27 protein-coding genes (1 of these 27 cut by a window edge) are annotated in these 44,774 nt (G+C 63.3%); 18 read left to right on the top strand and 9 right to left on the bottom strand.

The genetic code is table 11. The features are described 5' to 3' along the window. The 3 genes from Q5H93_RS19190 to Q5H93_RS19180 all read left to right on the top strand — a co-directional run. Nucleotides 1-2,211 (top strand): FG-GAP-like repeat-containing protein (locus Q5H93_RS19190; RefSeq protein WP_305008273.1); only part of this gene is annotated, 2,211 nt, incomplete at its 5' end. Nucleotides 2,212-2,937: 726 nt separating this feature from the next. Next, entirely contained in the window at nucleotides 2,938-5,313 is a 2,376-nt protein-coding gene (locus Q5H93_RS19185; protein ID WP_305008272.1) for an FG-GAP repeat domain-containing protein, read from the top strand. A 281-nt stretch (nucleotides 5,314-5,594) separates the two neighbouring features. Next, entirely contained in the window at nucleotides 5,595-6,242 is a 648-nt protein-coding gene (locus Q5H93_RS19180) for a helix-turn-helix domain-containing protein (RefSeq protein WP_305008271.1), read from the top strand. An 87-nt stretch (nucleotides 6,243-6,329) separates the two neighbouring features. Here Q5H93_RS19180 and Q5H93_RS19175 read toward each other — a convergent pair whose 3' ends face one another. Continuing rightward, nucleotides 6,330-6,797 carry a peptidase associated/transthyretin-like domain-containing protein gene (locus Q5H93_RS19175; protein ID WP_305008270.1) on the bottom strand — a complete coding sequence of 156 codons (468 nt, stop codon included), beginning with the start codon at nucleotides 6,795-6,797 and terminating at the stop codon, nucleotides 6,330-6,332. 343 nt (nucleotides 6,798-7,140) lie between these two features. On the opposite strand from Q5H93_RS19175, the gene Q5H93_RS19170 reads away from it, so the two are divergent. Continuing rightward, entirely contained in the window at nucleotides 7,141-7,560 is a 420-nt protein-coding gene (locus tag Q5H93_RS19170) for a hypothetical protein (RefSeq protein ID WP_305008269.1), read from the top strand. Nucleotides 7,561-7,631: 71 nt separating this feature from the next. Here the strand turns inward: Q5H93_RS19170 and Q5H93_RS19165 are convergent, their stop codons facing one another. The 4 genes from Q5H93_RS19165 to Q5H93_RS19150 all read right to left on the bottom strand — a co-directional run bounded on the left by Q5H93_RS19165 (nucleotide 7,632) and on the right by Q5H93_RS19150 (nucleotide 10,512). After that, complete coding sequence (locus Q5H93_RS19165; protein ID WP_305008268.1) at nucleotides 7,632-8,204, bottom strand: hypothetical protein; 573 nt, start codon at nucleotides 8,202-8,204, stop codon at nucleotides 7,632-7,634. 110 nt (nucleotides 8,205-8,314) lie between these two features. Further along, a complete protein-coding gene (gene murQ / locus Q5H93_RS19160; RefSeq protein ID WP_305008267.1) occupies nucleotides 8,315-9,112 on the bottom strand; it encodes an N-acetylmuramic acid 6-phosphate etherase in 798 nt (265 codons plus the stop codon). A gap of 3 nt (nucleotides 9,113-9,115) precedes the next feature. Further along, nucleotides 9,116-9,355 (bottom strand): cytochrome b5 domain-containing protein, encoded by a 240-nt coding sequence (locus Q5H93_RS19155; protein ID WP_305008265.1) that lies wholly within the window; start codon nucleotides 9,353-9,355, stop codon nucleotides 9,116-9,118. Next, nucleotides 9,355-10,512, bottom strand: a complete 1,158-nt coding sequence (locus tag Q5H93_RS19150; protein ID WP_305008264.1) for an arginase family protein — start codon at nucleotides 10,510-10,512, stop codon at nucleotides 9,355-9,357. Before Q5H93_RS19150 ends, Q5H93_RS19155 begins: the two co-directional genes overlap by 1 nt. A 199-nt stretch (nucleotides 10,513-10,711) precedes the next feature. On the opposite strand from Q5H93_RS19150, the gene Q5H93_RS19145 reads away from it, so the two are divergent. From Q5H93_RS19145 to Q5H93_RS19115, 7 genes are all read left to right on the top strand, one after another. Continuing rightward, on the top strand, nucleotides 10,712-12,490 hold the full coding sequence (locus Q5H93_RS19145) for an AMP-dependent synthetase/ligase (RefSeq protein ID WP_305008263.1): 1,779 nt from the start codon (nucleotides 10,712-10,714) through the stop codon (nucleotides 12,488-12,490). A gap of 224 nt (nucleotides 12,491-12,714) precedes the next feature. After that, nucleotides 12,715-13,188, top strand: a complete 474-nt coding sequence (locus Q5H93_RS19140; RefSeq protein ID WP_305008262.1) for a MarR family winged helix-turn-helix transcriptional regulator — start codon at nucleotides 12,715-12,717, stop codon at nucleotides 13,186-13,188. A gap of 48 nt (nucleotides 13,189-13,236) precedes the next feature. Next, nucleotides 13,237-15,642 carry a 3-hydroxyacyl-CoA dehydrogenase/enoyl-CoA hydratase family protein gene (locus tag Q5H93_RS19135; RefSeq protein ID WP_305008261.1) on the top strand — a complete coding sequence of 802 codons (2,406 nt, stop codon included), beginning with the start codon at nucleotides 13,237-13,239 and terminating at the stop codon, nucleotides 15,640-15,642. 125 nt (nucleotides 15,643-15,767) lie between these two features. Further along, entirely contained in the window at nucleotides 15,768-16,952 is a 1,185-nt protein-coding gene (locus Q5H93_RS19130) for an acetyl-CoA C-acyltransferase (protein WP_305008260.1), read from the top strand. A 99-nt stretch (nucleotides 16,953-17,051) separates the two neighbouring features. After that, entirely contained in the window at nucleotides 17,052-17,390 is a 339-nt protein-coding gene (locus tag Q5H93_RS19125; protein ID WP_305008259.1) for a 50S ribosome-binding protein YggL, read from the top strand. A gap of 128 nt (nucleotides 17,391-17,518) precedes the next feature. Beyond that, a complete protein-coding gene (locus Q5H93_RS19120) occupies nucleotides 17,519-19,303 on the top strand; it encodes an acyl-CoA dehydrogenase FadE (RefSeq protein ID WP_305008258.1) in 1,785 nt (594 codons plus the stop codon). A 198-nt stretch (nucleotides 19,304-19,501) separates the two neighbouring features. Further along, nucleotides 19,502-20,968, top strand: coding sequence for a fibronectin type III domain-containing protein (locus tag Q5H93_RS19115; RefSeq protein WP_305008257.1), 1,467 nt, complete (start codon nucleotides 19,502-19,504; stop codon nucleotides 20,966-20,968). A 76-nt stretch (nucleotides 20,969-21,044) separates the two neighbouring features. Here the strand turns inward: Q5H93_RS19115 and Q5H93_RS19110 are convergent, their stop codons facing one another. Further along, nucleotides 21,045-21,728: a porin family protein gene (locus Q5H93_RS19110; RefSeq protein ID WP_305008256.1), complete on the bottom strand. Its 684-nt coding sequence runs from the start codon at nucleotides 21,726-21,728 to the stop codon at nucleotides 21,045-21,047. 79 nt (nucleotides 21,729-21,807) lie between these two features. Between Q5H93_RS19110 and gldB the strand changes: the two genes are divergently transcribed. Continuing rightward, a complete protein-coding gene (gene gldB, locus Q5H93_RS19105; RefSeq protein ID WP_305008255.1) occupies nucleotides 21,808-22,830 on the top strand; it encodes a gliding motility lipoprotein GldB in 1,023 nt (340 codons plus the stop codon). 85 nt (nucleotides 22,831-22,915) lie between these two features. After that, entirely contained in the window at nucleotides 22,916-24,133 is a 1,218-nt protein-coding gene (locus Q5H93_RS19100; protein WP_305008254.1) for a glycosyltransferase family 4 protein, read from the top strand. Here the strand turns inward: Q5H93_RS19100 and nth are convergent. The 3 genes from nth to Q5H93_RS19085 form a co-directional block, all read right to left on the bottom strand. Beyond that, nucleotides 24,130-24,804, bottom strand: coding sequence for an endonuclease III (gene nth, locus Q5H93_RS19095; protein WP_305008253.1), 675 nt, complete (start codon nucleotides 24,802-24,804; stop codon nucleotides 24,130-24,132). The two genes, Q5H93_RS19100 and nth, sit on opposite strands and share 4 nt — an antisense overlap. A gap of 406 nt (nucleotides 24,805-25,210) precedes the next feature. Continuing rightward, complete coding sequence (locus Q5H93_RS19090; protein ID WP_305008252.1) at nucleotides 25,211-25,846, bottom strand: RNA polymerase sigma factor; 636 nt, start codon at nucleotides 25,844-25,846, stop codon at nucleotides 25,211-25,213. Between the two features lie 311 nt (nucleotides 25,847-26,157). Beyond that, the gene (locus Q5H93_RS19085; protein WP_305008251.1) at nucleotides 26,158-26,556 is read right to left on the bottom strand and encodes a hypothetical protein; all 399 of its coding nucleotides are present in this window, start codon (nucleotides 26,554-26,556) and stop codon (nucleotides 26,158-26,160) included. Between the two features lie 100 nt (nucleotides 26,557-26,656). On the opposite strand from Q5H93_RS19085, the gene Q5H93_RS19080 reads away from it, so the two are divergent. The 5 genes from Q5H93_RS19080 to Q5H93_RS19060 all read left to right on the top strand — a co-directional run. Continuing rightward, nucleotides 26,657-27,946 carry an MFS transporter gene (locus Q5H93_RS19080; RefSeq protein WP_305008250.1) on the top strand — a complete coding sequence of 430 codons (1,290 nt, stop codon included), beginning with the start codon at nucleotides 26,657-26,659 and terminating at the stop codon, nucleotides 27,944-27,946. A gap of 354 nt (nucleotides 27,947-28,300) precedes the next feature. Beyond that, the gene (locus tag Q5H93_RS19075; protein ID WP_305008249.1) at nucleotides 28,301-30,703 is read left to right on the top strand and encodes a TonB-dependent receptor; all 2,403 of its coding nucleotides are present in this window, start codon (nucleotides 28,301-28,303) and stop codon (nucleotides 30,701-30,703) included. Between the two features lie 301 nt (nucleotides 30,704-31,004). Beyond that, nucleotides 31,005-31,835 (top strand): DUF4249 domain-containing protein, encoded by an 831-nt coding sequence (locus Q5H93_RS19070; protein ID WP_305008248.1) that lies wholly within the window; start codon nucleotides 31,005-31,007, stop codon nucleotides 31,833-31,835. 339 nt (nucleotides 31,836-32,174) lie between these two features. Continuing rightward, entirely contained in the window at nucleotides 32,175-39,893 is a 7,719-nt protein-coding gene (locus Q5H93_RS19065; RefSeq protein ID WP_305008247.1) for a DUF8693 domain-containing protein, read from the top strand. A 75-nt stretch (nucleotides 39,894-39,968) separates the two neighbouring features. Continuing rightward, a protein-coding gene (locus Q5H93_RS19060; RefSeq protein ID WP_305008246.1) for a CARDB domain-containing protein crosses the window boundary here: on the top strand, nucleotides 39,969-44,774 show its 5' end (the start). 4,860 nt of this gene lie beyond the right edge of the window; only the first 4,806 of its 9,666 coding nucleotides appear in the window; it begins with the start codon at nucleotides 39,969-39,971; its stop codon lies beyond the right edge, outside the window.

Raw genomic sequence — 44,774 nt, 5'->3', positions numbered from 1 at the left:
GCCCTGGGGGACGTGGACCACGACGGGGACCTGGACCTGGTCGTGGGCAACCAGGGGGCCAACACGGCCAGCGTGCGTGTGAATAACGGCTCGGCCGCCTTCACGGTGCCGGTCTCGACGCCGGAGGTAGCCCTGGCGGGCGGGCCGTACGACGTGGCTTTGGGCGACCTCGATAATGACGGGGATTTGGACCTCTTGACGGCCAACTACGGCCAGGCCACCGTCAGCGTGCGCCTGAACGAAATCCCGACCATTGTGTCGCTGAACCCGACGCAGGGACCAGTAGGCTCGACCCTGAGCATTACCGGCAAGTACCTGCAGGGGACGACGGTGGTTGCCTTCACCGGCACCAGTGGCAACACGGTTACCACGGGCTTTACCATCAACGCTGCGGGCACCCAGATTACGGGTATCGTAGTGCCGAACGGGGCGCAGACCGGTGTGATAACCATCACGACTCCGTATGGACAGTACAGCAGCACTGTGACCTTCACAGTCTGCCGTCCGGTGGCTATTGCCCAGAACGTGACCGTGACCCTGGACGCCAACGGCATCGCTACGGTGCTGGCGGCCGACGTGAACAACGGCAGCACGGCCAACTGCGGCTTTGCGACGACCAACGCGCTGAGCGTGTCGCCGAGTAGCTTCACCTGTGCCAACCTGGGCGCCAATACGGTAACCCTGACCGTGACCGATGCTAGCGGTACTACCAGTACGGCTACGGCCACGGTGACGGTAACCGTGCCGGCGGCCACCACCTCGACCACCTGGACGGGGGGGGTGAACAACGACTGGAACAACTGCGCCAACTGGAGCTACGGCCTGGTGCCCTCGACGCTCATCAGCGCCACGCTGCCGGCTTCGCTGTCGCGTTATCCGGTACTCACTACTGGCACGGCCAATGTCAAGGACCTGACCATTGCCACCGGCGCCAGCCTGACGAGCAACGGCACCGCGACCCTGCAGGTGAGTGGTGACTTTGCCAACAACGGCACGGCCACCTTCGACGGGCCGGTATCGTTCGTGGGCAGTGCCGCCACCCAGGCCCTGGGCGGCAGCAGCAGCACCGCCTTCACCACGGTGACGGTGAACAAAGCCAGCGGCACGAAAGTGGAGCTGGGCCGCGACCTGGCCATTGGCACGAGCCTGACGCTGACCAGCGGCACGCTCCTGACTACGGGCAGCCACAAAGTGGTGCTGGCCAACACGGCCACCATCACCGAATCGGAAACGAGCTACGTGACGGGCACCGTGGAAACCACCCGCACCCTGAGCACCGCCGGCACGGGCAGCAGCTTCGGCGGCATCGGCGTCACGCTGACGCCCGCCGCCAGCAGCCCCGCCCTGCCGGGCAGCACGCTGGTACGCCGCATCACCGGCTCGCCGGTGACGGGGGTGAACAGCAACCAGAGCATCGGGCGCGTGTTCGACATCATCCCGACGGTGGACGCGAACCTGAATCTGACCATGGTGTTCAACTACTTCGACCACGAGCTGAACAGCATCAGCGAGTCGCGCCTCAAGCTCTTCAAATCGGAGAATGGCATGACCGGCCCCTGGGCCCGGGTAGATGGTGCCACGATGGATGCTTCGGCCAACACCGTGACGCGGGCGGGCATTGCCAAGCTGTCGGTTTGGACCCTCGGCAACGCGGATGCGCCGCTCCCGGTAGAGCTGACCGACTTCACGGCCAAGGCGCAAGCTGCCGCCGTGCTCCTGACCTGGAATACGGCCTCGGAGAAGAACAACGACCGCTTCGAAGTAGAGCGCAGCCTCGATGGCCGCCGCTTTACCAAGATTGACGAGGTAACCGGGCAGGGCACCAAAGCCACCCCGACAGCCTACACGCGCCTGGATGAAAAACTCCCCGGCGAAACCAAGACCCTCTACTACCGCCTGCGGCAGGTAGATACTGACGGTACGGCTACTTATTCGCCGGTGCGGGTGGTAACACTCACCCCGCGGGCGGCAGCCTTCACCGTATTCCCGACCGTGCTGACCGATGGCATCGTGCACTACACCTACACCGGCCCGGCCCTGACCGACGCCACGATGGATGTGTACAGCATGAACGGCCAGCTGGTGCAGCACCGGGTAGGCGCCGTGGCCGGTTCCGGCTCCCTGGCTCTGCCTGGCCTGACCACGGGCTGGTACGTGGTGCGCCTGCGCACTGCTACTGGTACCTACACTGCCCGGGTCTACCAGCCGTAAGCAGTATTGACGCAATTGGGAGGGCACATCCTCCCGTTGTAACTCGAAAAAGGGTTGGCCATTGGCCAGCCCTTTTTTTGTGCCCCGGAGGCCCGGCCATAGTGCTGGTGGGGCGTAGGGCCTGTGAACAGCTGCTGTTTTGTAGCGCGAAACTCCGTTTCCGCGACGAGCGCAGCGAGTTCCAGGCGTCCACAAACGTTAGAACTCGCTGCGCTCGTCGCGGAAACGGAGTTTCGCGCTACTTTTTCGCTTACTGTCCACACAGCTTAAAAGCTGCCTGAGTCAAACTGAGGGCAGAAAGCGGACGCCAGCTTCGCATGACGTTCAAAGTGGTTTTCGACCATTTTTCCTGCCTGCTCCCAGTGGCCGGTAGCGCCTGAGTTATCAGGGTGATAAAGCCCCCGCCCGGTGTTGGGGTAACTGGTTTAGCAGTTGGGGCTAGCATAACTGCAGTTGAAGGTAAATATCCAGCAGCGCTTGCTGATTAGCCGCAATTTTGTGCCCACTTATAGCTAGTATTTCCACAACATATCCGCTACTTCACAGGCAGCCGGGTGCACTGGTTGCCTAACGTGGGCGGGGTGATGACCAGGCTGGCGGGCTTTCCAGCCGTCATCACCACCACATCTGCCTGTTGCGCCCGGGGATTTCCTGTCCCGGAGCCGTTTTGAAAATAAGCTTCAGCGGCGCTAATCAGCCGGATAGTTTGCTGGTATTCTTTATTCTATGTCACCTCGTTTTTGCTTCATTGTGCTCGGCGGCGTCTCGCTTGGACTCGCAACGACGGCCCGGGCGCAATCCCCGGGCATCACCGCCCTGAGTCCGCTGCCCAACGGCCGGGCCGTAGCGCGCACGACCCCGGTCACGGTCAGCTTCGGCGGGCCGCCGGCCGCCGGCGAGGCCCGGGCGCTTAGCGTGTACTCAGCCCAGCGGGGTGGTCTGCGCACGCACGGCGCCGCCGTGCTGCAGAGTGGCCGCACCCTGAGCTTCGTGCCGGGGGCCGAAGAGTTTTTGCCCGGCGAAACCGTGTTCACTACCATTAGCGCTCCTGCCGGTAGGGCCCGGGTGTACCAGTTTACCGTGGCTACGGGCGGCCCGGGCCGGGGCAGCTTTGCCTACCCCGATAGCGCCGCTACCGTGGCCGTGGGCCGCACCCCTAACGGCATGGCCGTGGGCGACGTGGACAACGACGGCGACCTGGACGTGCTAACGGCCAACTTCGGCCCCAACACCGTCAGCCTGCGCCTCAACAACGGCCTGGGCCGCTACGGGGGCGACACGGAGATACCCGTCGGCACGGGTCCCATCGGCCTGGTGCTGGCCGATGTGGACCGCGACGGCGACCTCGACCTGCTCACGACCAACTACACGGCCAACAGCGTGACCGTGTGCCGCAACGACGGCGCGGGCCGTTTCGGCGCCGGCACGGAGGTGGCCGTAGGCGCTATTCCGACCGGCCTGACCCTGGGCGACGTGGACGGCGACGGCGACCTCGACCTTCTGACGGCCAACTACGGCCCGGGCTCCGCCATTCGGCGGGGCACCGGCACGGGCACCACCGTCAGCCTTCGCCTCAACAATGGTACGGGCGCTTTCGGCGGCGGCACCGAAGTAACCGTGGGCGCCGGTCCCTGTGGGATAACGCTGGCCGACGTGGACAACGACGGCGACCTCGACCTGCTGGCCACTAATTCCAACGGCGGCACGGTGAGCATCCGGCCGAACAACGGCGCGGGCAGCTTCGGCAGCGGGGCCGAAGTAAGCGTCGGCTTCAACCCGCGCAACGTAGTAGCCGCCGACGTGGACGCCGATGGCGACCTCGACCTGGTGGTGGCCAACGCCGGCAGCGGCACCGTGAGCGTGCGCCTCAACGGCGGCACCGGCAGCTTTGCCGGCGGCTCCGACGTGAGCGTGGACCCCAACCCCCGGGCCGTGGCCGTGGGCGACGTGGACGCCGATGGCGACCTCGACCTGCTGACGGCCAATGCCAGCAGCAACACTGCCAGTGTGCGGCTCAATAACGGCGCGGGCCTGTTCAGCCCCAACCCCGACCTGGGCGTGAGCAGCAACCCCTGCGCCGACTATCCGGCCAGCCTGGCCCTGGGCGACGTAGACCACGACGGCGACCTCGACCTGCTGCTGGTGAACCCCTACGGCCCGGGCGTGAGCATACACCTCAACCAGCCGGCCCGCACCATCACCAGCGTCAGCAGCCTGCAAACGGCTGTAGGGGCTACCTGCAGCATCACCGGCACCGGCCTGGCCGAGGCCACCGCCGTCACGTTTGCCGGCACCAGCGGCAACGCCGTGACCACCGGCTTCACGGCCGCCGCCGACGGCACCCGGATACTGAATGTGGTGGTGCCCCCCGGGGCCCGCACCGGCCCGCTGGTCGTGACCACGCCCTACGGCTCGGCCACCAGCCGGCAGCCCCTCACGGTGTGCCGGCCCGAAGCCCTAACCCAGAACGTGCGGCTGCTGCTGGATGCCAGCGGCCAGGCCACCCTCGACGTGCGGCAGGTAGACAAGGGCAGCCAGGCCAACTGCGGCCTCGCCGAAGAAGGGGCCCTGCGCCTCTCCAAAACCAGCTTTACCTGTGCCGATATGGGCGATAACAGCGTCCGCTTTACCGTGACCGACCGCATCGGCACCACCAGCACGGCCACGGTAACGGTGACGGTGGCCCCGCCCACTGCCCAAACCAGCGCCGTGTGGACCGGCCAGGTCAGCGCCGAATGGGCCGACTGCGCCAACTGGCGCCACGGCCTGCGGCCTTCGCTGACCACCAGCGCCGTGCTGCCGGCGGGCCTGGGCCGCTACCCGGCCCTGACCACCGGCACCGCCACCACCAAAGACCTGACCATTGCCGCCGGGGCCACGTTGACCAGTACCAACGGCGCCACCCTGCACATCGGCGGCAATTTCAATAACAATGGCCGGGCCTCGCTCAAGGGAGCCATCATTTTTGGGAATGATGCTACCTCCCAGGACGACCCCGGCACCCTACCAGCCAGTCCGGCGGCCGATGGGTCCGCCACCGGCCGCGTCCTCCCGGAGCCTGTCGGGCACCAGGAGCCCAGCGGCCAGCAACCTGGCAATTGAGCTTGCTTGGTTAGTTTAACCAACTGTTGAGTGAGAAAAAAAATGTTGCATACAGATGGAAAGGCCCACCGGCATCCGGTGGGTTTTTTTGTGGGGGTAGGATAGCGTCTGCCACGGGCTACGCGGTAGCCAGGCGAGTAACAGAAAGTGTAGAGCAGGAAAAAAATACCAGCGCCAACTCTACCACGTTGTAGAGGAAACCTGATTTTTTTTGGCTGGCTCTACCACGTTGTAGAGTAACTGGAAAAAAGTTCTGCTTTCTCTACGTTACTACTGTGCTTATGCCTGGCGCAACTTATTCTACCACCCTAGCCGCTGACGTAAGGGCCCATTTTGGCCTGACGCAGGCCGAGCTGGCCGCCTACCTGGGCGTCAGCCCCGGGCAGGTGGCCCACCTGGAAGCCGGCCGCCGCCAGGCAGCCGTGTACCCCAACCTGCGCCTGACTAGGCTCGCCCAGTTGCTGCCTCCTCCCGAAGGCACCGGGGCAGTGGCACCGGCTTCGAGCGTTGCGCTACGGGTTGCCCCGGCAGTTCAGCTACTGCTGGAGCCGGCAGGTGGGCCCGCTCTGCTAGCCGTGGCCCTGCGCCGCCGCCAGCGCCAGTGCATTACCCAGATGACACTGCTGGGCCACGCCATTCAAGGCTTGCAGCAACGCATCGGCCGGCACGAGCGCCGCCGCTGGGCCACGGCCGTATTGGCAACGCTGCTTGCTCCTGAGCCGGGCACTCCCTTCCTGGTCAGCCCTGCCGAGCAGCTGCATATTCAAAAGTGGCTGGCAACGCTTGAAGCCGTGCGGCTCAAGGAGGCAGGGCTGTACCCGGGCTGGGCCACCACCCTGACCCTACAGCTGGTAAGGCGGGCCGCCCTCGAAGCTGAGGCTACCACACTAGCGGGCGTGTTGTCCATTCAGACCGTTGCGCAAACGTAAGATTTCCAGGCTACGTGAACTGGATAAACGAGTGAAGCCCGGACCGTCAGAGTCCAGGCTTCATTATAATGTTAAATAGAACGGGTATTATACGTTGCGGAGCTCTTTTTTAGACTGTCGGCGTGCCGTTTTGAGGTACGATTCCAGACGCTGCTCACGCCTCACTTTGATGGTTTGCGGTTTCTTGATTTCAATGACGGGGTCCGGTGCCTCAATAGACAGGATTACCATTTCATCAGCAAAGCCGGCAAAGCTAACTGTAGCCTCCTGCGGGGTGCCGTCAGCGGGCAGTAATATGCTGAATTCTCCGGCAGCATTGCTTACGCAACGCTGTTTGGTGGTCGTCAGCTCCACAATAGCTCCCGGCAGTATACCAACCGGACTAGTAATATGACCTCGCAACAGCGATAAGCCAGCTGCGTCGCTACGACTGGTAGAACCCGACTCGTAGCCCATACCGGTAACAAAGCTGGGGGTAGATTGGGCAAAGGCACCCGTAGAAAATAAAATGGCAAATAGGGCCGCAGCAGCGGTCAGAAGCAATGGCTTACGCATCGGTCTTAGCAGAGCAAAAAGGATTTTTTAATGCGCTGCAAAACTACCGCTAACAGCCGTGGCAAGGGAATATCCTCGTTCAACGAAGGCACTTTCTCGGTTAACGGATGCTTTTTGCCGACCATCCAATATTTGCTGGGCCGCCATCGTTACCAGCATACTGGCTACTGTTTTAGCTGCTGCTTACAAGACTTGCCATTACCGCTTACTTATTAACCTTAGTTTTTATCCATAGCCTAAGGGTATAAACTGTTTAAAAATTTTATTCGTCCAAACAATAAAAAAAAGATGCTGCGTTATTAGGGTGTATTCACCATTTTTTAACCCTTTTAACCTTTTTAAGATGGCTTACCCCGTTAACCTATTGACCAGTGTTGCTGATTGTAACACTGTGTTGGAACATGCTCAACGCGAATTGCGTGACCTGACTGTTCGCGAAACGGTACTCAACGCCCAAGGCGACCGTACTAGCGAAAGTGCTACCGATATTTCAGCTGACTTGGCTGCTCAAGAAGCGGTTATTGCCGCACTGACGCCTGTAGTGCCCACCTTGCCGGAAGGTGGCAAGGCTCGTTTTAATACCGAGGGCGACCTGCGGCGGGCAACTCAACGCCGTGACAACCTCAAGGCTAGTCAACAAGCTCGTGGTCCTGTAGCTGCTCTTGACCGGGCGCTTGATTTACGGCAGGTGCAAGCACAGATTGCCGAAGTTAATATCTTCATTTCTGAAGTTACTGCACGTAAGGTAGTTCTTGTAGCTTGAGTGATGTAACTGAATAAAAAATCCCCTTGGTGATTAGCCAAGGGGATTTTTTTTAGTGCGTTCAACAGATACTAGCCCGCCCCCAACCGCCGCCGCAACATTGCATCCACTACCTCAAACAACCGGCGTGGCTCGTAGGTCCGCCACGGCAAGTCATCCAAGTCACCGCCAAAATTGATGTAGCTGTCAAGGTTGTACTGCCGCATTTCGCGCAGCACGTGCTCCTGGAAGTTGACGCCGGCAATCCAGCCATCTTCTACTTCCTCAAACCACTCGGCGTAGTATTCGTCGTCGGAGCCGTGGAAGTTAAACACGTTCTCACCCACGAGGATAAATTTGCGGATACCCTCGTGCACCATCACGTCGATAAGGTTGCGCTTGAGCTCCATGACGTCGTTCTCGATGGCGTCGTTCCACTCGCCGATGAATTCGAGAATGCCGATGCCGTCGTCGTAATCGACGAAGAGGATTTTGCAGAACAGCGTGTCGGACCCCAGACTATCCCACTGCGGGTGAATATAGTAGCCGTAAATGGTATTGGTGAAGGTCTCTAAGCTGTTTTCGGCTTCGAAGAGCGGCGAGCGCGGGTCCTCAGAGGCTGAATACTGGTCAATCCAGTTGTAGTGCGGTTCGATGGTGTGCATGGGCAGTGGCGCCTAGTGTGGCCGGCGCGTATCTGAAACGCCAATTCGGCCGAATCGTTCGGCTGAAAAAGCAAGCATTTCGGGCACAAGCTGAAGCAAATTCTATGACGCTAGGCGCGCGCCGCCAAAGCCGCCCGTACGCTGCCATGCTGCCGTAGCAGCGCCGCCGCTTCGGCTTCGCTCACGCCCAACTCATCCATCAGCATCCGCTCGCCGCGGGCCACCAGCTTTTCGTTGGAGAGTTGCATGTCTACCATTTTATTGCCCTTCACCCGGCCCAGGCGCACGAAGGTGGCGGTAGTGAGCATGTTGAGCACCAGCTTCTGCGCCGTGCCGGCCTTGAGGCGCGTGCTGCCGGTCACGAACTCCGGTCCCGTCACTACTTCTACCGGAAACTCGGCCGCTGCCGCTACGGCCGAGCCCGCGTTGCACACGATGCAGCCGGTGGCCAGCCCTGCCGCCCGCGCTGCCTGCAAACCGCCGATGACGTAAGGCGTGCGGCCCGAGGCGGCAATGCCCACCAGCACATCTTTCTCGCTGATATTGTGTTCCTGCAAATCGAGCCAGGCTTGCTCAGCATCATCCTCCGCGCCCTCCACGGCCTGCCGGATGGCGGTGTCGCCGCCCGCGATGATGCCCACCACCAGCCCGGCCGGCACGCCAAACGTGGGCGGGCACTCCGAAGCATCCACCACGCCCAGCCGCCCGCTGGTGCCCGCGCCGATGTAGAACAGCCGACCCCCAGCCTGCAGCCGCGCCACGGTGGCTTCTACCAACTGCTCAAGCTGCGGCAGGGCCTGCTGCACGGCCAGCGGCACCGTCTGGTCGAGCTGGTTCATGCCGGCCAGCAGCTGGGCGGTGGGCAGCGTTTCGAGGTCGTTGTAGTCGGAAGGGCTTTCGGTAGTCATTAGTTACACTAATCGGCCAATAATCGGGAAGTTATCAAATACGTTTGCCGTGTGCGGCGCGTCCTTTTCCAGCTCCCGGGTCAAGTCCTGCCCGGCCCAGTGCTCATAGTGGTTGCCGCGCCGCCAGAGCCGCGAGCGGCTCACGTCGTAAATATCCCCGCGAAAGGCCACCCAGATTTCGTCGCGGTCCTGGCCGTTGCGCAGGGCGAGCTGGTTTTTGGTGTAGGTGGGTAACGTTTCCATTAGCCTAAAAGGGCCTGCAGGCGAATCCAGCGCTGCGGCAAATCACCTTGCGAAGCGTGCAGATAATCCTCATACGTACAGGGAATCACGCGCTTATTCTCGCTGTCGCCGAGGCTTTCCACTTCCATCCACCACTTCTCGGCGCGGCGCGACTTGTAGAATACCAGCTTGTCGGGGTTGCCGGGCAGCACCACCGTGTAGGTGAGGAAGCGGAAGGTGCCGAAGCCCGTTTCGGGGCGGCGGTGGTAGAAGCCCTCCACGAAATACCAGAGCATGGTGGCCAGCGTGGCGGCGGCCAGGCCCTGCGGGTCGTGGTCGGCCCGGTAACCATAGAGGCCGAAGGAGCTGAGCTGCGCATTATGCCCGGCGTACCAGCAGAGCTGGGTAGCGTCTTCGTTGCTGAGGCCAAATGGGTTAGCCGGTTGGTAACCCGGCGCATCCTGCCAGCGGATGGCGGCCAAATCCACGCTCATAAAATCGGCCTGCCGGATGAGCGGCTCGGCCAGCCGCTTATCGGCTCGGATTTCGCCCACGCTCATCGTTTCGAAGTGCAGCTTTTCCAGCGCCACCAGGATTTCGGGCGGCGTGAGGTATTGCTGGTGAGCTAAGTGAGCAATGCTGAATACGAAATTGGGCTCATGCACCAGCATCCGGCGCAGGTGGCTGTCCTCGGCGGGGGCGGTGGAGTTGGGCTCGGCCATATCGGGCCGGGCATCCACCACGGCGAAGCTGATGGGGCGGTCCAATGACTCGTAGGCCAGAAACTGGCCGTAATCAAGGTCGTGACTGCCGCCGATGAGCAGCGGCACGGTACCGGCATCGAGCAGGGCCCCAATGATTTCGCGCAGGCGCTGGTAGGTGTCTTCGAGGCTGAGGCCGGGGCGCAGGTTGCCGAGGTCGACCAAGCGTACGATACCGGTGCCTTTTTGAAGCTGATAGAAGCGCTGGCGCACGAGGTCGGTGCCGGGGCGCTCGGAGGCGGGTGAGCCGGCAGCGCTGCCACGCCACTCGTCGAGGCCGATGAGGGCGAGGTCGGCGCCGCGCCAGTCGGGGAACGTTTCGGTGAAGCGGCTGACGTAGGCCGCCAGCGTGGACGGCACGGGCGAAACGGGCGTCAACGTTTCCGGCAGCGGGTCAAAAAACAGGGCCAGATTCATTGGAATGCAGAAAGCAGTGGGCCAAATTTACGCAGAAACCAGCGCCAAAGCGGCATTTTTATTGATTTCGGTGGCCCGCCGACAACCTTCCCGGCGGACCTACGAAAAAGGCTCAGCTGTACCGTATTTGGAATAGCTCCAAAAAAAGCTCTTTATTTAGGCTGAAATTCACTCGTTCCGCCTTAGCCCACCCATCCTTATGGACGTTCGCCGCTCCTTCGACATCCTGACGCACCAGATTGCCACCGCGCCCAAATCTGATGCCCTCGCCGCCAAAATCGATGGCCAATGGATACCCATTTCCAGCCAGCAGGTGCAGGACCAGGCCAATCTCGTTAGCCTCGGCCTTGTCAGCCTGGGCCTCAAGCGCGGCGATAAAGTGGCCATCATCAGCATGAACCGTCCCGAGTGGCTGCTCGCCGACTTCGGCATCGCCCAAATCGGCGCCACCAGCGTGCCGATGTATCCCAGCATCACGGTTGAGGATTACAAGTACATCTTCACCGATGCCGGCGTGCGGGCCGTATTCGTGGCCGATAAGAAGCTGTTCGATAAAGTAAAAGAGGCCACTGTCGGGCTCGACATTCCGGCCGAAAACATCTTCACTTTTGATAAAATCGACGGAGCCCGCCACTTCGGCGAACTGCTGGAGTTGGGCAAGAAAGGCAAAGCCGCCGACCTCGAACCCCTTAAAGCCGCCGTCGAGCCCGACGATTTGCTGACGCTCATCTACACCAGCGGCACCACCGGCAATCCGAAAGGCGTGATGCTCAGCCATGACAATATTCTGAGCAACTGCCGGGGCTCGCAACGCTTCGTACCCGTTAACAAGGATGATAAAGCGCTGAGTTTCCTGCCGCTGTGCCACATTTTCGAGCGCATGGTGACGTACCTCTACATGATAAACAGCGTGAGCATTTATTACGCGGAGAGCATGGAAACCATCGCCGACAACCTGCGTGAAGTGCACCCGAGCATTTTCACCACCGTACCGCGCCTACTGGAGAAAGTGTATGATAAAATCGTCGCCAAAGGCCACGAGCAAACCGGTATCAAGCACAGTCTCTTCTTCTGGGCCCTGGATTTGGGCTTGAAATACGATACCCAGAAAGACCAGGGCTTCTTCTACAACACGCAGCTAGCGCTGGCCAATAAGCTTATTTTCAACAAATGGCGCGAGGCGCTGGGCGGCAACCTGCGCTGCATCGTGAGCGGCGGCGGAGCCCTGCAGCCGCGCCTGGCCCGCGTGTTCTGGGCCGCCCAGATTCGGGTGATGGAGGGCTACGGCCTCACCGAAACCTCGCCCGTGATTGCCGTGGGCGGCTTCGAGCCGGAGAACAACATGATTGGCACCGTGGGCCCGCTCATCGACAACATGGAGGTGAAAATTGCCCAGGACGGCGAGATTCTGACCAAATCGGCCTCGGTGATGAAGGGCTACTACAACAAGCCCGAGCTCACGGCCGAGACGATTGACGCGGATGGCTGGTTCCATACCGGCGACATCGGCGAATTTGTGAACGGCAAGTTTCTCAAAATCACCGACCGCAAGAAGGAAATGTTCAAGACTTCGGGCGGCAAGTATATTGCTCCGCAAGTCATTGAAGGCAAACTCAAGGAAGACCCGCTCATCGAACAGGTGATGGTGGTGGGCGCCGACCAGAAATTCCCCGGGGCCTTGATTATCCCATCTTTCTCCGACCTGAAAGGCTGGTGTAAGCGCAATGGCGTGCCCGACGCACCCAATGCCGAACTCGTTAAAAACGAGAAAGTAGTAGAGCACTACGAAGGCCTGGTGAAGAAGTACAACCAGAGCTTCGCGCAATGGGAGCAGGTGAAGAAAATTGCCCTGCTGCCGGAACTGTGGACGGTGGAAAGCGGCGAAATGACGCCGACCATGAAAGTGAAGCGCAAGGTGATTTCGGAGAACAACAAGGATATCATCGAGAGCCTGTACAATACAGATTCGCGGCGATAGTAAGTTGGAATCACGGCGATTACGAGTGGTAGCACGAATTCCCCGCAGGGGTTCGTACTACCACTTTGTCGTTATTATAGCCTAGTAAGCGGCTAAGTGGTAGTATGAACTCCTGCGGGGAATTCGTGCTACCACCGCAGGCAGTATAAAATTTCTGCTTTCGGCAAAGTAGTATGCAAGCCTAATAAATTTCTTCGTAAGTTTACCGCACTTTCAACCACTGCATGAAACCAGAAGAAACCGTCGATTACAACATTAAAGTGGCCTGGCACGCCATTTCGCGCATGTACAATGTGCAGGCGGCCCAGAACGACATCACCACCAGCATCGGCTTCGTGCTGCTGAACATCGACCAGGATAATGGCACGCCCGCCACGAAAATAGCGCCTTTGCTGGGCCTAGAAACCCGCTCACTGACGCGCATCCTGCGCAGTATGGAGGACAAAGGGCTGATTTATAAACAGGGCGACACAGTGGATAAACGCTCGGTGCGGATTTTCCTGACGCCGCTGGGGCTGGAGAAAAAGGAAGTGTCGCGGCAAACGGTGCGTCATTTTAACTTGAAAATCAAGGAGAAAATACCGCAGAGTCAGCTGGATGTTTTCTTTAAAGTGGCGGGGCAGATTACGGGGATGATTGAGGGGAAGACGCTTTTTGAAGACTTTGAACTACGGCCGCGCCGTGAGGGGGCTAAGTAATTATTTATCGTTCAACGAAACGCGAAGCAGAGCTTCGCGCTACATCTTATGAACCGAACCATCAAGAAAGTTGCCGTGCTGGGCTCCGGCGTCATGGGCTCGCGCATTGCGTGCCATTTCGCCAACATCGGCGTGCAGGTGCTGCTGCTCGACATCGCGCCGAGGGAGCTGCTGCCTGACGAGGAAAAGAAGGGCCTGAAGCTGGAGACCCCGGCCGTGCGCAACCGCATTGTGAACAATGCGCTGCAGGCTGCAATCGTTTCCAATCCTTCGCCGCTGTACCGCAAGGCCGACGCCCGGCTCATCAAAACCGGCAACTTCGACGACAACCTGAAGGACATCGCGGGCTGCGACTGGACTATTGAGGTAGTCGTGGAACGGCTGGATATCAAGAAGTCGATTTACGAGAAGGTGGAGCAGTTCCGCAAGAAGGGTACGCTCATCACCTCCAATACTTCGGGTATTCCCATTCATTTGCTGGCTGAAGGTCGCTCGGACGACTTCCGGCAGCACTTCGCCGGCACGCACTTCTTCAACCCGCCGCGCTACCTCAGGCTGCTGGAAATCATCCCGACGGCCGAGACGAAGCCGGAGGTGCTGGATTTCCTGCAACACTACGGCGACCTGTTCCTCGGTAAAACCGTGGTGCTGGCCAAGGACACGCCCGGCTTCATCGCCAACCGCGTGGGCGTGTGGGCCTTGCTCGATGCCATGCAAACCATGCAGAAGCTGGGCTTGACGGTGGAAGAAACCGACAAGCTCACCGGGCCGGTGATTGGCCACGCTAAGTCTGCCACGCTGCGCACTTCCGACGTGGTAGGCCTCGACACGACTATCAACGTAGCCAACGGCTTGGCCCAGGGCTTGCCGGATGATGAGGCCAGGGACGTATTCGTGCTGCCCGATTTCGTCAAGAAAATGGGCGAGAGCAAATGGCTGGGCGACAAAACCGGCCAGGGCTTTTATAAGAAAGTGAAGGGCACCGACGGCAAGTCGGAAATCCACGCCCTCGACCTGAACACGCTGGAATACAAGCCCAGTCAGAAGGTGAAATTCGCCACGCTGGAAACCACCAAGACCATCGAGAAGCTGGCCGACCGGTTCAAAGTGCTGGTGGCGGGCAAGGACAAAGCGGGCGAGTTCTACCGCCTGAGCTTCGGCGGCCTCTTCGCCTACGTGAGCAACCGGGTGCCGGAAATCTCGGACCAGCTGTATAAGATTGACGACGCCCTGCGCGCCGGTTTCGGCTGGGAGCTGGGGCCGTTCGAAACCTGGGACGCGCTGGGCGTGCAAGCCGGCGTGGACCTGGCGAAAGCGGCCGGTCGCAGCGTAGCAGCGTGGGTGGAGGAAATGCTGGCCGCCGGCAATTCGACATTCTACAAAGTCGAAGACGGCGTACGCAAGTTCTACGACCAGGCCAGCCAGAGCTACCGGGCCATCCCGGGCGTGGAAAACTTCATCATCCTCGACAATCTGCGCACCAGCGGTAAAGTGCTGTGGAAGAATCCCGGCGCTTCGATTATCGACCTTGGCGACGGCATCCTGAACGTGGAATTCCATTCGAAAATGAATTCGATGGGCTCCGACGTTATTCAGGGGCTGCTGAAGGGTATTGAGATGGCCGAAGCGGGCTACCGCGGCCTAGTGGTGGGCAACGACGCGCCGAATTTCTCGGCCGGAGCCAACCTCGGGCTGGTGTACATGCAGGCGCTGGAGCAGGATTTCGACGAGCTGAACCTGATGATTGGGCAGTTCCAGAACGCCATGATGCGGATGCGTTACAGCAGCATCCCGGTGGTGGGCACGCCGCACGGCCTCACCCTGGGCGGCGGCTGCGAACTCAACCTGCACTGCGACCGCGTGGTAGCGGCCGCCGAAACCTACATGGGCCTCGTCGAATTCGGTGTGGGCCTCATCCCCGGCGGCGGCGGCACCAAGGAAATGACCCTGCGCACGGCCCTCAAATACGAAGAAGGTGAGCCCGAGCTGAACCTGCTGCGCAACACCTACATGACCATCAGCACGGCCAAGGTTTCGACCTCCGCCGCCGAGGCGTTCGACCTGGGCTTCCTGCGCCGGGGCGACGAAATCGTGGTGAATTCGAACCGCGTCATCGCCCAGGCCAAGGCCGCCGCGCTGGAGCTGGCCGACGCCGGCTACACCCAGCCCACGCCCCGCACCAACATCAAAGTGCACGGCAAGGGCGCGCTGGCGATGTTCAAAACCGGCGTATTTGCCATGAAGGAAGGCAAGTACATTTCGGAGCACGACCAGAAAATCGCCGACAAGCTGGCTTACGTGATGTGCGGCGGCGACTTGAGCGCGCCCACGGAGGTGAGCGAGCAGTATTTGCTGGATTTGGAGCGCGAGGCGTTTCTGAGTCTGACTGGGGAGCGCAAGACGCTGGAGCGGATTCAAAGCATCCTCACGACTGGTAAGCCGCTTCGCAATTAATCGTTTGTCATGCTGACGAAGGAAGCATCTTATCACGGCGACCTTCGTCAGAACCAACTTCTTAAATCGAGCGGCGCGAACGTGATAAGATGCTTCGCGTTGCTCAGCATGACAGAATTAACATCATGACCCAACAAGCCTATATCGTTGCCGGCTACCGCACGGCCGTCGGCAAAGCCCCGCGCGGCGGCTTCCGCTTCACCCGTCCCGACGACCTCGCTGCCGAGGTTATCAAGCACCTTGTAAAGTCCGTGCCCGCGCTCGACCCGAGCCGCGTCGACGACGTCATCGTGGGCAATGCCGTGCCCGAGGCCGAGCAGGGCCTGCAGATGGGCCGCCTCATCTCGCTGCTGGCGCTGCCCATCAACGTGCCCGGCCTCATCGTGAACCGCTACTGCGGCTCGGGCGTCGAAACCATTGCCATGGCCGTGGGCAAAATCACGGCCGGCATGGCCGACTGCATTATCGCGGGCGGCACCGAGAGCATGAGCATGGTGCCCACCGTGGGCTGGAAAACCGTGCCCAACTACAAGCTCGCCCTCGAACACCCCGACTACTACATGGGCATGGGCCTCACCGCCGAAGCCGTGGCCAACGACTACGGTATCAGCCGCCAGGACCAGGACGAGTTCAGCTACCACTCGCACCAGAAGGCCATCAAGGCCATCGCGGCCGGCAAGTTTGCCAAGAGCATCGTGCCCATCACGGTGGAGGAAACCTACGTCGACGCGGCCAGCGGCAAGAAGAAAACCCGCTCCTACGTGGTAGATACCGACGAAGGACCCCGCGCCGACACCTCCATCGAAGCCCTGGCCCGCCTCAAGCCCGTGTTTGCCGCCAATGGCACCGTGACGGCCGGCAACTCCTCCCAAACCTCCGACGGCGCGGCCTTCGTGCTGGTGATGAGCGAGCGCATGGTGAAGGAGCTGAACCTCGAACCCATTGCCCGCATGGTCACCTATGCCACCGAGGGCGTCGACCCGCGCATCATGGGCATGGGCCCCATCAAGGCCGTGCCCAAGGCCCTGAAACAGGCCGGTATGAAGCTCGACGACCTCGACCTCATCGAGCTCAACGAAGCCTTCGCCTCCCAGAGCATCGCCGTAGCCCGCGAGTTGAATATCAACCTGGACAAGCTCAACGTGAACGGCGGCGCTATCGCGCTGGGCCACCCGCTGGGCTGCTCGGGCGCCAAGCTCTCCATCCAGCTCTTCGACGAGCTGCGCGAGCGCGGCCAGAAATACGGCATGGTGACGGCCTGCGTCGGCGGTGGCCAGGGCGTGGCCGGGATTTATGAGTTGCTGAAGTAATTGTCATGCTGACGAAGGAAGCATCTTATCACGGCCGAACGAACCCGTTAATGCGTGAGAGGATGCTTCCTTCGTCAGCATGACAAACGCTAGCTGAATATGAAAAAACGACTTCGCAAGAAACTTCATTTAGGCGAGTTTCAGGAAATGTGTTTTGCCGTTCGGCTTACGTTTGCCTCGCCAGAGGAAAGTACAGAAGGAGATGCCTTTTGGTACAAACCAGTAACTGCTGTAGAAGCGAATAATCTGCTGATTCTCGGAATGGCTGATGACTTTTGTATCATGACTGACTTCTACAAAATGCCTGATGGTTTGTGGAAGACAGCGACTGAAAATGACCGACATTTTATGAAGGATTGGTTGGAACGACAACCAGAAGTTCAGTCTTTCACTGTAGGGCCATTGGCGAATGCTTGGCGTATAATTCCGCAGGATTAGCCAACCTGAAAACCGAACCAACCCCGTAGTTGCGGGGTTTTCTTTTCAATAAATAGTAGGCGTGCCTAACAAATTCGCTTAAAACCCTTACCTTTCACACTCTCTTTAAACCTTCACGTTACCGCATCATGGAAGCCACGCAACATGCCGTTAAAGGCGGCGAATTCATTATCAAAGCCACCGAGGCTCAGGACGTTTTCACGCCTGCCGACTTCAACGAGGAGCAGAACATGATGTACCAGACCTGTCTGGACTTCGTGCAAACCGAGGTACAGCCGCTGCTCGAGCGCCTCGACAACCACGAGGAGGGCCTCATGCGCGGGCTGATGGAAAAGGCCGGGCAGCTCGGCCTGTTCGGGGTGAGCGTGCCGGAAACCTACGGTGGGCTCGACATGGACTTTCCCACCGCCCTGCGCGTAACCGAGGGCGTGGGCGGCGGGCACTCGTTCCCGGTGGCGTTTGCGGCGCACACGGGCATCGCGCTGCTGCCCATCCTGTTTTTCGGCACCGAGGCGCAGAAAGCCAAGTACCTGCCCGGCCTCACCAACGGCGAGCTGATGGGGGCCTACTGCCTCACCGAGCCCGGCAGCGGCTCCGACGCGCTGGGGGCCAAAACCAAAGCCGTGCTCAACGCCGAGGGCACGCACTACGTGCTCAACGGCCAGAAAATGTGGATTACCAACGCCGGCTTTGCCGATGTGTTCATTGTCTTCGCGCAGATTGACGGCGACAAGTTCACCGGCTTCATCGTGGAGAAAAACACGCCCGGCCTGAGCCTCGGCAACGAGGAGCATAAGATGGGCATCAAAGGCTCCTCGACGCGGCAGGTGTTTCTGAGCGACGCGCTGGTGCCCAAGGAAAACGTGCTGGGCGAGATTGGCAAGGGCCACCTTATTGCCTTCAACGTGCTGAATATCGGCCGCATTAAGCTGGCGGCGGCCTGCCTGGGTGCTACCAAGATGGCTGCTTCGCTGAGCGTGAAATATGCTAATGAGCGGGTGCAGTTCAAGCTGCCGATTTCGAAATTCGGGGCCATCCGCCACAAATTGGCCGAGCAGGCCATCCGCATCTACGCGGTGGAGTCGGCTATTTACCGGGCGGGCATGGACATTTACCACACCGAGCAGCAGCTGCTGGCAGAGGGCAAGGGCCACAACGAGGCGCTGCTGGGCGCGGCCCGCGAGTTTGCCGTGGAGTGCGCTATTCTGAAGGTGGAGGGCTCGGAAGTGCTTGACTACGTGACCGACGAGGGTGTGCAAATTTACGGCGGCTACGGCTTCTCGGCCGATTACCCGATGGACCGCGCTTACCGTGACTCGCGCATCAACCGCATTTTCGAAGGCACCAACGAAATCAACCGCATGCTGGCGGTGGATATGATTCTGAAAAAGGGTCTCAAAGGGGAAATCGACCTGATGGGCCCGGCCCAGGCGGTGCAGCAGGAGCTGCTGGCCATCCCGGGCTTCGGCGAGAGCGACGACACGCCCTTCGCGGCCGAGAAGAAAATCATCGCCAACCTCAAAAAGGCGGTGCTGATGGTGGCCGGCACGGCCGTGCAGAAGTACATGAACTCGCTCGCCAAGGAGCAGGAAGTGCTGATGAACATTGCCGACATGGCCATCAAAACCTACATCGCCGAAAGCACGCTGCTGCGCGTGGAAAAGGAAATCGCCGCCAAGGGCGAAGAAACCCTGAGCCGCGAACTGGACATGGCCCGCGTGTACCTCTACGACGCGGTGGACATTGTGGAGAAGGCGGGTAAAGATGCCATCGCCAGCATGGCTGAGGGCGACGAGCAGCGCCTGCTGGCCATGGGCCTCAAGCGCTTTACCAAAGCCGAGCTGTTTAACAGCAAGGAAGCGCGCCGTCGCATCGCGGCGGGGCTGATTGAAGCCAACGAATACATCTATTAAGTGCCTGTGATTCCGAGCGAAATGAGGAATCTGAGCTATGAAGGAAGAGGGCTGCTCCGGTTGGGGCAGCCTTTTTTTTGTTGAGAAAAGAAAAAAGTTAATTACCGGAGAAGCCTTTTAGCAACCGCACTGGTCTGAGAGAAAAGCACGGCGCGGCCGCCCGACTTTCTTCTTTGCCATCCCACTTTTTTCTTTCACATGAAAAAGCTTACTCTCTTTCTCGTTCTGCTGACAGCCTTATTTGGGCTCAAGCTGGCCGCCAAGGCCCAAACCTGCTTGCCACCGACTGGCGTGGCGGTGACGACACCGAATGGCAACACCGCCGTGGTCAACTTCAACCCAGTGGCAGGGGCGGCCAGCTACACCGTGCGCTACTGGTGGGCGATGGACAGCACCGCCGCTGGCGCCCAAACCATGACCGTGACGGCGCCGCCGGCTACCATCAGCGGCCTGCAATATCCGGCCTACCGCGTGACGGTGACCAGCAACTGCACGGCTACGACTGGCGCTACCTCGTCGCCGGTGACGTTCCAGTTTCCGTGGTCGACCTGCGGCACGCCTGACAGCGTACGAGCTCAAACCACCGGGGCGACTACGGCCCGGGTGTATTTCCGCCTCGTGAGCGGAGCTACGCACTACTACGCACAGTGCATGGTAGCTGGTACGAACACGGTGGTGGCCACCGGTAACTCCACCTCGCACCTGATTTACCTTACCGGGCTGCAGCCCGGCACCGCCTACGTTGTGCGGGTATATGCCGTTTGCGCTGGCGGCATGTCGCCGCTGTCGGCTGGCGCCGGCTTCAGCACCAGCGGGGGAACCACCCCCACGGTCTGCGACAGTGTGCGCAATCTGCGTGTGTCATCTATTACCAGTACTTCGGCTCTGGTGTCGTTTACGGGAGCGGCTGGTGCTGGCAGCTACACGGTGCAGTACGGCACTGCTGGTACCACTGTCTCTAACACGGTAACTACCGTTTCGACCTCGCTGACTCTGACGGGCCTGCAGGCGGGCCAGACGTACTGGGTGCGGGTGCGTACCAATTGCATCGTCGCCACGGCTGGCCCGGTAGGCACTACCTTCCAGACATCGGGCCCCGCCGCTCCCTGCGGTGCCGTGACCAACGTGCTCGTGACCGCCACCAGCGACTCGACGGCCACCGTGAGCTTCACGCCGGGCCAGAACAACACCAGCTTCCACATCACCTACCACTTGGCCAACGACTCGACCCGCTGGGTGAATACCAACGCTTCGCCGGTGACCATTGCCGGGCTCATTCCGGGCAATACCTATTACATCCAGGTAACCAGCCTCTGCGGCACGGGCACCGGCACGGTGTACACCGGCGGCAGCAACCTGACTTTCGGCTTCCGCGGCACGACTGCCCTGGCTACCCGCGCCGCCCTGGGTGCCGGCAGCATCACTGCCTACCCCAACCCCGCGCACCGCGCCGTGAGCCTGACGCTGCCCGCCGTGCCCGGCGCCAGCAAGGCGCAGGTGACGCTGCTCAATGCCGTGGGCCAGCAGGTGCGCAGCAGCAGCGTGACGCTGGGCAGCAGCACCACCCGCGCCGAACTCGACTTGACGGGCGTGGCGCCCGGCCTCTACACGGTGCGGGTGCTGGCTGGCGGGCAGGCCGCCAGCCAGCGTCTGGTGGTAGAATAAACCAGTTAGGTTGACTTAAAGCAAAAGCCCCGATTCGAGCAGAATCGGGGCTTTTTAGTTGGTGACTGTTGCAGCCTTAAAACTTCAAACCCAAATCGAGTGCGAAGACGTTGTTTTTGATGCTGACGTCTTCACCAAATTCACCTTTGCGCTCATCGCCAAAATAGCTGTCGAGGTTGATGAGGCCGCGGTGGTAGCTGATGCCGGCAAAGGTTTTGGTGCTCTTGCCCAGCTGATACTCGGCCCCGATACTAACGAGGGCGTTGGCATCGAAGAAGAAAACGTGCTTGAGAGCGGTGGTTTCGTTGAGCGTACCGGGGTCGATGTAGCGCTTTTCTCCGTCGATGCGGGCACCGATGGGCGCGGCGATGGTGCCGCCCACCTGAAAGTAGAGCCGGATATCGGGGGCTACCTCATTGGTAAAGAGTTTTACCGTGACGGGCAGCTCCAGGTACTGAATGCCCATCTGCTTTTTGATGGTGGTGCCAAGCAGGTTGGGGTCGCTGTAGGAAAACTCACCGCTTTTGCCCGTCAGCCACAAGCCGGTGCTAAAGGCCGCATTTTCGCCGAAGAAATAATCGACTACCAGGCCCCCGCCGAGGCCGATACGGCCACTTTCGTTTTTGAAGTTGAACTCGGACGGCGCATCCGTGCGGAAATAATTGATGGAGGGCGAGAGCTTGAGGCCCAGCTCAACCTGGGCCGAAGCGGCGCTGCTGGCGGCGGCCAGCGCAGCGAATGTGAGGAGGAGTTTTTTCATAAAGGCGGAGAAAGCGGCAGGGTGCCGTGCCGGCCGAGGCGCCGGTTGTGGCTAAATTTACGCGAAACTAGAGCGAAGAGTGAACAATCCCCGTTTTTTTAAGCCGCTGGCGCTGGCCTTGGCCCTCGGCCTGGGCCTCAGCCTGACGGCCTGCCGCGACCAGGACGGCGCCTGCCGCCCCGATGCCGCCGCCGATGCGCCCGCCGTGGCACTATCCCTGCAACGCCTGGAAACACCTTTTTTTCAGCTGAAAAACCCGGGTGAGGCGGAGCAGTTCATGCGCCAGCACCCGCTGCTGGCGCGCTACTACCTGCAGCGCCAGCCCGGCAACGAGGCCGCCCTGGCCAACGCCCTGGCCCAGCTGGCTGCCAGCCCCGAGCTAGCCAGGCTTAAAGCTCAAACAGCCACCGCCTTCGGCGACAGCACCGCACTACGCAAAGACCTGGGCGAGCTGATGCGCCGGGTGCATTACTACTTTCCTGATTTTAAGGTCCCGCAGGCCTACACCTACGTCAGCGGCTTCCAGGGCAAGGATATTTACGTGAGCGACAGCCTGCTGGTGCTGAGCCTCGACTGGTTTGCCGGCCCCCAGGCCAGCTACCGGCCCGACCTGCCGCACTACATGCTGCGCCGCTACACGCCCGACCACCTGCTGCCCACGCTAGCCACCACTATGGCCAGCAAATACAACAAGCACGAGCTAACCGCCAACACCACCCTCGACGCGATGGTAAACAGCGGCAAGGCGCTGTACTTCACCAGCCAGGTGCTGCCCTGCACGCCCGATTCGCTGATAATGGGCTTCACGGCCAAGGAGATGGCCGGTGTGGAAGCCAACGAAGGTAAAGTGTGGGGCCACTTTCTGGAGAAAAACCTACTCTTTGCCACCACGCCCTTTCTCATCCAGAAGTACGTGAGCGAGCGGCCCAACGTGCCCGAAATCGACCGCACTGCGCCCGGCCGCATCGGGCAGTGGGTAGGCCTGCAAATCGTGCGCAAGTACATGGCCGAGCACCCCAGCGTGACCCTGCCCCAGCTGATGGCCGAGAAAAATGCCCAGAAGCTGCTGAACGACTCGCATTACCGCCCGGTGAGGAATTAATAATTAACAATTAATAACTAATGGTTTGGGGGTGACGCTTTGTTGCTGGCTGACTACACATTATTGATTATTAATTAAAAAAGCCATGCACATCGCCGTTTTCAGCCAGTACCATACCAACCCCGATTGCCCGGCCACCAGCCGGCACTACGCGCTCTTGGAGCACCTGGCGAAAACCCACCGCGTGACCCTGCTCACCACCGACGCCTGGGCCGGGCAGCGGCTGACGCAGCAGTTTCCCTGGGTGCCGGCCGGGGTGGAGGCGCGGGTAGCCAAAGTGCATTACGACAATAAGATGGGCCCCGCCCGCCGGGCGCTGGCCTTCGTGCAATACGCCGCCTGGGCCGTGCGCGAAGGCTTGAAGCTGGACCGGCCCGCCGTTATCTGGGGCATCAGCACGCCGCTGACGGCGGCCTGGGCGGCGGCGCGGGTGGCCCGGCGGCTCGGTGTGCCGTGGGTGTTTGAAGTGCAGGATTTATGGCCGTCGTTTCCCATTGCGATGGGTGCCGTGCCGACGGCGCTTGCCCGGCGCGAGCTTTTTAAGCTGGAGAAACGGCTGTATGACAGCGCTGCGCACATCATGCCCTTATCGCCAGACATGAGTAGCTACGTGACGAATCTGGGCATTGCGTTGAAAAAAGTCACGACTATTCTCAACGGTACTGACCTGGAACTTGCTGCCCGCGCCACACCTGCAGCGGTGGAAGCCTTGCGGCAAGAGCAGGGCCTCGCAGGCAAGCGCGTGGTGCTATATGCCGGCACCTTCGGCCGGGCCAACGACATTACGACGCTGGTGGCGGCGGCCGAAAAAATGGTGGAAGCCGACTCTGAAGTGGTATGGCTATTCCTAGGCCACGGCTTTCATGCACCGCTGATTGCGGCGGCGGCGGCGCGCTGGCCGGGGCGCATTCGCGTGGTGGGCGGGCAGCCGCGACACGCGGTGTTCGCGTGGTTTGGACTGGCCGATGTGTCGGTGGTGTCGTTTCTGGACATGCCGGTGCTGGATACCAACTCGCCGGCCAAGCTGTATGACTCGCTGGCGGTGGGTACGCCGGTGGTGGTGACCAACCGGGGCTGGACGAAGGCGCTGGTGGAGCGGGAGCACTGCGGCTGGTACGTGCCCGCCGGCGATGCGCCCGCGCTGGCCGCCCGGCTACGCGAGGCGTTGCAGCAGCCTGGCTTACTGCACGAAATGGGCGCGCGCGGCCGTCAGCTGGCCCGCCGCGAATTTGACCGGCAAACCCTGGCCGCTACCATGCAGCGCATTTTGGAGCAAGCCGCGCTGACCGGCCAAGGCCGCTAATCCTTAATCGGCACCATGCTGGCGGCCTTGCCAAAGGTCTTCTCAAAATAAGCGCAGCTGGGGGCCAGGGGGCAGATGTTGCACTTCGGCGTGCGGGCTACGCAGATGTAGCGGCCGTGCAGAATAAGCCAGTGGTGGGCCTTGGCAATCAGCTCGGTGGGGATGTATTTCACCAGCTCCTTCTCCACGGCCAGCGGGGTGGTGGCCGTTTTCGGCACCAGGCCAATGCGGTGCGACACGCGGAAAACGTGGGTATCGACCGCCATGGCGGGCTGATTGTAAATGACGGAGGCCACTACGTTGGCCGTTTTGCGGCCGACGCCGGGCAGCTTCTGCAGCTCCTCAATCTGGCTGGGCACTTCGCTGTTGAAGTCGTTGGTGAGCATGCGGCCTAGGCCGGCGAGGTGCTTGGCTTTGTTATTGGGGTAGGAGACGCTGCGGATGAAGGGGAAAATCTCCTCCGGGGCGGCGGCGCCGAGGTGGGCGGGGGTGGGAAATTGCTCCAGCAGCGCGGGCATCACCAGGTTCACGCGCTTGTCGGTGCACTGGGCCGAGAGCACGACGGCCACGATGAGCTCGTAGGGGTTGCCGTAGTGCAACTCGGTTTCGGGCTCGGGGAAATTGGTAGTGAAGTAGGCGAGGAAGTAGCGGAAACGTTCGGCGCGGCGCATGGATGGGAGGGAGGGCATTGCAACTGACCACAAAGAACGTCATGCTGAACGTTGGTACTGTCATGCTGAACGCAGTGAAGCATCTCGCCGGTGATGGTAAACCCTATTCAAAGGAATTACTACCACCGGCGAGATGCTTCACTGCGTTCAGCATGACGTTCTTTGGGAGGTCAGCTTAGGCACAAGGCTACCCGGCCCGCCGCTTGGAGCTGAGCGGGCGCAGGAACAGCCAGGGGGCTAGGACTTGGATAAAAAGGTACGCGAGTAGCGTAAAATTGCCTCGGAGGTTTCGGGCTTCGGGTCCCGACGTACGCCGTCGAGGGCCCGTTGAGCCAAAAGGAGGTCGGCGCAGGTGGCGGCCAAGTCCGGGTCGTGCTGCAATGCCTCCTCTACCTCGCGCTGCCTTTCAGGAGGCAATTCGTTGTAGACGTACTGCAGGAGGGTCGAATAGGGTAAGGTTTGTATCATACAAACGGGAATTTGCGGCGATTTTTTTCCGCAGGTTAACCAGGGCGTAGCGCATGCGCCCGAGCGCGGTGTTGATGCTGACGCCGGTAGCGTCGGCAATTTCCTGAAACGTCATGTCGCCGAAATGGCGCATGAGCAGCACTTCCTTCTGCGGGGCGGGAAGTTCCTCTATTAACTCCCGAAGGCGCGCGTAGGTTTCCTCGCGGGCTAGCAGGTCGTCGGGGTTCTCGTCCGTGATGGAAAGGGAGTTCAGCAGCGGCGCATTGTCGTCGATGCTATCATGGGGGCGGGCTTTGTGGCGCCGGTAGGCGTCGATGGCCATGTTGTGCGCAATGCGGCAAATCCAGGGGCCGAACTTGTTTTCCTCGTTGTAGCGCCCGCCCTTGAGGGTGTGGATGGCCTTGATGAAGGTATCCTGCAGCAGGTCCTCGGCCAGGTCTTCATCGCGGACGATGAGGAGGATAGTTGTGAACACACGGCTCCGGTGCCGCTCCAGGAGTTGGGCGAAAGCGGATTCCTGACCACTCAGGTAAAGGGCGATGAGCTGGGAGTCGCTCGGCAGCATGCGGTCCATAAAGGCTACGGGATAAGAGGAACGTAGAGCTTTAGGCCATAGTATGCGACTGCCGGAAAAAAGTGGGGGAGATGACTAGCCGTAGCGACTACTTCGTGCTAGTAATAGGCCAAATGTATGGTATCAAACGGGCCTTACGCAAGAGGGGGAAGGGAAAAAAGCGCAACTTTTTTTTGGGGGTTGCACGAAAACCGCTTAAAAGTTCAATGGAGGCGGTTTTTGACAAAATCTTATTCAAAACTTTTTTTTCATTCCGGCTTCATTTTATTCGATGAGCTGGCCAAAATTGTCGCCAAACCCCCTGCAAAAACCTAGCCAGCGAGCCAGGCATAGGCGGCCGCTTCATCGATAAAAGTGGCTTGCTGGTGGGTGTGGAAAGTGGCCTTGGTCGGGGCTTCGGCGCCGGGGGCATCGGCCAGCTGCGCGGCCCGCAGGGGTGAGATGAGGAAGGCAATGCGCACGGGCGCGGCGTAGCGATGCGCGAGCTGCGGCAGAAATACCTGCTCGACCCAGCGGTTCACGTCGGGCGTGGCCAGCTCCTCGCGGCGGCGCAGGTCGAGCAGCCAGCAACAGCAGCCGCAGGCGTCGGCGGCGGCCAGGATGGCCTGGTAGCCGGCCTGCAGCTCTACGGGCGTGATTTCGCGCTGCCAGCGGGCCACAATGGCCGGCAGGTCGGGGCGGTTGAGGATGTCCAGGCCGTGGTCGGTCATGGCGGCGGGGGGAGAAGCGGGGACTGGTGGAACGGAAAGCCGGAGCGCGGGCCGAAGGTTTGGCCCAGCCGCCGGCCCCGGGGCGCCGTACTTTTGTGCCATGCCTGACGACCTGCCCGCCGACCCAACTACCGCCACCCCTCATGACCCTTACGCAGCCTTGCGCCTGCCGGATTTTCGGCGCTACGTTTCGACCCGGGTATTATTAACGGTGGCTACGCGGGTGCAGGGCCTGGTGGTAAGCTGGCAAATCTTCCACCTCACCAAGGACCCGCTGGCGCTGGGGCTCATCGGGCTGGCCGAGGCGGTGCCCAGCATCGTGGTGTCGCTGTACGCGGGGTACGTGGCCGACTCGGTGCGGCGCAAGAACATCGTGGTGGCGGCGCAGGCGCTGCTGCTGCTGTGCGCGGTGGCGCTGGCGGTGTTGGCCAGTCCGCTAGGCATCGGGCTGCTGGCGAAAGACTCGCTGTACACCCTGCCGCTGTACGCGGTGATTTTCGTGAGCGGCATTGCGCGGGGCTTTATGGGGCCGGCCATGTTCTCGTTTATGCCGCAGCTGCTGCCCGAGCGGAGCCTGCTGTCGAATGCCGTGACCTGGAGCAGCACCACCTACCAGGCCTCGGCGGTGCTGGGGCCGGCGGTGGGGGGCTTTCTGATTGCCAAGCTGGGCGTGGCCGATTCGTATATCGTGAGCACGGTGCTGCTGGCGCTGTGTTTGGTGCAGTTTGCGCGCATTGCGGGGCGGCCCCTGCCGCCGATGGAAGGAGAGAAGCTGAACCTGACCGACAGCGTGCTGAGCGGCATGCGCTTTATCTTCTCCAACCAGCTGGTGCTGGCGGCCTTGTCGCTGGATATGTTTGCCGTGCTCTTTGGGGGGGCGGTGGCGCTGCTGCCGGTGTTTGCCTCCGATATTCTGAAGGTGGGGGCCACGGGCTTCGGGCAGCTGGAGGCCGCGCCGGCGGTGGGCTCGGTGCTGATGGCCGTGTACCTGACGTATTACCCCATGCGCAAGTACGCGGGGCGCAAGCTGCTGTGGGCGGTGGCGGGCTTTGGGGCGGCCACTATTGGCTTTGCCTTGTCGTCCAATTTTATTCTGTCGCTGTTCCTGCTGTTCCTCACGGGCGTCTTCGATTCGGTGTCCGTCATCGTGCGCTCGACGCTCATTCATACCTACACGCCGGAGTACATGAAGGGCCGGGTGTCGGCGGTGAATAACATCTTTATCGGAAGCAGCAACGAAATAGGCGCTTTCGAAAGTGGAGCGGCGGCCAGGCTGATGGGCATCCGGCCATCGGTGGTATTCGGGGGGCTGATGACGATGCTGGTGGTGGCCGTCACGGCCTGGAAGGCGGATAAGCTGCGGCGGCTGGAGGGCGGGGCGAGTAAGTAGAAAGGACGTTCTGGCGTCAACCCCACCCCCCGGCCCCCTCCCCTTCGGGAGAGGGGGAGCCTGACGATTCCCATCCGCGCATGACCGGCTCCCCCTCTCCCGAAGGGGAGGGGGCCGGGGGGTGGGGTGAACGGTTGTGTAGAAACTCCCGCCCTTATACACAAGGCTACCTGTGCTATAACCACCAGCGGGCAACCCGCCGCCACCTTTGCAGCAGCATTCGGGAAAGCAAAACCGACCCTGGTCCGGACTTATCCACCCGCGTTATCCCCCGAATGTGGATAAATTAACCTTGCCGCGCCTACGGTCAACCCGACCTTTGTGCGTCCTATCGGCAAGCCCTTGCCGCTGCTTATGAAACAAACGTTAAAAACCACCGGGCGCGTGCTACTGAGCGCGGCCGCCCTGCTGGCCGCGCCCGCCGCCCTGCGCGCCCAAACCGAACCGCCCACTGCCACCCCGCGCCCGGCCCCGGCCGGCACGGTGCGCCTCACGGGCACGCTACGCGATGCCGCTACCGGCGAGCCGCTCATCGGGGCCAGCGTGGCGGTGAAGGAGCTGAGCCTGGGCGCAACGGCCGATGAGCGCGGCCAGTACGTGCTCGATGTGCCCCGGGGACGGCACACGCTCACCTTTAGCTTCGTGGGCTTTGCCCCGCAGGAGCAGACGCTGGACCTGACCGGCCCGCGCACGCTCTCCATCAAGCTCAAGGCCCAGGGCGTGCAAACCGACGAAGTGGTGGTGACCGGCCGCCGCCCCGATGCCAACGTGCGCAGCACCGAAACCGGCGTGGCCCGGCTCGACATCCGCGAGATAAAGCTGGTGCCCGCGCTGATGGGCGAAGTGGACGTGGTGCGCGGCATCCAGCTGCTGCCGGGCGTGAGCACGGTGGGGGAGGGGGCCACCGGCTTCAACGTGCGCGGCGGCGGCATCGACCAGAACCTCATTCTGATGGACGAGGCGCCGGTGTACAATTCATCGCACTTGTTTGGGCTCTTTTCGGTGTTCAACCCCGATGCGGTGCGCGATGTGAAGCTTATCAAGGGCGGCATTCCGGCGGCGTATGGCGGGCGGCTGTCTTCCTTGCTTGATATTCGGATGAAGGACGGTAACGCGGAGAAGCTGGCCGTGAACGGCGGCATCGGGCTTATCAGCAGCCGGCTGGCGGTGGAGGCGCCCATTGTCAAGGATAAAAGCTCGTTTATCGTGACCGGGCGCAGGTCGTATGCCGACTTATTTCTGCTGGCCGTGCCCGAGCAGCGCGACAACAAAGCCTACTTCTACGACCTTTCGCTGAAAGCCAATTACACCCTGGGGGAGAAGGACCGGCTCTTTCTCTCGGGCTACTATGGCCGCGACGTCTTCGCCTTTGGTGATTTCTTTCAGAACAACTACGGCAACAAGACGGGCACGCTCCGCTGGAACCACGTCTTCAGCCCCAGGCTATTACTCAACGTCTCGGCCCTCGGCAGTCAGTATGACTACAGCCTGGGCGTGCCTTCGGGCAGCTTCGGCTTCGAGTGGAACGCCAACATTACGGATTACAGCTTAAAGGCCGACCTGGAGTTCTTCCAAACCGCCACCAGCACGCTGCGCGCCGGGGTGAGCGGCATTTATTACACCTTCGAGCCCGGGCACGTAAAGCCTGCCGTGAGCACGTCCATCTTCCGCGAATTGGAATTGCAGCCGCAAAAAGCTACGGAGTGGGCCGCGTATGTCGATGAGGAGGTACAATTGAGCCCGGCCGTGGCCGTGCAGGTGGGCTTGCGGGCCTCGATGTTTGAGAACCGCAGCTCCGGAATGTTCTACGACTACGTGGGCGAGCTGGGCCGCCAGCTCACTCCGGTTAATGGCCGGGAGTACCGCGACGGCCCGGCCGCCCGCTACCCCAACCTGGAGCCCCGCGCCTCGGCCCGTCTGGCGCTGAGCGAAGACGCCTCCCTCAAGGCCAGCTACAACCGGATGGTGCAGTACATCCACCTCATCTCTAACACCACCGCCGCCACGCCCCTCGACGTGTGGATGCCCAGCACCCGCAACATCAAGCCCGAGAAAGCCGACCAAATCAGCCTCGGCTACTTCCGCAACTTCGACCACAATCAATACGAGACGTCCATCGAAGTTTTCGGCAAGACGATGAGCAACCAGATTGACTACATCAACGGCGCCAACGTCTTCCTCAACCCCAACATGGAGGCCGAGCTGCTCTACGGCCAGGGCCGCGCCTATGGCGTGGAGCTCTACGTGAAGAAAGCCACCGGCCGCTTCAACGGCTGGCTGAGCTACACCCTGAGCCGCTCGGAGCGCCAGATTGACGGCCTGAACCAGAACAAGTGGTACGCCAATAAGTACGACAAAACCCACTACCTGAGCCTCGTCGGTATCTTCGAGTACAGCCCGCGCCTCACCTTCTCGGCCACCTTCAACTACAGCACCGGCGTGGCTACCACTTACCCCGACGGCCGCTTCACCTACCAGGGCCTCGTGGTGCCGCACGTCGGCAACGACGCCCGCAACAACTCCCGCGTGCCCGCCTACCACCGCCTCGACCTGGGGGCCACCCTCAAAGGGAAGCCCCACCCCGAGCGCCGCTGGCAGGGCTCCTGGACGTTCAGCATCTATAATGTGTACGCCCGCCGCAATGCCTACGGCATCTTCTTCCGCCAGAACGAGGACCGCCCCCGCGAAACCGAAGCCGTGCGACTGGCCGTCTTCGGGTCGCTGATACCCAGCGCTACGTATAATTTCAGCTTCTGAGACTGCGTCGCGCTACCTGGCGGTGGCGATGCCACTCCCTTTCTGGCCGGATGCCTTGGCAACGATTATATTGAGCTCCAACATAACCGTTTCAGACGTCAACATAACCGTTTCGAACGTCAACATAACCGTTTCGGACGTCAGCATAACCGTTTCCGAGCTTCCCACGGTTATGTTGAAGCCAGGCATAACCGTTTTCAACCGCCTACTGCTGGCTCGTCCTACACTGGCACTATCGGTACCCGGCCGTGCTAGTGCCACCCGGCCCATTCCTCTTATCGTTCCGCTTCCCGCTTTCGCTATGACCAAACCCACCCTTGCGCTGCTGGCCGCCCTGGCCACGCTCAGCCTCAGCTCCTGCCTCGACGTGGTGAACATCGACACGCCCGAGAGCCCCGCCCTGCTGGCCGTGGAGGGCCAGATTACCGATGAAGCCCGCCCGGCCACGGTTGGCCTGACGCTCACCCAGGGCTACTTCAACCAGGCCGCGCCGACCACGGTATCGGGCGCCCTGCTGGTACTTACGGACGACCTTGGCGCCGTGGACACCCTGCGCGAAACCGCCCCCGGCCGCTACGTGGGCCGCGGCACCGTGCGCGGCCGCACCGGCGGCTCCTACGTGCTGCGCCTCACCGCCCTGGGCCAGACCTACGAGGCTGTAACCGAGATTCGTCGTACGCCGCCCATCGACAGTGTGCGGCTGGTGCGCAAAGACCAGCCCCCGCGCTTCGAGCCGGGCTTGTACGCCATTTACTACGGCCCCGAGCTACCGGGCGTGGGCGACTACGTGCGCATCCGGACCTGGCAGAACGACACCCTGGCCAACGACCCCGGCGACCTAAGAGTGTTTTCGGATGAGCTGGTCGACGGTAACTACCTCGGGGATATTCCGCTGAACGATGACCCCCTGCGCAGCGGCGAGAAGGTAAAAGTGGAAATGACGAGCATCACGCGCGACTATTATTACTACCTCAACGAGATGTTTACGCAGATAAACAACGTGGGCCTCTTCGCCACCACGCCGGCCAACGTGCGCACCAACGTGCGCAACGTGGTAGCCGGCACCAATCAGGTAGCGGTAGGCTACTTCGCGGGCTTCACCGTGCGGCAGGATTCGGTGGTGGTGCCCTAAGCTCCCCTGGTCAGCACCTCACCCACCGGCGCCCCGGTGCGGCGGCCCTCCCTGCTGGGGAAGGGGCCGCTGCGCCGGGGCGCCGTGGTGTGCAGGAGGGTGCCGGCACCGGCCGCCGGGGCGGGCAGGGGCGGGTTATCACATGATTATGTCATAGTGAACTGGTGAAATACCCGAAAGTGGGTATTGCAAACGGCGGTAATATAGTATTCCTTTGCGGCGGCGAAAGCCCCGATGCTATTTCCGCTTGGAATGGTACTATCATTCTGGGTGGCGAATGTCGGCAGGCCCCTGGTTAGCAATGTCATCATCTCCCCAACCTTCATAACTCTCTCCCTTATGAAAAAACCTCTGCTCACCTTTCGGGGCCGCGCTACTAGTAGCTGCGGGCTCTTTGCCCCTGGCCGGCCGCTGGCGCTGGCCGGGCGCTGGCTGCTGACTGCGGTGCTGGCTGCGGCCGGCGTAGGTGCGCCCGTGCGGGCGCAGGGGCTGTTGCCCAGCAACATTCAAACCAACGGGCCGGTGTACACCACGCTCCGCAACGGCTCGACCCAGTACGTGGGGGGCTCGTTTAGCGAGCTCACGTACCGGCTGCCCAACCTGGCGCAGGTGGCCGTCGGCAGCGGGGCCGTCAACCTGACCTTCCCCACGGCCAACGGCACGGTCACTAAAATCATCGCCGACGGCGTGGGCGGCTACTACGTGGCCGGCAGTTTCACCCAGCTGGGCGGGGTGGCTCGTACCAACCTGGCGCACGTACTGGCCAGCAACGCCGTGGACCCGGCCTTCGACCCGGCGCCCAACAGCACCGTGGAAACCCTGGCCCTGAGCGGCACGGCCACCAGCGGCACCTTATATGTAGGCGGGGCCTTTACGCAGCTGGCCAGCGTGTCGCGCAACTACCTGGGCGCGGTGAACGCGGCCACCGGGGCCATCGTGGCGGGCTTCGCGCCCAATCCCAACAACGTGGTGTACGCGCTCAATCTGACCGGCGGCGTGCTGTATGCGGGTGGCTATTTCAGTTCCATCGGGAACCTGAGCCAGCGCTACCTGGCCGCGCTGAACACCAGCACCGGCGCCGCCACGCGCACGGCCAGCCCCGACAACTACGTGGCCAGCCTGGCCGCCGACGGCGCGGGCGGCGTGTTCGTGGGCGGCAGCTTTGGCAACCTGGGCTACCAGATAGACCGGCTGACGCAGCTGCACACCGGCACCGGCGCGGTCAACCTGGCCTTTCCGAACACCAACGGCACCATCAGCCAGCTACTGCCCGACGGCGCGGGCGGCTGGTACGCCGGCGGCAGCTTCTCGCAGATTGGCGGCGTGAGCCGCAGCAACCTGGCCCACATCCTGGCCAACAATACCGTGGACCCGGCCTTCGACCCGGCGCCCAACAGCACCGTGGACGCCCTGGCCCTGAGCGGCACCGCCACCAGCGGTACCTTATATGTAGGCGGGCAGTTTACGCAGCTGGCCAGCGTGGCGCGCAACTACCTGGGGGCGGTGAGCGCAGCCACGGGCGCCATCGTGCCGGGCTTCGTGCCGAACCCCAATAACGTGGTGTATGCGCTGAGCCTGACGGGCGGTGTGCTGTATGCGGGCGGGTACTTCGGCTCCATCGGGGGCCTGAGCCAGCGCTACATCGCCGCGCTCAATACCAGCACCGGCGTGGCTACGCGCACCGCCAGCCCCGACAACTACGTGGGCGCCCTGGCCGCCGATGGCGCGGGCGGCGTGTTTGCCGGGGGCAGCTTCGGCAACGTTGGCTACCGGGCCGACAACCTGGGGCTGGTAAGCACCAGCACCGGCACCTTGTCGCTGGCTTTCCCCACCACCAACGGCATGGTGCGGCGCATCGTGGCCGACGGCGCGGGCGGCTGGTACGTGGGTGGCAGCTTCACGCAGATTGGCGGCGTGAGCCGCAGCAACCTGGCCCACGTCTTGGCCAATAACACCATCGACCCCGCCTTCGCGCCCGACCCCAACAGCACCGTGGAGTCCCTGGCCCTGAGCGGCACGGCCGCCAGCGGTACCTTATATGTAGGCGGACAGTTTTCGCAGCTGGGCGGCAGCGCCCGCAGCTACCTGGGCGCCGTGAATGCCACCACCGGGGCGCTGGTGGCGGGCTTTGCCCCGGCCCCCAGCTACATTGTGTATGCCCTGCACCTGACCGGCGGCCTGCTGTATGCCGGCGGCGGCTTCGGCACCATCGGCGGCCTGGAGCAGCGCTACGTGGCCGCCCTGAACCCCGGCACCGGCGCCGCCACCCGCACCGCCAGCCCCGACGGCTACGTGTACAGCCTGACGGCCGACGGCGCGGGCGGCGTGTTTGCCGGCGGCGGCTTCAACAACATCGGCTACCGCTCCGACAACCTGGCCCTGGTGAGCACCAGCACCGGCACGCCCACGCTGGCCTTCCCCACCACCAACGGCTACGTGCGGCGCATTGTGGCTGATGGCACCGGCGGCTGGTACGTGGGCGGCGGCTTCTCGCAAATAGGCGGCGTGGCCCGGGCCAACCTGGCCCACGTATTGGCCAACAACACCATCGACCCCGCCTTCGCACCCGACCCCAACGCCTACGTGGAGTCGCTGGTGCTCACGGGCGGCGTGCTGTACGTGGGCGGCGCCTTCAACCAGATGGCCGGCACCCCGCGCAACTACCTGGCGGCCGTGGACGCTGCCAATGGCGCCCTGGTTGCCAGCTTCAACCCCGCCCCCAGCTACATCGTGTATTCGCTGGTGACGGATGGCGTGACGCTCTACGCCGCCGGTGGCTTCACCACGATGGGCGGGCAGCCGCGCAACCACGCGGCGGCCATCGCCCTGGCCACGAGTGCCCTCACGGCCTACAATCCCAACGTGAACGGCTACGTGTATAGCCAGGCCCTGGAGGGCAGCACCGTGTACCTGGGTGGCGGCTTCTCGCAGATTGGCGGGCAGGGCCGGGCCAACCTGGGCGCCGTGGACAAAGGCACCGGCGCCGTGGTGGCCACCTTCAATCCCGGCGCCGACAGCGAGGTGTCGGAGCTGCTGCGCGAGGGCACGACCCTGTACGTGGGCGGCAACTTCACCACCCTGAGCGGCGCGACCCGCAACCGCATCGGCGCGGTGAGCACCGGCACCGGCGCCGCCACCACCTTCAACCCCAACGCCAACAACCGCGTGTACGCCCTGGCCTCCGACGGTACCAACTTGTACGTAGGCGGCAACTTCAGCACCATCGGCGGGCAGAGCCAGTCGCTGGCCGCTTTCAGCCTCAGCACCGGCGCCATGACGAGCTTCGACGCCGGCAACAACGCCAACGTGTATGCCCTGGCCACCAGCGGCGGCAGCCTGGCCCTGGGCGGCACTTTTAATTACCTGAGCACCGGCGCCCGGCAGAACCTGTTTCAGGTGAGCGCGGGGGGCCTGGCCACGGCCTTCAACCCCGGCGTGAATGGGGAGGTGAACGAGTTGCTGCGCGACGGCACTACCTTATATGTGGGCGGTAGCTACAGCACGCTGGGCGGCGCGCCGCGCAACTACATCGGGGCGGTGAGCACGGCCGGGGCCGGCACCGTCACGGCCTTCAACCCCGGCGCCAACGCGCGCGTGTACGGGCTGGCCTCGGATGGTACGAACCTGTACGTGGGCGGCAACTTCAGCACCATCGGCGGGCAGAGCCAGTCGCTGGCGGCTTTCAGCCTCAGCACCGGCGCCATCACCAGCTTCAACGCCGGCAACAACGCCAACGTGTACGCCATCGCCGCCAACGGCGGCAACCTGGCGCTGGGTGGCACCTTCTCGTACTTCACCGGCGCGGCCCGGCAAAACCTGTTTCAGCTGGCCGCCGCCGGCACCTACACCGCCTTCAACCCCGGCGCCGATGGCACCGTGACCAGCCTGCTGCGCGACGGCACCACGCTGTACGTGGCAGGCTCGTTCTCCACCCTGGGTGGCCTCACGCGCACCCGCCTCGGGGCCGTAAACACCAGCACCGGCGCCGTCACGGCCTTCGTGCCCAACCCCAACAGCACCGTTAATTCGCTGGCCTCGGATGGCACCACCTTGTACGTGGGCGGCAGCTTCAGCACCATTGCCGGGCAGCCCCGGCCTTACCTGGCGGGCTTCACCCTGAATACGGGCGCCCTCACCAGCCTGGCCCCCAGCCTGAATACCACCGTGAACACCGTGGCCGTGAGCGGCACGGCTCTCACGCTGAGTGGCTCGTTCAGCTACCTCACCACGGCCGCCCGGCAGGGCCTGTTTCAGCTCAGCGCCGATGGCACTTACACCTCCTTCAACCCCGGCGCCGACGGCGCCGTGAACGGTCTGCTGCGCGACGGCAGCACGCTCTACGCCTACGGCTCCTTCAACACCCTGGGCGGCCTCACCCGCACCCGTCTGGGGGCGGTAGATACCGGCACCGGCGCCGCCACGGCCTTCAACCCCAGCCCCAACAGCACGGTGCACACCATCGCCACTGATGGCACCACGCTGTATGCGGGCGGCAGCTTCAGCACCATCGCCGGCCAGAGCCGCGCTTACGCCGCCGGCTTCACCCTGGGCACGGGCGCCCTCACGAGCTTCAACCCCGGCCCCAACACCACGGTAAACGCCCTGAATGCCAGCGGCAGCGCCGTGGTGCTGGGCGGCTCCTTCAGCACCCTGCGGGCGTACGGCATCAATAACCTCTTTGCCTACAACGTGAACACCGGGCAGATACTGACCGGCTTCCAGCCCAACCCGGCGGGCGGGCAGGTGGAGGCCCTGGCCCTGGCCGGCAACACCTTATATGTAGGCGGCACGTTCACCAGCCTCGACGGCGCGGGCCGCCTGCGCCTGGGCGCGGTGAACGCCACGAGCGGCGTGGTCACGGCCTTTAATCCTGGCCTTAACAGCACGGTCCACATTCTGAAAACAGATGGCAGCACGCTCTACGTCGGCGGTTCGTTTACCGCCGTGGGCGCTACCACGCGCAACTATCTGGCGTCTTTCACCACCGCCACCGGCGCCCTCACGGCCTTCAACCCTGGCGCCAACAACGCCGTGTACAACCTGGCCCTCGACGGCCCGACTCTGTACGTGGGCGGGCAGTTTACCACCCTGGGCGGCTCGGCCCGCAGCTACCTGGGCGCCGTGAATGCCTCCTCGGGCGCGCTGACCTCCTTCGCGCCCAACCCCAACAGCACCGTGCACGCCCTGGCCCAGAACGCCAGCAACCTCTACGTGGGCGGCTCCTTCACCACCCTCGACGGCCAGCCGCGCGCCTACATCGGGGCGCTGAGCAAAACCACCGGCGCCGCCACTTCCTGGACGTCCAACACCAACAGCACGGTGTACGACATCGACGCCAGCGCCGACTTCGTGACGATGACCGGCCAGTTCTCGCAGGTGAATGGCTTATCGGCCAGCTACCTGGCCGCCGTGACGGCCGCCACCGGCAGCCTCATCACCCTGCCCGGCCTCAACGGCTACGGCTACGCCCTGACGCTTTCCAACGACACGCTGGTGGTGGGCGGCAGCTTCAGCACTGCGGGCGGTGTGGGCCGCGACAACCTGGCTACCTTCAAGATGGTGGCGCCGCCCACCATCCTCTCCTTCACCCCGGCCAGTGGGCCGGTGGGCACGGTGGTCACCATCACCGGGGCTAATCTGAACGGGCTGCAGGGCGTGAGCTTTAATAACGTACCGGCCGTTACGTTTACGGCCGGCTTGGCTACCAGCGTCACGGCCACGGTGCCGGCCGGCGCCAGCACCGGTCCCATCCGCGTCACCACTACCGGCGGCGTGGCTACGTCGAACACTTCGTTTGTGCTCACGGCGCCGGTGCCCACCATCAGCAGCTTCACGCCCAGCTCGGGCAGCGGCGGCACCTCGGTTACCATCACGGGCACCGGCTTCAGCGGCGCCACCACGGTGCAGTTCAACGGCACTAACGCGCCGTTCTCCGTCACCAACGCCACCACCATCGCTACCAGCGTGCCCGTAACGGCCACCACCGGCACTATCTCGGTGACCACGCCGGGCGGCACGGCCACCAGCGCCACGGTGTTCACGGTAGGCTCGGCCCCGTCGGATTTGACAGTGAGCACGACCACGACCATCCCGGCCGGCGTGTATAACAACGTGACTGTGACCGGCACCGGCAACGGCACGCTGGCCGGCAACATCACCGTGGCCGGCACCCTCACGGTGCAAACCGGCGGCAGCCTCGCCGATGGCTGCTTCGCCATTGGCGGGCCGGGCGGCTTCGTGCTGGCGGCCGGCGCCACGCTGCGCATCTGCAGCCCGGCCGGCCTGAGTGCCAGCGGCAGCACCGGCGCCTTGCAGGTGACGGGCCCCCGCACCTTCAGCCCCGACGCCAGCTACGTCTACAACGGCAGCGGCGCCCAGATTACCGGCGCCGGTCTGCCCGCCCAGGCCCTGGGCCTGACCATCATCAACGCTGCCAACGTGACCCTGACCCAGCCCCTGGCCGTGAAGGAAACCGTGCGCCTGACCACCGGCAGCCTGCTGCTCAACGGCCAGCCCCTGACGCTGCTGAGCAGCGCCGCCGGCACCGCCCTGGTGTGGAACGAGGGCAGCGGCACGGTGCAGGGCGCCACCGGCACCATGCAGCGCTACATCGACGCCAGCGGCAACACCGGCACCGGCGGCTACCGCATGTACAGCGCCCCGGTAACGGGCTCCACGGTGGCCGACCTGGCCACCAATACCGGCTTCACGCCGGTAGTGAACCCGGCCTACAACACCGCCGCCCTGCCCGGCAACCTGAGCGTGTACCCCACCGTGTTCGGCTACAACGAAAGCCGCCTGGCCACGCCCACCAGCAACTACTCGGCTTTCGACCAGGGCTACTTCTCACCTAACTCTTTGAGCGACGCCCTGACCGTAGGCCGCGGCTACACCGTGCAAATCGGCAACCAGCAGCTGGTGGATTTCACCGGTACCTTCAACAACGGGGCCCAGACCATCAGCGGCCTTACCCGGGGCACGCAGGCCGAAGCCGGCTGGCACCTGGTGGGCAACCCGTACCCCTCGCCGCTGGACTGGGGCACCGTCTCGGGTGCCGCGCTCAACAGCGTCGATGCGGCCGTGTATGTGTTCCAGAGCACGGCCGGCTACGTGGGGCGCTACCGCTCTTTCGTGAATGGGGTAGGGGCTGGCACCGGCCTCATTCCGGCCGGGCAGGGCTTCTTCGTGCGCTCCAGCACGCCCGGCACCACCGGCAGCATCAGCCTGAATAACAGCAACCGCAGCACCATCTACGCCGGCCAGCCCCAGTTCCAGCGCAGCACCGGCGACACCCGGCCCCTGCTGCACCTGGTGCTGCAAGCCGCCGGCGGCGCTGATACCGACGACGCTTTCGTGTACTTCGAAGCCGGGGCCACCAACCCCTACACCGGCCAGCACGACGCCTACAAGCTGCCCAATTCCAACGGCCTCTACCTCTCTACGGTAGCCGCCCCCGTGCCCGGCACGCCCGACATGCCCCTCTCGGTAGACGGCCGCGCCCCCCTCGCCGGCACCGCCGACGAAGTGGTGCCGCTGTGGGTGAGTCCGCCCGCCGCCGGCACCTTCACCATCACCGCCGCCGAGCTGCTGAACTTCGGCCCGGCCGGCACCACGGTGTTCCTGCGCGACGCCCTCACGGGCAGCTTCATCAACCTGGCTGCCCAGGCCAGCTACACCTTCAGCATCGCGGCCAATGAGCCGTATGCCGGGCGCTTCAGCGTGGTGTTCCGCCCGGCGGGCAGTCCGCTGGCGACGCGCCCGCAGCTGGCCGGTGCCCTCGTGAGCCTCTACCCCAACCCGACGGCGCACACCGCCGGTGCGGCCGTGACGCTCAGCGTGACGGGCTTGCCCGCCAATGTCCGGCAGCTGCAGGTGAGCGTGCTTAATGCCGTGGGGCAGCGCGTGAGCCAGCTCTTGGTGCCCGCCACCACGGCGGCCACCGGCACGGCGGCGCACGCCACGCTGCCGGTGCAGGGGCTGGCGGCTGGCATCTACTTGGTGCGCATCCAGGCCGAGGGCAGCAATGGTCAACTCACCCACCGGCTGGTGGTGGAATAAGCAACGGTGGGCTGCCGCCGCCCGGCGGCGGCCCGCTTCGCTATTCCATTCACTTACCTTCTTAATGTTTTTGTCATGAAACATTTATTCGACTTTGCGCGCCGGCTGGGGCTGCTGGTTATTCTGATTTCCTTCGCGCTGAGTGCCGTGGCGCAGCTGCCCGGCAACGGCGGCAGCACCGGCGGCCCGCCCGGCGGCAATGGCTCGGGCGGCACCGGCACGCCCGGCGGCCCCGGCAACGGCGGCACCACCGGCGGCCCCCCCGGTCCCAATGCCACCATGCCCAGCATCAGCGGCTTCACGCCGGCCAGCGGCCCCATCGGCACCGTCGTCACGGTGACGGGTAGCAACCTGACCGGCGCCACCGCCGTGGCCATCAATGGCGTGAATGCCCCGGTGTTCACCGTCGGCTCGGCCACGCAGCTGACCGTAACGGTGCCCACCGGCGCCACCACCGGCCAGATTGCCGTCACCACGGCCAGCGGCACGGCGCTCAGCACCAACAGCTTCGTGGTGCTCGTGCCGCCCACCATCAGCAGCTTCACGCCCACCAGCGGGGCCGTGGGCACCAGCGTCACCCTTACCGGCACCGGCTTCACCGGGGCCACGGCCGTGGCGTTCAACGGCACGGCGGCTACCACCTTCACCGTAGTTTCGGCCACCAGCATCACGGCCACCGTGCCGGCCAGCGCCAGCACCGGCCCGCTGACGGTGACTACGCCCAGCGGCACCGGTACCAGCGCCAGCAGCTTTACGGTGCTGACGGCGCCCACTATCAGCAGCTTCACGCCCACCAGCGGCCCGGCCGGCACCAGCGTCACCCTCACCGGCACCAATCTGGGCGGGGCCACCAGCGTCACCTTCGGGGGTGTGGCGGCTACGGGGTCCATCACCGGCAACACGGCTACCAGCCTGACGGTGGCCGCCCCGGCCGGCGCGCCCACGGGCCCCATCTGCGTGACCACGGCGCAGGGCACGGGCTGCTCGGCAAGCAATTATACCTTCCCGCTCATCATCACCACGGGCGCGGTATCGCCGACCAGCTTCTGTGCCGGGGCTACCATCACGGTACCTTTCACTACCAGCATGGCCGGCTACGGGCCGGGCAACGCGTTCCAGCTGCAGCTCTCGGATGCCAGCGGGGTGTTCAGCAGCGGCAATCCTTTGTTTGGCACGCTGATTTCGTCGGGCTCGGCGGGCGGTACGCTGTCGGGCACGGTGCCCAACACCATAGCCGGCGGCACCGGCTACCGCGTGCGCGTGGTAGCCTCGGACCCCGCCACCGTGGGCACGGCCAATGCCACCGACCTGACTATTAATACGACGCCCGTCAGCCAGGCCGGCGGCCCGGCCTCGGTGCCCTACGGCAGCACCATCGCCCTGACGCTGACTCCCACTTACGCCGGCGCCACCTACGCCTGGAGCGGGCCGCTGGGCTTTAGCTCGAACCTGCAAAACCCCACCGTGCCCAGCAATACCAACGTGGGCGTGAACCGCTACACCTGCCTGGTGACGCTGGGCGGCTGCTCCTTCAGCAGCTTCGTGGACGTGACGGTGCAGGCCGCCACCGCGCCGTTACTGAGTCTCACGGCTTTCGCGGGGCCGCTGTGCCCGGCCACGGCTTTCGCCATGACTTTCAACGTGGCAGGGGTAGGCTTTGCGGCCGGCAATACCATCACGGCGCAGCTTTCCGATGCCAGCGGCTCGTTTGCCAGCCCCATGGCTATTGGCACGGTGGCGTTTAGCGGCCTGGGCAACGGCACGATTTCGGGTACGCTGCCGGCTGCCACGGCGGGCACCAGCGGCTACCGCATCCGGCTGGTAGGCAGCAACCCCGCCGCCACCAGCAACACCAACGGCAGCGACCTGACCGTGACGGCCCCGCCCGCGGTAACGCTGGCCGCGCTGGCGCCCGTGTGCATCAACTCCGCCGCCTTCACCCTGACGGGCGGCTCGCCGGCCGGCGGCACCTACCGCGTCGATGGCACGGTGGCGGGCTCCTTCAACCCCGCCGCGGCGGGCGTGGGCACCTACACCATCACCTACACTTACACGGCTGGCACCAGCTGCTCGGCCACTGCTACCCGCACGCTCGAAGTGCGCGCCCTGCCCACCGTGACGCTGGCGGCGCAGGCCCCGCGCTGCTACCAGGCCGCCGCCTTCACCCTGACGGGCGGCAGCCCGGCCGGCGGCACCTACAGCGGCCCCGGCGTGAGCAGCGGGCAGTTCAACGCCACCACGGCGGGCGTGGGCACCCACACCATCACCTACACCTACGCCGATGGCGCGGGCTGCTCCAGCACCGCTACCCAGCCGCTGCCGGTGCTGCCGCTGCCCACGTTCAGTGCCTCGGCCACCAGCACCTGCACCGGCCAGCCGGTGACCCTCACGGTGAGCAACGCCGGCCCGGGCGCCAGCTACCTCTGGAGCCCGGGCGGCGAAACCACGGCCAGCATCTCGCCCGCGCCCACGGTGGCCACCACTTACTCGGTGGTAGTGACGAATGCGGCCGGCTGCACCTATCCGTTCAGCCAGGCCGTCAGCATCAACCCGGCCACGGCGGCGCCGGGCGTGGTCAGCCAGATGCAGCCCATTGATGGCTCCAATGGGCTCAGTCTGCCCATCACGTTCACGTGGTCGCCGGGTGGCAACACCAGCACCTACGACCTCTACGTGTGGCCAGCCAGCGGCACCCAGCCCGCCACACCCACCGCCAGCGGGCTCACCAATCTGCAGTACACTTTCAACGGCTCAATTCCTTACGGGGCGCAGTACCGCTGGCGCGTGGTGGCCCGCAATGCCTGCTTCGCCACGCCGGGGCCGGTGTTCGCCTTCGGCCTGCGCGAGCTGCCAGACTTGCGGGTGAGCTTCATCCAAAACCCCGATACCGTGTACGCCGGCCAGACCATGCAGATGAGCTGGAACGTGACCAACACCGGCCTGGGCAGCACCCTGGCCCAGCAGTGGCGCGACGACGTGTGGCTGAGCCAGGATTCGGTGTTCAATACCGACACCGCCATCCGGGTGGGCGACTGGGGCAACACCACCTTCCTGCAGCCCAACGGCACCTACATCACCAACGCCACCTTCACCGTGCCGTACTCGCAGGCCGGTTATTACTACGTGTTTGTGCGGGCCAATGCCAACGGGCAGCTGCTCGAAACCGACTACCTCAACAACCGCCGCCGCTCGCCCAAGCGCACGCTGATGATAGTACCGCAGACGCCGGATTTCTCGCTCGAAAACTTCGTGTCGCCGCCCGACCCCTCGGTGGGCTACACCGACGTGCAGCTGCGCTACCGCGTGTACAACCGCGGGCCGGTGACGGTGACCGTGCCGCGCTTCGATGAGTTCTTCATCTCGCCCGATACCATTCTCAACATCAGCCAGAACACCGGCCGCCTGTCGCTGGGGCCGAACGCCATTTCGCTGAGCCGCCAGCGCGTGACCGACACGCTGGCCACCAATGAATTCTACGACCGCATCGTGAGCGTACGCATTCCGCACACTGAGTTCGGCACGCGCTACTTCTACGCCTACACCGATACCGACAACGTGGTGTTTGAAACCGCCAGCACCAACAACGTGAACTCACCGGAGCCGGTGCAAATCATCCTGCGTCCGCCGGCCGACTTGCAGCCCATCGCCCTCACGGCCCCAAGCAACGCCCTGGCCGGCAATTCATTCACCGTGACCTGGGACGTAAAAAACGGCGGCCTGAACGCGCCCGTGCCCGAGGAACGGTACTGGTCCGACCAGTTCTGGCTGTGCCCCTCGGCGACGTTTGACCCCGGCACGGCCATTGCCGTGGGCAGCACCAGCGTATTCGGCGGCGACACGCTGGCCGTGAACCACCACTACCGCCGCACCGTGACGCTGAACATCCCCAACGGCATTTCGGGCAACTACTACGTGTATGGCTACGCCGACTACGTGAGCGGCTCGACGCGCGGTAACGTGTTCGAATACAACTTCGAAAACAACAACCTGCGCCGCTCGGCCCAGCCCGTGGCCGTGGGCCTCACCTACGCCGACCTGCAGCCCACCGCCTTCACCGGCCCGGCCGATGTGGATGCCTTCCAGACCTTCACGGTGAACTACACCGTCCGCAACAACAGCGGGGCGGTGGGTGCCGCCGGCGGCACCTGGACCGATGCCATCTACCTGGTAACGCCGGGCGGCGGGCCCAACTGCCTGCTGCTGGGCACCGCCACCCGCATCGGTCCGCTGGCCGTGGGCGCGAGCTACTCGGGTTCGATGACGCTAACCATTCCGCGCAGCGTGACGCCCGGCAACTACGAGCTGCTGCTGCACACCGACAGTGGCAACTCGGTGTACGAGTTCAACTTCGAGAACAACAACGAGCGCCGCCACGCCTTCACCTACCACTACTCCGACGACCTGCGCCTAACCGTACTCAGCACCACTGGCACGGCCTTCTCGGGCCAGACCATCGGCCTGAGCTGGAGCGTGGACAACCAGGGCGCCTTCCGCACCCTGGCCACCGGCTGGCAGGACCAGTTTTTCCTCTCCACCGACGCCACGCTCGACAACAGCGACCTGCTGCTGAGCGGCGTGACGCGCAACGGCGACCTGGCCGTGGGCAGCAGCTACAACGGCACCGTGACCGTGCGCCTGCCCCACGGCCTGCAGGGCAATTTCTTCGTCATCGGCAAGGCCGGCGTGCCCGACGGGCGCGGCTACTGCAACAGCAACGTGTCGAGCGTGTTGGTGGACACCAATCCGGGCAACAACTTCCGCAGCACGGCGCTGCCCATCACCCTCACGCCGCCCGCCGACCTGCTGCCCACCACCTACACCCTGCCCACCGACGTAGTGGCCGGCCAGCAGGTGACGGTGCCCTTCACCATCCGCAACCAG

The sequence above is a fragment of the Hymenobacter aranciens genome (genome assembly GCF_030580865.1).
Classification (GTDB): domain Bacteria; phylum Bacteroidota; class Bacteroidia; order Cytophagales; family Hymenobacteraceae; genus Hymenobacter; species Hymenobacter aranciens.
Note: the sequence above shows the minus strand (reverse complement) of the source record. Positions and strands in the feature narration are given on the sequence as shown.

What these genes read in the sequence shown, in the direction of transcription:
- nth (WP_305008253.1), bottom strand. Translation starts at nt 24,804, where the DNA reads ATGCGCCGCGCCGAACGTTTCCGCTACTTCCTCGCCTACTTCACTACC.
- Q5H93_RS19180 (WP_305008271.1), top strand. Translation starts at nt 5,595, where the DNA reads ATGCCTGGCGCAACTTATTCTACCACCCTAGCCGCTGACGTAAGGGCC.
- murQ (WP_305008267.1), bottom strand. Translation starts at nt 9,112, where the DNA reads ATGACTACCGAAAGCCCTTCCGACTACAACGACCTCGAAACGCTGCCC.
- Q5H93_RS19090 (WP_305008252.1), bottom strand. Translation starts at nt 25,846, where the DNA reads ATGGACCGCATGCTGCCGAGCGACTCCCAGCTCATCGCCCTTTACCTG.
- Q5H93_RS19085 (WP_305008251.1), bottom strand. Translation starts at nt 26,556, where the DNA reads ATGACCGACCACGGCCTGGACATCCTCAACCGCCCCGACCTGCCGGCC.
- Q5H93_RS19135 (WP_305008261.1), top strand. Translation starts at nt 13,237, where the DNA reads ATGAACCGAACCATCAAGAAAGTTGCCGTGCTGGGCTCCGGCGTCATG.
- Q5H93_RS19165 (WP_305008268.1), bottom strand. Translation starts at nt 8,204, where the DNA reads ATGCACACCATCGAACCGCACTACAACTGGATTGACCAGTATTCAGCC.
- Q5H93_RS19075 (WP_305008249.1), top strand. Translation starts at nt 28,301, where the DNA reads ATGAAACAAACGTTAAAAACCACCGGGCGCGTGCTACTGAGCGCGGCC.
- Q5H93_RS19065 (WP_305008247.1), top strand. Translation starts at nt 32,175, where the DNA reads ATGAAAAAACCTCTGCTCACCTTTCGGGGCCGCGCTACTAGTAGCTGC.
- Q5H93_RS19145 (WP_305008263.1), top strand. Translation starts at nt 10,712, where the DNA reads ATGGACGTTCGCCGCTCCTTCGACATCCTGACGCACCAGATTGCCACC.
- Q5H93_RS19115 (WP_305008257.1), top strand. Translation starts at nt 19,502, where the DNA reads ATGAAAAAGCTTACTCTCTTTCTCGTTCTGCTGACAGCCTTATTTGGG.
- Q5H93_RS19185 (WP_305008272.1), top strand. Translation starts at nt 2,938, where the DNA reads ATGTCACCTCGTTTTTGCTTCATTGTGCTCGGCGGCGTCTCGCTTGGA.
- Q5H93_RS19120 (WP_305008258.1), top strand. Translation starts at nt 17,519, where the DNA reads ATGGAAGCCACGCAACATGCCGTTAAAGGCGGCGAATTCATTATCAAA.
- Q5H93_RS19080 (WP_305008250.1), top strand. Translation starts at nt 26,657, where the DNA reads ATGCCTGACGACCTGCCCGCCGACCCAACTACCGCCACCCCTCATGAC.
- Q5H93_RS19100 (WP_305008254.1), top strand. Translation starts at nt 22,916, where the DNA reads ATGCACATCGCCGTTTTCAGCCAGTACCATACCAACCCCGATTGCCCG.
- Q5H93_RS19155 (WP_305008265.1), bottom strand. Translation starts at nt 9,355, where the DNA reads ATGGAAACGTTACCCACCTACACCAAAAACCAGCTCGCCCTGCGCAAC.
- Q5H93_RS19125 (WP_305008259.1), top strand. Translation starts at nt 17,052, where the DNA reads ATGAAAAAACGACTTCGCAAGAAACTTCATTTAGGCGAGTTTCAGGAA.
- Q5H93_RS19070 (WP_305008248.1), top strand. Translation starts at nt 31,005, where the DNA reads ATGACCAAACCCACCCTTGCGCTGCTGGCCGCCCTGGCCACGCTCAGC.
- Q5H93_RS19170 (WP_305008269.1), top strand. Translation starts at nt 7,141, where the DNA reads ATGGCTTACCCCGTTAACCTATTGACCAGTGTTGCTGATTGTAACACT.
- Q5H93_RS19150 (WP_305008264.1), bottom strand. Translation starts at nt 10,512, where the DNA reads ATGAATCTGGCCCTGTTTTTTGACCCGCTGCCGGAAACGTTGACGCCC.
- Q5H93_RS19130 (WP_305008260.1), top strand. Translation starts at nt 15,768, where the DNA reads ATGACCCAACAAGCCTATATCGTTGCCGGCTACCGCACGGCCGTCGGC.
- Q5H93_RS19175 (WP_305008270.1), bottom strand. Translation starts at nt 6,797, where the DNA reads ATGCGTAAGCCATTGCTTCTGACCGCTGCTGCGGCCCTATTTGCCATT.
- Q5H93_RS19110 (WP_305008256.1), bottom strand. Translation starts at nt 21,728, where the DNA reads ATGAAAAAACTCCTCCTCACATTCGCTGCGCTGGCCGCCGCCAGCAGC.
- Q5H93_RS19140 (WP_305008262.1), top strand. Translation starts at nt 12,715, where the DNA reads ATGAAACCAGAAGAAACCGTCGATTACAACATTAAAGTGGCCTGGCAC.